The organism is Streptomyces sp. NPDC005794 (genome assembly GCF_042871445.1).
Lineage (GTDB): Bacteria > Actinomycetota > Actinomycetes > Streptomycetales > Streptomycetaceae > Streptomyces.
Genome location: NZ_JBIAIN010000029.1, coordinates 1 through 57,671, shown reverse-complemented (window position 1 = coordinate 57,671; position 57,671 = coordinate 1). Strand labels below are relative to the sequence as shown.

The window sequence follows — 57,671 nt, the reverse complement described above, 5'->3', positions numbered from 1 at the left end:
GGCGAGCGAGCCGACGACTCACCGGTGGGCGTGGTCGGCGCGGCCCGGATCGGCGGCGAGGTGATGAACCTCGACATCCCGGCCCAGAACCAGGTCGCGATGATGCTGTTCCTGCTCGCAGGCTTCAACCTCTCGCTGTTCCTGTTCAACATGCTGCCCCTGCTCCCGCTGGACGGCGGGCACATCGCGGGTGCGCTCTGGGAGGCCCTGCGCCGCAACGTGGCCAAGGTCTTCAAGCGCCCCGACCCCGGCCCGTTCGACGTGGCGAAGCTCATGCCGGTCGCCTACGTCGTCGCGGGGATCTTCATCTGCTTCACGCTGCTGGTGCTGGTCGCCGACATCGTGAACCCCGTGAAGATCACCTGACGTCTCACCTGCCACACATGTCCTACGGGTGGCGGCCGGCCACACAGATGGTGTCCGGCCGCCACCCATCCGGCGGTTCGACGAACAGGGGTGCGCCCCGTTCCCCTCCGGTGCCGTAACCTCGGAGCCCGGAGCCCGCCGTTCTCGGGACCTCGATCCACACTGATCCACACCTTGGGGATGCTCAGCGCATGACTGCGATTTCTCTCGGAATGCCGGCCGTTCCGACCAAGCTCGCCGACCGACGGGTCAGCCGCCAGATCCAGGTCGGGTCGGTGGCGGTCGGTGGGGACGCGCCGGTGTCGGTGCAGTCGATGACGACGACACGTACGTCGGACATCGGCGCGACGCTGCAGCAGATCGCGGAGCTGACCGCGTCGGGCTGCCAGATCGTGCGGGTGGCGTGTCCGACGCAGGACGACGCCGACGCGTTGTCGACGATCGCGAGGAAGTCGCAGATCCCCGTGATCGCGGACATCCACTTCCAGCCGAAGTACGTCTTCGCGGCGATCGACGCGGGCTGCGCGGCGGTCCGGGTGAACCCGGGCAACATCAAGCAGTTCGACGACAAGGTCAAGGAGATCGCGAAGGCGGCGGGGGACGCGGGCACACCGATCCGCATCGGGGTGAACGCGGGTTCGCTGGACGCGCGACTGCTGAAGAAGTACGGCAAGGCGACGCCCGAGGCCCTGGTGGAGTCGGCGCTGTGGGAGGCGTCGCTGTTCGAGGAGCACGGCTTCCGGGACATCAAGATCTCGGTCAAGCACAACGACCCGGTCGTCATGGTGAACGCCTACCGTCAGCTGGCGGCACAGAGCGACTACCCGCTGCACCTGGGTGTGACGGAGGCGGGCCCGGCGTTCCAGGGGACGATCAAGTCCGCCGTGGCGTTCGGTGCGCTGCTCTCCGAGGGGATCGGGGACACGATCCGGGTGTCGCTGTCCGCGCCTCCGGCGGAAGAGGTCAAGGTCGGGCTGCAGATTCTCGAAGCGCTGAATCTGAAGCAGCGGCGGCTGGAGATCGTGTCGTGCCCGTCGTGCGGCCGTGCGCAGGTGGACGTGTACAAGCTGGCCGACCAGGTGAGCGCGGGCCTGGAGGGCATGGAGGTCCCGCTGCGGGTCGCCGTCATGGGCTGTGTCGTGAACGGACCGGGTGAGGCCCGTGAGGCCGACCTGGGCGTGGCGTCCGGCAACGGCAAGGGACAGATCTTCGTGAAGGGTGAGGTCATCAAGACCGTCCCGGAGTCGAAGATCGTGGAGACCCTCATCGAGGAAGCCATGAAGATCGCGGAGCAGATGGAGAAGGACGGCATCGCCTCGGGCGAGCCCCAGGTCTCCATCGCCGGCTGACCTCCCGCCCCGCCGTGCCCCGCAGGCCGTGCCCTGCGGGGCACAGCCGTGTCCCCCGCCCACCGGCTGTTCCCTCCGGGGCGGCACCCCACAGCCTTGTTGGGTACAGTGCGGACATCAGCAGACCGTTTGGTGAGGCCCCAGTGTTGACGCAGACCACTACCCGGGTCCTCGACCCCGGCGAGCTCCCCGCCGCGCTCGCCATCCTCGAGAGCGAACCCGTGGACAACGCGTTCGTCACCTCCCGCGTGCAGGTCGCCGGACTCGATCCCTGGCGCCTCGGCGGCGAGATGTGGGGCTGGTACGCCGACGGCCGGCTGCGTTCGCTCTGCTACTCCGGGGCCAACCTCGTGCCCATCTGCGCCACCCCCGAGGCCATCAGGGCCTTCGCCGACCGGGCCCGGCGGGCCGGCCGCCGCTGCTCCTCGATCGTCGGCCCGGCCGGCCCCACGGCCCAGCTGTGGCGCCTCCTCGAACCGAACTGGGGCCCCGCCCGCGAGGTCCGGCCCAACCAGCCCCTCATGGTGACCGAGCGGCCCTCGGCCGAGGTGACGCCCGACCCGCTCGTGCGCAGAGTCCGCAAGGAGGAGATGGACGTCCTCATGCCGGCCTGCGTGGCCATGTTCACCGAGGAGGTCGGCATCTCCCCGCTGGCCGGTGACGGCGGACTCCTCTACCAGGCGCGGGTCGCCGAACTGATCACCACCCGCCGGTCCTTCGCGCGCATAGAGGACGGCAAGGTCCTCTTCAAGGCCGAGATCGGCGCGGCCACCCCCCACGCCTGCCAGATCCAGGGCGTCTGGGTCGCCCCCGAAGCCCGGGGCCGAGGGCTCTCCGAAACCGGCATGGCGGCCGTCCTGCGCTACGCGCTCAGCGACGTGGCACCGGTCGTCAGCCTGTACGTGAACGACTACAACACCGCCGCGCGCCGGGCCTACCGCCGCGTCGGCTTCCGCGAGACGGGCGCGTTCATGAGCGTGCTGTTCTGACCGGACGGTGAGGCCAGTAGGGTTCCCGCATGGCAGCAGCAACCCCCACGTCCCCCTGGGGCTCCGGGCCCCCCGACATCGTGGTCGGACCGCTCGACCTCGCCGCCCGCGTCGACGAGGCCCTCGCCGTGCAGGCCCTCGCCTTCGGCCTCTCCCAGGACGAGATCGACGTACGCCGCCATATCGTGCTGCGGCACCTCGACCACCCGCAGGCCCGCGCCCTCGGCGCCACCACCGCCGACGGACGGCTCGCCGGATTCGTCTACGGGCTGCCGAACGACCGTAGGCACTGGTGGTCGAGCGTCGTCGAACCGTATCTGCGCGCCACCGGATCAGAGGGCTGGCTCGACGACTCGTTCGTGATCACCGAACTCCACGTCCACCCGGCGTTCCAGCAGCGTGGCATCGGCCGCAGCCTCATCACGACCATCACGGACGCCGTCGACCTGCCCCGGTCCATCCTCTCCGCGATCGACACCGAGAGCCCCGCCCGCGGCCTCTACCGCGCACTGGGCTACCAGGACCTGGCCCGACAGGTGCTCTTCCCGAGCGCGCCCAAGCCGTACGCGGTGATGGGCGCGCCCCTGCCGCTGCGCCGCGGCTGAGACCGACCGGAGCCGGTCGGTCCGAGGAATCGATTTCCGCCCGCGCGGGCCCCCCGGCTAACCTCGGGCTCACCACCCTTCCGAGCAGGAGTTCATCATGGCCCAGGTCCAGCGCATGTCCCGATTGATGATCAAGACACTGCGCGACGACCCGGCGGACGCCGAGACGCTCAACCACAAGCTCCTCGTCCGCGCCGGTTACGTGCGCCGCACCGCGGCCGGCATCTGGTCCTGGCTGCCGCTCGGCAAGAAGGTCCTGGAGAACATCACCCGCGTCGTCCGCGAGGAGATGGACGCCATCGGCGGCCAGGAGGTCCTGCTTCCCGCGCTGCTGCCCAAGGAGGCGTACGAGGCGAGCGGCCGGTACGACGAGTACGGCGACCTGTTGTTCCGGCTGAAGGACCGCAAGGGCGCCGACTACCTCCTCGGACCCACCCACGAGGAGATCTTCACCCAGGTCGTCAAGGACATGTGCTCGTCCTACAAGGACCTGCCCGTGATCCTCTACCAGATCCAGACCAAGTACCGCGACGAGGCCCGCCCCCGCGCCGGTGTGCTGCGCGGCCGAGAGTTCCAGATGAAGGACTCGTACTCCTTCGACACCACCGACGAGGGCCTGGCCGAGGCGTACCAGCTGCACCGCGCCGCGTACATCCGGATCTTCGAGCGCCTCGGTCTCGACCACCGCATCGTCTCCGCCGTCTCCGGCGCCATGGGCGGCTCCGCCTCCGAGGAGTTCCTCGCCCCCGCGCCCGCCGGTGAGGACACCTTCGTCGACTGTCCCGACTGCGACTACGCCGCCAACACCGAGGCCGTGACCTTCAAGGCCACATCCTCCGACGCCTCGGCGGCCGGGCCGGTCGAGGAGCTGGACACCCCCGACACCCCGACCATCGAGACCCTCGCCGCCCACCTGGGCGTCCCGGCCTCCGCCACCCTGAAGAACCTCCTGGTCAAGATCGACGGCGAGATCGTGGCCGTGGGCGTGCCCGGCGACCGCGAGGTCGACCTCGGCAAGCTCGGCGAGCACCTCGCCCCCGCCGTCGTCGAGCTCGTCACCGCCGAGGACTTCGTGGGCCGCCCCGACCTGGTGCGCGGCTACGTCGGCCCGCAGGGCCTGGAGAAGGTCCGCTACATCGCCGACCCCCGTATCGCCGCGGGCACCGCCTGGATCACGGGCGCCAACAAGGAAGGCGTGCACGCGAAGAACGTCGTCGCGGGCCGCGACTTCGAGGTCGACGACTACCTCGACGTCGTCGTCGTCGAGGCGGGCGACCCCTGCCCCAACTGCGGCGCCGGCCTCCAGGTGGACCGCGCCATCGAGATCGGCCACATCTTCCAGCTGGGCCGCAAGTACGCCGACATCTTCTCCCTCGACGTCCTCGGCCAGCAGGGCAAGCCCGTCCGCGTGACGATGGGCTCGTACGGCATCGGCGTCTCCCGCGCGGTGGCCGCCCTCGCCGAGCAGACCGCCGACGACAAGGGCCTGTGCTGGCCCCGCGAGATCGCCCCGGCCGACGTGCACGTCGTCGCCGCCGGCAAGGCGCTCCAGACCGAGCTGGCCCTCGACGTCTCCGAGAAGCTCAACGCCGCGGGCCTGCGCGTCCTGGTCGACGACCGCGCGGGCGTCTCGCCGGGCGTGAAGTTCACCGACTCCGAGCTCATCGGTGTCCCGAAGATCCTTGTCGCCGGCCGCCGTTCGGCCGAGGGAGTCCTGGAGCTGAAGGACCGCCGCACGGGCGAGCGCGAGGAGCTCACCGTCGACGAGGCGATCGCCCGCCTGACCGACCAGGGCTGATACCGACCGAACGGCGGAGAGGGCCGCGCGCACACCGCGCGGGGCCCTCTCCGTGCGGGTGGCTACAGCCAGCCCGCGAACTCCAGGGACAGCTCGCCGTCCTGCCTGCGTCCCGCAGCCAGCGCCCGCGTGCCGGACTCGACGGCCCGGAACAGCGTCCAGCCGCGCAGCCGCGCCTGGTCGATCTCCAGCGAGTCGGCGAGCTTCTTGACCCGGCGCCGGGCCGTGACGGCACCGCCCGGCGAGGCGATCAGGTCCTCGACCCGGTCGCGCACCAGACGTGCCAGGTCGTACGCCCGCTCGCCGGTCAGCGGCTCTGGCCCGACCGCCAGCCAGGAGGCGCGCTCACCCGACAGGACCTTGCTCTGCCGGAAGTTGCCGTGCAGCAGGAAGAGTTCGGGGGAGTCCTGGACCAGTTCGTCGCGGGCGGCCAGGGCCGCCGCGACGAGCGGTTCGAGGGCCGGGTCCCGCGCTGCGGCGGCCCGCATGGGCTCCGTCTGCCGGGCGGTCCGCTCCGCGACGGTCTCGAAGGCGTGGCCGGCCGGCGGCTCGACCCACAGCCGCCGCACCGTGCCGGCGGCCTCCAGCAGCGCCTTCGCCTCGGGGAGGGAGCGCAGGGACATCTCGTGGTGCAGCCGTTCCAGCAGGAGGCTGTCGTCCGGCACCGCGCTGCCCGGAGCGGCCAGGAGCTCGACGGCACCCCAGCCGTTCCAGTGTGCGAGCGCCGCCCGCTCGAGCGCGGGAGCGGCCCCGGGAGGCGCGATCTTCAGCACGGCCGGTGTGCCGTCCGTCCGGCGCACCAGGAGGACGAGGCTGCTGCGCCCGCCGGGGGCGCACACCCGGTCGGGGGAGACCGAGTGCGCCGACAGCGCTTCGTCGGTGAGAGCGGGGAGCCGCCCGAGCCACTCGCCGGCGGCCGCGTCCCCGTACGTCTCGCCGAGCGCTCGCACCAGACGCTGCGGCGGTTCGAAACCCATACGTGCCTTGTTCCCTTTCAGAGCGTGCTCGGTGGCTCAGCGCGTGACGCCCGTGGCGCCTGCCTCCGCCGTGTTGTCCTGCGGGGCGGCCTTCTCGATGAGCCCGGGAAAGGCTACGCCGGTGCCACGCCAGCGCACCGCACGCACCGCGGCCTCCCGGAGGGCGCCCGCGGCATCCTGCCGCAGCGGCCCCCGGGCAGCCCGTACGAGATCGGAGTACACGCCCGCGACCCGGTCCTCCAGCACGGCGGCGAGCCGCATCGCACTCGAGGGGTCGCGCACGGCGAAGGGCAGCGCGTACGCGGCGCGCGCCGCCACCGGTGTACCGCCCAGGTCGCGCACCGTCCGTACGAGCGCGTCGCGCCGGGAGCGGTGGGCGTCGCCGGCGGCTGTCGCGTCACCGCGGCGGTCGCCCTCCAGCCGGCCGCCCAGCGCCCCGTACCCGTACACCGCGGCGTGCTCCGCGGCGAGTGCGGCCTGCGCGGCCCGCACCGTCCCCTGTGTGTCGCCCGTGCCGTCCGTTCCGGCCGCGTGTGTCATGCCGGGGTCTCCTTGGCCAGTTCGGTCAGCAGATAGGCGTGGGCCGCACCGGCCGCGGCGATCGAGGCCAGCAGCCTGGCCAGTTCCGGTTCGGCGGTCAGCAGGGCCGTGGCGCGGACGTCGGCCACCCGGCGCTCCTCGGCGGCCAGTTCCTTCAGAGCCGCTCGCGCGTCGGTGGCGGCGGCCGGCGGGGTGGATGGGCCGCCCGCGGCCTTCGCCGGTCCGCCCAGGGCCGTCAGGTGTTCCCGCACGGCGGCCCCCATCGGCGCGAGTCCGGCTTCCGTCACCGGGTGGGTGGCCGCGAGCTGTTCGTAGCGGGAGAGCAGCGAGGCACTGTCACGGGCGGCTGCCGCCCGCAGCGCCGTTCCCGCCCGGAGCGAGGCGGCCCGGGCTTCCGTGTCCCCGGGGGCCGTTCGTGCCCCCGGCCCGCCCCCGCAGCCTGTCAGCACGGCACCCAGGGCGAATGCTCCCGTAGCGGTGAGCGCGCCCCTGCGCGTCATCCCGGTGCGGCGCACTTGTCTCCTTCAGCATGGTTTCTGACTGTTTCTGACCTGAAGTGATCACCGATGGTGAGCGTACCTGCGGCCGGGCGGGAGGCGGACGGCAACACCCCTGCGGACCGGATACCCTTTGACCTGACACGCGACGATCCCCACAACAGCACACGCGGCCGAGGAGTCACCCGGATGAGCACCACCCAGAGCGACAGGCTGCGCGAACTGCTGGAGCCGCTCGTCAGCGCCAAGGACCTCGACCTCGAGGAGATCGAGGTGTCCCGTGCGGGCCGCCGCCGGGTGCTGAGGGTCATCGTGGACTCCGAGGACGGCGTGGAGCTCGACACCTGCGCGGAACTCAGCCGCGGCATCTCCGAGACGCTGGACGAGACCGACGCCATGGGTGAGGGCGAGTACGTCCTCGAAGTGAGCTCTCCGGGCGCCGACCGCCCGTTGACCGAGCACCGCCACTACGTACGCGCCACCGGCCGGCTGGCCAGGCTCACCCTGAGCGAGGGCGGCGAGCTGGTGGCCCGCATCCTCGCGGTGGACGACGAAGGACTCGATCTGGAAGTGCCGGGCGTCAAGGGCCGCAAGCCCACGTCGCGCCGTGTCGCCTTCGACGAGATCGCCAAGGCGCGCGTGGAGATCGAATTCAACCGCAAGGACAAGAAGGAAGAGGAGGCGTAGCCGTGGACATCGATGTAAAGCTTCTGAAGGGCTTGGCGCAGGACAAGGAGATCCCCTTCGACGTGCTCGTCGGGGCGATCGAGTCGGCCCTCCTCATCGCGTACCACCGCACCGACGGAAGCCACCGCCGTGCGCGCGTCGAGCTGGACGCCGGCGGCCATGTCACGGTGTGGGCGAAGGACGACCCGGCCGAGCTCGAGGAGGGCCAGGAGCCCAAGGAGTTCGACGACACGCCGTCCGGCTTCGGCCGTATCGCCGCGACCACCGCCAAGCAGGTCATCCTCCAGCGGCTGCGCGACGCCGAGGACGACAGGACGTTCGGTGAGTACGCGGGCCACGAGGGTGACGTCGTCACGGGCCTCGTCCAGCAGGGCAAGGACCCGAAGAACGTCCTGGTCGACATCGGCAAGCTGGAAGCGATCCTGCCCGTGCAGGAGCAGGTGCCGGGCGAGGAGTACACCCACGGCCTGCGTCTGCGGACGTACGTCGTACGGGTGGCCAAGGGTGTGCGCGGTCCTTCCGTGACGCTCTCGCGCACCCACCCGAACCTGGTGAAGAAGCTCTTCGCCCTGGAGGTTCCGGAGATCGCGGACGGGTCGGTCGTCATCGAGGCCATCGCCCGCGAGGCGGGCCACCGCACCAAGATCGCCGTGCGTTCCACCCGGGCCGGTCTCAACCCGAAGGGCGCCTGCATCGGCCCGATGGGCAGCCGTGTGCGCAATGTCATGGCCGAGCTGCACGGCGAGAAGATCGACATCGTGGACTGGTCGGACGACCCGGCCGAGATGGTCGCCAACGCACTGTCGCCCGCACGGGTGAGCAAGGTCGAGGTGGTGGACCTCGGGACGCGCTCCGCCCGGGTGACCGTGCCCGACTACCAGCTGTCGCTGGCGATCGGCAAGGAGGGCCAGAACGCCCGCCTGGCCGCCCGGCTCACCGGCTGGCGCATCGACATCCGCCCGGACACCGAGACCGAGGCCGAGCGCGACGTCGCCGACCGCGAGCGCGCCGAGCGCGCTCGGGAGCGGTCCGAGCGCGGCTGACCCGGACCTGTTCCCGGACCGCCCGAGGGCGGTCCGGAGGGGTTCGAAGGAATAGATCAAGGCGCAGCGGCGCTGAGATCACGACAACATCCGTTCGATTTTTGCCCCAAAGGGGTGAGGTCGGTACGGGGAGGTAGACTTAGCGTGTCTGGCCGGACGCACGCCCGCGCTTGCCCCGAGCGAACCTGTGTGGGATGCCGGGAGCGGGCGGCCAAGAGCGAGCTGCTGCGCATCGTGGTGGACGAGGGAGAAGTTGTCCCTGATTCACGCGGTACGCTGCCCGGCCGGGGTGCGTACGTACACCCCGCCTCTGTCTGTCTCGACCTGGCGGTTCGCCGCCGGGCATTCCCCCGGGCCTTCAAGGCCAAGGGGCCGTTCGATTCCGCGGCACTGCAGCGGTTCGTCGAGCGGGTGACACCGTAAGAAAGTGAACGGCACGGGTCCCCGTGCGGTCAGGTACCTCGCGAGTTGGAAGTAGGTCGAGATTGCGATGAGCACTCGATGAGTACGCGATGAGTACGCCCATGAAGTAGCGACGGTCCGGCGGTAACCCGGACCTAAAAGGAGCGAAGTGGCTAAGGTCCGGGTATACGAACTCGCCAAGGAGTTCGGGGTTGAGAGCAAGGTCGTCATGGCCAAGCTCCAAGAACTCGGTGAATTCGTCCGTTCGGCGTCCTCGACGATCGAGGCGCCGGTCGTACGCAAGTTGACTGACGCACTGCAGGGTCCCGGTGGCAACGCCGGCAAGTCCGCTGCAAAGCCTGGCGCGCCCCGCAAGGCCGCCCCCTCGAAGCCCGCAGCGCCCTCCCCGGCCGCTGCGGCACGTCCTGCTGCTCCGAAGCCCGGCGCACCGGCCCCCAAGCCGGCCGCTGCCGAGGCTCCGGCGAGCAGCACCCCTGCGGCGCCCTCCGCGCCGGCGGTGCCGTCTGCGGGCCCCCGTCCGGGCCCGAAGCCCGCGCCGAAGCCCGCCCCGGTCACCCCGGTGCCCGCCGCGGAGTTCTCGGCTCCGGCTCCGGCCCAGCAGCCGGCCGCACCCCAGCAGGCCCCGCGTCCCGCAGGCGCCACCCCCGGCCCGCGTCCCGCCCGTCCGGCCCCGGCCGGCGGTCAGCGTGACGGCGGCCGCGACGGTGGTCAGCGTGATGGTGGCCAGCGTGACGGCGGCCGTGGCGGCGAGCGCGGCGGAGACCGTCCCGCACGTCCCGCGGGCCAGGGCGCAGCGCGCCCCGGCGGCGCACGTCCGGCCGGTCCCCGTCCGGGCAACAACCCCTTCACCTCCGGCGGTTCCACCGGCATGGCGCGCCCCCAGGCGCCCCGTCCCGGCGGTGCCCCCCGCCCCGGCGGCGGTCAGGGTCAGGAGCGCCCCGGCGCCCCGCGCCCGCAGGGTGGTCCCGGTGGCGCCCCGCGCCCCCAGGGTCAGGGTGGCGCACGTCCCTCTCCGGGCGGCATGCCCCGTCCGCAGGCTCCCCGTCCGGGCGGTGCCCCCGCGGGTAACCGTCCGAACCCCGGCATGATGCCGCAGCGTCCCGCTGCGGGCCCGCGTCCCGGCGGTGGCCCCGGCGGTGGCCGTGGTCCCGGTGCCGGTGGCGGCGGTCGTCCCGGTGGCGGCGGCGGTCGTCCCGGTGGTGGCGGCTTCGCAGGCCGTCCGGCCGGTCCCGGTGGTGGCGGTGGCGGCTTCGCCGGCCGTCCCGGTGGTCCCGGTGGCGGTGGCGGCGCAGGCCGTCCCGGTGGTGGCGGCGGCTTCGGCGGTCGTCCCGGCTTCGGTGGACGTCCCGGCGGCCCGGGTGCCCGTGGTGGCACACAGGGTGCGTTCGGCCGTCCCGGTGGTCCCGCGCGTCGTGGCCGCAAGTCGAAGCGTCAGAGGCGCCAGGAGTACGAGGCCATGCAGGCCCCGTCGGTGGGCGGCGTCATGCTGCCTCGCGGCAACGGGCAGGCTGTCCGGCTGTCGCGCGGCGCGTCCCTGACCGACTTCGCGGAGAAGATCAACGCCAACCCGGCGTCGCTCGTCGCCGTGATGATGAACCTCGGCGAGATGGTCACCGCCACGCAGTCCGTCTCCGACGAGACGCTGAAGCTCCTCGCGGACGAGATGAACTACGTCCTCGAGATCGTCAGCCCGGAGGAGGAGGACCGCGAGCTGCTCGAGTCCTTCGACATCGAGTTCGGTGAGGACGAGGGCGGCGAAGAGGCCCTGGTCTCCCGTCCGCCGGTCGTGACCGTCATGGGTCACGTCGACCACGGTAAGACCCGACTGCTGGACGCGATCCGCAAGACGAACGTCGTTGCGGGCGAGGCCGGCGGGATCACGCAGCACATCGGTGCGTACCAGGTCTCCTCCGAGGTCAACGGCGAGGACCGCCGGATCACCTTCATCGACACCCCGGGTCACGAGGCGTTCACCGCCATGCGTGCACGTGGTGCGAAGTCCACCGACATCGCGATCCTCGTGGTGGCGGCGAACGACGGTGTGATGCCCCAGACGATCGAGGCGCTGAACCACGCCAAGGCGGCCGAGGTGCCGATCGTGGTCGCGGTCAACAAGATCGACGTCGAGGGTGCCGACCCGACCAAGGTGCGCGGTCAGCTCACCGAGTTCGGTCTGGTGGCCGAGGAGTACGGCGGCGACACGATGTTCGTCGACATCTCCGCCAAGCAGGGCCTCAACATCGAGGCACTGCTGGAGGCCGTCGTCCTCACCGCCGACGCCTCGCTCGACCTGCGGGCCAACCCGGAGCAGGACGCGCAGGGTATTGCGATCGAGTCCCACCTCGACCGCGGCCGCGGTGCGGTCTCGACCGTCCTCGTCCAGCGAGGCACGCTGCGCATCGGTGACACGATGGTCGTCGGCGACGCGTACGGCCGTGTCCGGGCGATGCTCGACGACAACGGCAACAACGTCCAGGAAGCGGGTCCCTCGACCCCCGTCCTGGTCCTGGGTCTCACCAACGTCCCGGGTGCCGGCGACAACTTCCTGGTCGTCGACGAGGACCGTACGGCCCGTCAGATCGCCGAGAAGCGTGCCGCCCGCGAGCGCAACGCCAACTTCGCCCGCAAGGGCGTCCGGTTCTCCCTGGAGAACCTGGACGAGGCGCTCAAGGCCGGTCTGGTCCAGGAGCTCAACCTCATCATCAAGGGCGACGCGTCCGGTTCGGTGGAGGCTCTCGAGTCCTCGCTGCTCCAGCTCGACGTCGGTGAAGAGGTCGACATCCGGGTCCTGCACCGCGGTGTGGGTGCGGTCACCGAGTCGGACATCAACCTGGCGACCGGCTCCGACGCCATCGTGATCGGCTTCAACGTGCGCGCCGCAGGGCGTGCCGAGCAGATGGCCGAGCGCGAGGGTGTGGACGTCCGGTACTACTCGGTCATCTACCAGGCGATCGAAGAGATCGAAGCGGCCCTCAAGGGCATGCTCAAGCCGGAGTACGAAGAGGTCGAGCTCGGTACGGCGGAGATCCGTGAGATCTTCCGCTCGTCCAAGCTGGGCAACATCGCCGGTGTGCTGGTCCGCTCCGGCGAGGTCAAGCGCAACACCAAGGCGCGCCTGCTGCGCGATGGCAAGGTCATCGCGGAGAGCCTCAACATCTCCGGTCTGCGTCGCTTCAAGGACGACGTCACCGAGATCCGCGAAGGCTTCGAGGGCGGTATCAACCTCGGAAACTTCAACGACATCAAGATCGACGACGTCATCGCGACGTACGAGATGCGCGAGAAGCCGCGAGGCTGATCAACGGGGATTCCCGGGGGGCGACCCCCGGGCTCTCCTCCACGGTCGGGGCCGGTCGACGGGTCGTAATTCCGTCGATCGGCCCCGGCCGTTCCGTGTACGGTTCTGGGTGTCCCTGCCAAGCGATGGCGGGGCGCGACCCCGAACCGGCGGGACATCCGGACACACATGTATGTGGGGACTCTGTCCTTCGATCTGCTCCTCGGCGACGTACGGTCGCTGAAGGAGAAACGCGCCGTCGTCCGCCCGATCGTCGCCGAACTCCACCGCAAGTTCGCGGTGAGCGTCGCGGAGACGGGCGAACAGGACCTCTACCGCAGGGCCGAGATCGGTCTTGCCGTGGTCTCCGGGGACACCGGACACCTCACAGACGTACTCGACCGGTGCGAACGCATGATCGCGGGCCGGCCGGAAGTGGAGCTGCTGTCCGTACGACGGCGGCTGCACAGCGACGAAGACGATTGAGCAAGGCTTAAGGAGACGGACCAGTGGCCGACAACGCGCGGGCGAAGAAGCTGGCGGACCTCATCCAGGTGGTGGTCGCCGAGAAACTGCAGCGCGGTATCAAGGACCCGCGTCTGGGCACGCACGTGACCATCACGGACACCCGTGTCACCGGCGATCTGCGGGAGGCCACGGTCTTCTACACGGTCTACGGCGACGACGAGGAGCGGGCCAGCGCGGCCGCCGGACTGGAGAGCGCCAAGGGCATCCTGCGCTCGGCGGTCGGTGCCGCGGCGGGGACGAAGTTCACCCCGACCCTGGCCTTCGTGGCGGACGCCCTGCCGGACAACGCCAAGGCGATCGAGGACCTGCTCGACCGGGCACGTGCCTCGGACGCCAAGGTCCGCGAGGCGTCCTCGGGCGCCACGTACGCCGGCGAAGCGGACCCGTACCGCAAGCCGGAGGACGAGGACGAGAACGGCGAGGGCTCACCTTCCGCATGACGCAGAACAAAACGCCGGACGGCCTTGTCATCGTCGACAAGCCGTCCGGCTTCACTTCGCATGACGTCGTGGCCAAGATGCGCGGCATCGCCCGCACCCGGCGGGTCGGCCACGCCGGCACGCTGGACCCGATGGCGACCGGCGTCCTCGTACTCGGCGTCGAGAGGGCGACCAAGCTGCTCGGCCACCTCGCCCTGACCGAGAAGGAGTACCTCGGTACGATCCGGCTCGGCCAGGACACCGTCACCGACGACGCGGAGGGCGAGATCATCTCGTCCACCGACGCCTCGGGGGTGACCCGTGAGGGCGTCGACGCCGGGGTGGCCGCCCTGAGCGGGCCGATCATGCAGGTGCCGTCCAAGGTCAGCGCCATCAAGATCGACGGCAAGCGGTCCTACGCCCGGGTGCGCGGCGGCGAGGAGTTCGAGATCCCGGCCCGCCCGGTGACCATCTCGTCCTTCCGGGTCTACGACGTCCGGGAGGCGGTAGCGGAGGACGGCACCCCGGTCGTCGACCTGGTCGTCTCCGTCGTCTGCTCCTCGGGTACGTACATCCGCGCCCTGGCCCGCGACCTCGGCGCCGGACTCGGCGTCGGCGGGCACCTGACCGCGCTGCGGCGCACCCGCGTCGGTCCGTATGGCCTCGACGCGGCGCGCACGCTCGACCAGCACCAGCAGGAGCTGACCGTGATGCCGGTGGCAGAAGCGGCCGCCTCGGCCTTCCCGCGCTGGGACGTGGACGAGAAGCGCGCCAAGCTGCTGCTCAACGGCGTACGGGTGGACATGCCGTCGTATCCGCCGGGGCCGGTCGGGGTCTTCGGGCCTGACGGGGCGTTCCTGGTGCTCGTCGAGGAGCAGAAGGGCAAGGCCAAGAGCCTCGCCGTCTTCGCCTGACGGGCTTCCCCCATGGGTCCGGCCCATCGTGGAGCGGGCGCCTCCCCCCGGTCACCCCGAGCGCCCGCTCCACGATCCCCCTCCCACAACCATCCCTGTCCACGCGAACCCGCAGATTCACCCCAATGGACGGGCGCTCGGAGTGACCGGGGGGTGCGAGGGGGGCGCTTTCGCCCCGTGCGTTTCCGCTGTCGATCTCCTGGGACCTACCGTCGGTCCATGGGCAGCGGGGACCGGTCGAAACTTGTAAGAATCTGCGATCAGGCCGGCCGGCCGCGGGGGACCGGATTCGTCGCGGACGACCGCGGCACGGTCGTCACCAGCCATCAGGCCGTCGCACACGCCGATCCCCTGACACTGCTGGCCGCCGGCGGCCGCAGCTGCCCCGTCGGCCCCGACGACATCACCGCGCTGCCCGCCCTGGGCCTCGCCCTGCTGCGCACCGGAGGCCAGGAGACCCTGGGGGTGGAGCCACTCCCCATCGCCGTACGCGAGCAGATCGGGACGGGCACCTATGTGCGGATCGCCGCGCACGGCTGGCGCGAGGCACGGGTGCTCGGCACGACTCCGGCGACGTACTCCGAGGGCGGACGCGACCACCCCGTGAGCGAGGCGCTGGAGCTCGCGCTCGGCACGGACGGGCGCGACGCGCTGCGCTCCGGCGGGGCCGCCGTCGGCGGGCCCGTGACGGATCCGCGCACCGGGGCCGTCCTGGGCGTCCTCTCGACCGCGCTGAGCGCGGGGCGCGAGACCGCCGGGCTCGCGGTGCCGCTGAACCCCCAGGACGTCCCGGGGCCGCTGGCCGAGGTGCTCCGGCGTAACGCGGGCGCGGTCCCCGGGTACGGCTGCGACCTCAACCTCGCGGGTGCGCTCCAGCTGACCGCCACCTCGCTCGGCCATGGCGACGGCCCGCCCTGCGGCACGGAGGCCGTCGAACGCCCCCGTATCAGCGCGGAGTTCACCGCCTTCGAAACCGGGACCGGGACCGTGCTCGGTCTGGTCGGTGCCCCGGGGACCGGCCGGACCACGGAGCTCGCCGCGCTGGCCGACCGCCGGGCCCGCGGGCCCGTGCCGGCCCTGACGCTCTGGCTGCGCGGAGCGGATCTGCTGGCCGAGGACGCCTCGGTCGCCGACGCGATGACCCGGGCGCTCCAGCGCTCCGGGAGGATCGTCACCGCGGCGGGAGCCTGGGGCGACATGGAGGCCGCCACCCCCGAGAGGGTGGCCCACCTCGCCGCGGCGTCCGGGAACCCGCTCCTGGTCGTCGTGGACGGCCCGGAGGAGATGCCGCCCCTGCTGGCCCACCGGCTCGCCGGGTGGACCGGTGCGACGGCCGAGTGGCTCCTGGCCCACGAGGTGCGGATGGCGGTCGCCTGCCGCCCCGAGCACTGGGAGACCGCCGGAGCGCTGTATCCGCCCGGCACCCTGCACCGTCCGGAGCGGCACGCAGGAGGCCTGCCGCCGGCTGTCCGGCTCGGCGACCTCACGGCGGAACAAGCCGAGCGGGCCGGGGAGCGGTACGGCATCCCGCCCGGCACGATCGCGCCGGGCCACGACCGGCACCCCCTCACCCTGCGCCTGCTCGCCGAGGTGCGGGCCGCGCTGCCCCCCGACGTGCCCGGCACACCCGGCACCGAGGAGGTCTTCGCCGCGCACCTGGACCTCACCTGCGTCCGTATCGCCGTCCGGATCGGGGCTCAGGCCGAACCCCGGCTCCGGGGCACTGCGGTCCGCGGACTGGCGGCGAAGGTCGCCGGCCAGGTCCACGAAGCGGCCAGGCGCTGCCTCGGGCCGGGACAGGGCGAGCTGGACAGGACGGCGTTCGAGGAGATCTTCCCCTGGCGCACCGGGTGGGCCTCGGCGGTCCTCACCGAAGGGCTGCTGGTTCCGGCGGGCGCGGGATACCGCTTCGCCCACGAGGAGCTGGGCGACCGGGTGCAGGGCGCTCACCTCGACCTGGACGCCGCACTGCACTCGCTGGTCCACCGCTGGCACGCGGAGGGGGCGTCCGCGGAGCCCGTACCCGACCCGCAGCCCGTTTCCGAACCCCGGAACCTGGCGGAACCCCGGAACCTTCCCGTGCCGCGCCATCGCATCGGCCCGGTGCTCCAGGCGATGCTCCTGCTGGAGCGGCGCCAGGGACACGCGGCGCTGGCCCACCGGATGGCGGACCTGATCGAGGCGATGGACCGCCTGCCGTCCGTACCCGGTCCACGGGAACGGCTCACCGACGCGACGTGGTGGGCGGCCCGACTGCTCCGGGAGAGCCTGCTCAGGGTGCCGGACGCCCGGCCCTACCTCGGGGTGCTGCGGGTGCTCGCCGGACGGATCACCCGGCGTTCCCTGTCCGGCGGCGGACCGGCCGCGCTCGGCCCCTACGCCGAATTCGGGCCGTGGTTCTGGCGCCGGATCCGGTTGCCCGAGGACGCCCGTATCGACCTGCTGCGCCGCCTCCTGCCCGCCGACGGCGCACCTCGCGCGGACGGCGCCGAACGCTATCTGGACGCCGTGTCCCGTCGCCTGGCCGCCCACCCCACGGCCGTCCAGGCACTGCTGTGCCGTTGGTTCACCGACGAGAGCCCGTTGCCCGCCGAGGAGGGCGTGCCGATGCGGCTCACCGTGGCCTCCGCCGCGCAGGCCCTCCTGTACGCCGGCCGGGACCTCGCCGTCGACGACCTGACCGAGGCGCTCGCCGACACCGAACACCCGCGCGCCGCCGAACTGCTCGCCACCCTCGCCGAGGACGAGCCGGCCGCCCTCTGCCGGGCCGTCGACCGGTGGGCGCGCGACGAGGAGCGGCCCGCGCGGCGCGCTGCCGCAGCCGTCCACGCCACGCTCGCAGCCGCCCGTACCCTTCCCGATTCCGAGCGCGCCCTCCTGCGCGGCGCGGCGCTCACCCTGCTGGCCCGGACGGACGACACGGCCCTGCACGCCCAGGCCCTCACCGTCCTCGTGCGGGATCCGGGAACAGGGGGCCGTTACCTGCCGCAGGCCCTGCGGGTCTTCGCCGGGGGAGATCCCCGGCTGCCGGCGGCCCTGCTCACGAAGTTCCTCCCCGAGCACCCCGAACCGGTACTCGCCGCGCTGCAGGTCCGCCTGTCGCTGCCGGGCGAGGCCGCCGACGACGTCCTGCGGGAGCTCGCCTCCCTGGACACCCCGGCCCTGGCGCTGCACGCCCCGGGTCTCGTACGCCACTACATCGACACCCGCAGCCGCCACGGCGAGGACGCCGGGCCGCAAGCCGCCGCCTACGTCGACCTCAGGCTGGAGCACAGCCCGGCCGCCCGGGCGCTGCTGCTGCCCCTGATGACCGGGCTGCTGCGGGGCCGTCCCGCGCCGCCGTCCGTACGCGCCGCGCTGGCCCAGGTACTGGCCGCCCCGGGGAGCGCTGCTTCGAGGCCGCTGCGGGCCGAGCTCCTGGAGGTCCTGCTGGAGTTCGAACAAGACACCGGCCGGGACCCCGAGGTCCTCGACGCCCTGCTGCGGGCGGCCGCGGCAGGTTCCGGCCGCCGCCCCGAAGCCCGCACCCGGGCCCTGGTGCACCGCACCGGGATGCTCCTCGTACGGACTCCCGAGGGCGCGGCCCGCTTCGACCGCGGTCTCGTGGAACTCGCCCGGGACGTCCCCGCATTCGCGGCCCTCGTCACCCGGTGGCTGGCGGACGCCCCGCAGGAGTGGGCCGCCGTCGTGGGCACCGGTGCCCGGCGCACGGTCGAGGCCCTGGACGGTTCACGGTCCGGGATCCCGATGCCGATGCAGGCCGTGGGACGTGAGCATGGCAGTCTTAGACCTGCGTAATGGACACACACACGTACACAGGTTCGGGCGAGGAGCGGTCACAGTGCACTGCTGGCGTGGCTTGGAGGACATCCCTGAGGGCTGGGGACGCAGCGTCGTCACCATCGGGTCCTACGACGGGGTGCACCGTGGACACCAGCTGATCATCGGCCGGGCCGTCGAGCGGGCGCGTGAGCTCGGTGTGTCCTCCGTCGTCGTCACGTTCGACCCGCACCCCAGCGAGGTCGTCCGCCCCGGCACACACCCGCCGCTGCTCGCACCGCACAACCGGCGCGCCGAGCTCATGGCCGGGCTCGGGGTGGACGCGGTGCTGATCCTTCCGTTCACCGCCGAGTTCTCGCAGCTCTCGCCCGCCGACTTCATCGTGAAGGTGCTCGTCGACAAGCTGCACGCGAAGCTGGTCATCGAAGGCCCCAACTTCCGTTTCGGTCACCGGGCGGCGGGCAACGTCACGTTCCTCGCCGAGCTCGGTCCGACGTACGACTACGCGACGGAGGTCATCGACCTCTACGTGAGCGGTGAGGCGGGCGGTGGCGAGCCGTTCTCCTCCACACTCACCCGCCGCCTGATCGCCGAGGGCGACGTCGCGGGCGCGGCGGAGATCCTCGGCCGCCCGCACCGCGTCGAGGGCGTCGTGGTGCGAGGCGCCCAGCGGGGCCGCGAGCTCGGCTTCCCCACGGCGAACGTGGAGACCCTGCCGCACACCGCGATTCCCGCCGACGGCGTCTACGCCGGCTGGCTCACGGTGAACGGCGAGGCGATGCCCGCCGCGATCTCCGTGGGTACGAATCCGCAGTTCGACGGCACGGAGCGGACCGTCGAGGCGTACGCGATCGACCGCGTCGGCCTCGACCTGTACGGGCTGCACGTGGCGGTGGACTTCCTCGCTTATGTACGGGGCATGCTGAAGTTCGAGTCGATCGACGACCTGCTCGTGGCGATGGCCGCCGATGTGAAGAGGTCCAGCGAGCTGATCGCGGCGTACGAGCGGGCCTGACGCCTCCTCCTGTGGTGCGCACGCCGACGCCGGGGCATGGTCGGGGGCAGGAGCCGTCGAGCCGGGAGGACGTCCGCACGTGCGTGAACTGCTGTCGGAACTGCGCGACTGGCATGCGGCCGGTACGCCCTTCGCCCTGGCCACCGTCGTCGCGGTGCGAGGCAGCGCGCCACGGGCCCCCGGCGCCACGATGGCGGTGACCGCCTCCGGCACGGTGGCGGGCAGTGTCTCCGGGGGCTGTGTGGAGAGCGACGTGTACGAGGTCGCCACCGAGACGCTCACCACGGGCCGCCCGCAGCTGCGGACGTACGGCATCAGCGACGACGAGGCCTTCGGCGCCGGGCTGACCTGCGGCGGCACCATCGACGTCCTGGTGCAGCCCTACGTCGCACCGGCCGACCGGGACGGACTGCGGGACCTCGTCGACACCGTGGCCGCCGGGGAACCCGTCGCTCTCGCCACCGTCGTGTCCGGGGCGGCTCCGCCGGGCGCCCGCCGGATGGTCCTCGCCGGACGGGTCAGCGGTTCGCTCGGCGACGAAGGGCTCGACGCGGCCGTCACCGACGACGCGCGCGGCCTGCTCGCCCAGGGAGCCACCGGCACCACCCGGTACGGCGCGCACGGCGAGCGCCGGATGCAGGAGGTCGTCGTCTTCGTCCAGACCTACGCCCCCGCGCCCCGCATGCTCGTCTTCGGAGCCATCGACCACGCGGCGGCCACCGCGAGGATCGGGTCCTTCCTCGGCTACCGGGTGACGGTCTGCGACGCCCGCCCGGCCTTCGCCACCCGGGAGCGCTTCCCCACGGCCGACGAGGTCGTCTGTGCCTGGCCGCACACCTATCTGGAATCGACCCCGGTCGACGCGCGCAGCGTCGTCTGCGTCCTGACCCACGACCCGAAGTTCGATGTGCCGCTGCTCGTCGCCGCGCTGCGCACACCTGCCGCGTACATCGGTGTGATGGGCAGCCGGCGCACCCACGCCGACCGTGTCGCCCGGCTGCGGGAGGCCGGGGTGGACGAAGCGGGACTGGCCCGCCTCGCCTCACCGGTCGGCCTCGACCTGGGAGCCCGTACGCCGGAGGAGACGGCGGTGTCCATCGCCGCGGAGATCATCCAGCACCGCTGGGGCGGGACGGGCCGCCCCCTGGCCGAGCTGACGGGCACGATCCACCACCCCGGAGAGCCACAGCCCTGTGCGCGATCAACTCCGGCCGACGAGTGAGGCGTTGAGCCGTACCTCCGCGTTTCCCTCACGCATGCCCCGCCGCCCAGTGGCAGGCCACCTGGGTCCGCCCGCCGCCCTCCAGCACCGGCAGATCCATCGTGCGGCACGCGTCCGCGACGCCCGCGCGCTCCGCCTCGCCCGATGCCAGGACCTGGCAGCGGGCGTGGAAGCGGCATCCGGACGGGACCTTCGACGGGTCCGGCGGCTCACCCGTCAGGATCACCGGCTCGCCGTCCGCCTCCGGCAGCACGGACAGCAGCGCCTGGGTGTACGGGTGCCGGGGGGCCGTGAGGATCTGCTCGACGGCACCCGTCTCCACGATCCGGCCGAGATACATCACCGCCACCCGGTCCGCGATGTTCCACGCCAGCCCCAGGTCATGCGTCACCACCAGCGCCGACAGGCCCAGCTCGTCGCGCAGCCGCAGCAGCAGCGCCAGGATCTCGCCGCGTACGGAGGCGTCCAGCGAGGCCACCGGCTCGTCCGCGACGATGAGCTCCGGCTCCAGGACCAGCGCGCCCGCGATCACGACGCGCTGGCGCTGGCCGCCGGACAGCTCGTGCGGGTAACGCAGGAAGAACCGCTCCGGAGGCCGCAGCCCCGCCCGCGCCAGCGCACCGGACACGGCCGCCCGCTCGTCGCCCGCGTAGCCGTGGATGCGCAGACCCTCCGCCACCGCGTCGTACACCGTGTGGCGGGGGTTGAGGGAACCGCTGGGGTCCTGGAGCACCAGCTGCACCCGCTTGCGGTACGCCTTGAGGGCCCGGCCCGCGTAGTCCAAGGGCTCGCCGTCGAAGGTGACCCGGCCGGCCGTGGGCGGCACCAGGCCCAGCAGGGACCGGGCCAGCGTCGTCTTGCCGCAGCCCGATTCGCCGACCAGGGCGACGATCTCGCCGGGCCGGATGTCGAGGTCGACCCCGTCGACCGCCCGCGCGGTCGCCGCCCCGCGCCGGCCGGGGAACGCGACCTTCAGCGCCTGGGCGCTGAGCAGGGGAGGCGGGGGAGTGGTCGTCATGAGGTGCTCCTTGCTTCCTCGGTACCGCCGAGCGGACGTGGCGTCGCGGTGGCCTCCGGCTCCACCAGCACGCAGGCCGCCCGCCGGGACGGGCCGGCCGGCCGCAGTGCCTGGTCCTCGGTCGCGCAGGAGTCGAGCGCCGCCGGGCAGCGCGGATGGAACGTACAGCCCGAAGGAAGGGCCGACGGGTCCGGCGGGTCGCCCGGCAGGCCGCGTGGCGCGTGTCGCGACGCCAGGTCGCCGATGCGCGGGAAGGCGGCCGAGAGGGCGCTGCCGTAGGGGTGCCTGGCGCTCTCGTACACCTGTTTGGCCGGGCCCTCCTCGACGACCCGGCCGGCGTACATCACCGACAGCCGGTCGCAGGTGTCGGAGAGCACCGCCAGGTCGTGGCTGATCATGATCAGGCCGAGGTCCTGGTCGCTGACGAGCTGTTCGATCAGCCGCAGGATCTGAGCCTGGATCATCACGTCCAGGGCCGTGGTGGGTTCGTCGGCGATGATCAGCCGTGGGTCGCAGGCCAGTGCCATCGCGATCATCACGCGCTGGCGCTGACCGCCGGACAGCTCGTGCGGATAGGCGTCCGCGCGTGCGGCCGGAAGCCCCACCTGCTCCAGCAGTTCACCGGCGCGCCCGCGTGCGGCTGCCGGGGTCCCCTTGCCGTGCAGCAGGATGGGTTCGGCGATCTGGTCCCCGATGCGGTGCACAGCGTTCAGGGAGTGCATCGCTCCCTGGAAGACGATCGACGCCCCCGCCCAGCGCACGGCGCGCAGCCGCCCCCACTTCATGGTGAGGATGTCCTCGCCGTCCAGCAGGATCTCGCCGCTCAGCGTCGCGGACGCGGGCAGCAGCCGCAGCAGTGCGAGCGCCAGCGTCGACTTCCCGCAGCCGGACTCCCCGGCGATGCCCAGCTTCTGGCCGGCCTCGACCCGGAGGTCGACACCCCGCACGGCAGGGACGGCGAAGGCCCCGGAACCGTAGGTGACATGCAGGTTCCGGACGTCGAGCAACGGCTGCCCGGTCTCCGGCTTCGGAACGCTCTCGGTCTTCACGGCGGTCAACGGGACACCCCCAGCTTGGGGTTGAGCACGGACTCGACGGTACGGCCGCACAGGGTGAACGCGAGGGCGACGACCGCGATGGCGAGTCCGGGCGGAGCGAGGTACCACCAGTTGCCGGAGCTGACCGCTCCGGCCTCACGGGCGTCCTGGAGCAGCCCGCCCCAGGAGACGATCGTGGGATCGCCGAGCCCGAGGAAGGCGAGGGTCGCCTCGGTGAGGATGGCGGTGGAGATCACCAGCGTGGTCTGCGCGAGCACCAGCGGCATCACGTTGGGCAGCACATGGCGGGACATGATGTGCCTGTGGCCGCCGCCGAGCGCCCTGGAACGCTCGATGTACGGACGTGACTCCACGGACAGCGTCTGGGCGCGCACCAGCCGCGCGGTCGTCGGCCAGGTCGTCACACCGATGGCGAGGACGGTCGTCCAGAGGGACCGAGAGAGCACGGTGGCCAGCGCGATGGCGAGCACCAGCGTCGGCATCACCAGGAACCAGTCCGTGATCCGCATGACGATGTTGCCGTACCAGCCCTTGAAGTGTCCGGCCGTGATGCCCACCAGGGTCCCGATGGCAACGGAGAGGAAGGCGGCGAGCAGGCCGACGGTCAGCGAGACCCGCGTCCCCCACACCAGGAGGGCGAGCAGGCTGCGGCCGAACTGGTCGGTGCCGAGGGGGAACTCCGCGCTCGGCGACTCCAGAGGGCCGCCCGGCGCGTCGGTGACGCTCTGCGAGTCCGCACCCACCAGCAGCGGGGCGGCCAGTGCGGCCAGGGCGATCAACGCGAGCACGGCGAGGCCGGCCAGGCCGGCCCGATGGCCGCGGTACTGCCGCCAGAAGCGGGCCGCCACGAGGCGCCGGCGGGTCCAGGTCAGCGCACGCGGGCTGAGGGCCGGTGCGGCGTCGGTCGTGGTCGTCATCGGCCCACCCGGGGATCGAGGAGCGGATAGATCACATCGGCGAGCGTGTTCATCAGGATCACCGCGGCGGCGAAGACGAAGAACAGCGCCTGCACCAGGGGCAGATCGGGCACGCTCAGCGCCTGGTAGAACAGTCCGCCCAGGCCGGGCCACGAGAACACCGTCTCCACCAGGATCGCCCCCGCCACCGTGTTGCCCAGGTTGACGAAGAGCAGGGTCACCGTCGGCAGCATCGCGTTCGGGACGGCGTGCCTGCGGCGTACGAGGTCGTCGCGCAGCCCCTTCGCCCGGGCCGTCGTCAGATAGTCGCTGCCCATCTCGTCGAGCAGCGAGGAGCGCATCACCAGCAGGGTGCGCGCGTACTCGACGGCGACGAGGGTGATGACCGGCAGCACGAGGTGGTGGGCCACGTCGAGGACGTAGGCGAATCCGCTCGCGCTGCCGGACTCCATGCCGCCGGTCGGGAAGAGCCCGGGGATCGGCCCGATGCCGACCGACAGGGTGATGATCAGGAGCAGACCGAGCCAGAACGAGGGCACCGAGTACAGCGTCAGCGCGAAGGCCGTGTGGAAGCGGTCGCCTGCCGACCCGTTACGCCAGGCGGACCTGGCTCCCAGCCAGACGCCGATCGCCGTGTAGATCACGAACGCGGTACCGGTGAGCAGCAGTGTTGCCGGCAGCGCCTCGGTGATCTTGTCCATGACGGGGGCGCGGAACTGGTACGACGTACCGAAGTCCCCGGTCAGGGCCTTGCCGCAGTATGCGGTGAACTGCTGCCACAGCGGCAGGTCCAGGCCGAATTCCTTGCGCATCGCGGCGATCTGCTCGGTCGACACCTGCCGTCCGCCGGTCATCTGCTTGACCGGGTCACCGGGGATCAGACGGAACAGGAAGAAGCTGGTGACGAGTACGGCGAACAGCGAGACGGCCGCACCGGCCAGCTTGCCCACCGCATAGCGGAGGTACGCGGTCGTGCTGCGGGAGCGCGGACTGCGGGCCGACGGCCCGGCCGGAGCCGGGCCGTCGGTCTGCACAGCGTCCACGCCCGCCGCGTCCTTCAGGAGCGCGGGGGTGCTTTCTGTGCTCATGGACTATTCACGGTCTTCCGCAGTGGAACGACGACGCATGGCGAACAGCAGCCCGCCACCGGCGAGGACGACTACGGCGATCCCGACACCGATGAGGACTCCGGTGGAGCTGCCGCTGTCGCCGGACGAATCGCCCGGCGCACCGGCGGCCGGGACCGCCGACCACCAGCTCCAGTAACCGTCCTGACCGTAGATGTTGCCCGCGTCCGAGGGCATGGTGGTGATGGACTTGATCTGGTCGGTGCGGTAGGCCTCGACGGCATTCGGGTACGCCATGACATTCATGTACCCCGTGTCGTACAGCCGTGACTCCATCTGCTTCACGAGGTCGGCCCGTTTGGCGGGGTCGTATTCCGCCAGCTGCTTCGCGTAGAGCTCGTCGTACTGCTTGTCGCAGATGAAGTTGTCGGTCGCCGCCGTCTCCTTCGCCTTGGCCGGGAGCGCGGCACAGGTGTGGATCGACATGACGAAGTCCGGGTCCGGGTTGACGGACCAGCCGTCGAAGGCCAGGTCGTACTCACCGGCGTACCAGGGGTCGGAGACGTTGTCACGGCAATCGACGTCCAGGCCGACGCCGAGGTCGCCCCACCACTCCTGGAGGTACTTGCCGATCGCCTTGTCGTTGGGGTCCGTTGCGTGGCACAGGATGCGGAAGTCGAGTGGCTTGCCGTCCTTGCCGGTCCGCTTGCCGGCGCTGTTCTTCCTGTAGCCCGCCTCGTCGAGGAGGGCGCCGGCCTTCGCCGGATCGTAGGAGAGCTTCTGCTCGGCCGACGGCTTCCAGAAGTACGAGTCGAAGCGGGGCGGGATGTAGCCCTCGCCCTCTATGGCGTAGCCCTGGAAGACCTTGTCGATGATGGCCGTGCGGTCCACGGCCATGAACAGCGCCTGGCGGACCTTCTGGTCCAGCAGCGCCGGGTGGCCGTCGCCGAACTTCTTGCCGTCCTTGGTCTGCGCGCCCGGGTTGGCGGCCAGCGCGTAGAAGCGCCGGCCGGGGGCGTCGTTCACCTTGATGTTGTCGGCGGCCTTCAGGGACGCGGCCTGTGCGGGGGTCAGACTCGGGCTGCCGGCGACGAAGGAAACTTCACCCTTTCGGAGGGCGGCGACGGCGGCGTCCTGGTCCTTGTAGTACCGGAAGACGAGCTCGTCGAACTTCGGAGCACCCCGCCAGAAGTCCTTGTTGGCCTTCAGCTTCACATAGCTGTCGACCTTGTAGTCCGTCAGGATGAACGGGCCGTTCCCGACGATCGGGAACTTCGTGTTGTTGTTGAACGTGGAGAAGTCACCGACCTTCTCCCAGACGTGCTTGGGCACGATGGGCACGTCCAGCGCCGTCATCGTGGCCTGCGGCTGCTTCAGTTCGATGACCAGCTTGTCCGGGCTGGGGGCGGTCACCTTCTTGAAGTTGGAGACGAAGCTGCCGTTCGAGGTGGCGGCGCCCTCGTCGGTCATCATCGTGTTGAAGGTCCACGCCGCGTCCTCGGCGGTGGCCTTCTCGCCGTCCGACCACTTCGAGTCGGTCCGGATGGTGTACGTCCACGTCAGCTTGTCGGCCGAGGGCTCCCACGAGGTGGCGAGACCCGGGATCGTGTGGTTGTCCTTGGCGTCGTAGTTGGTGAGGAAGTCGTACATCAGCCGGCTGATGCTCGTGGAGAGCAGCCGCTGCGCGAGGAACGGGCTCAGGGAGTCGACGCTCTGCGCGACCGCGACCGTGAGCGTCGATGTGCCGTCGGCAGCCTGCGCCTCCTGCGGGGCGGGACCGAGCGGGTTTCCGGGGACGACCGATCCGGCGGCCAGCGCCAGGGCGGCGGCGCCGGAGGCGAGAAGGATACGCAGGCGGCCGCGTGGGCGGGAGGAACGTGGAGGGACTCTTGTGACCATGGACGTGGACCTCGCGTCATGACTCGCACGGTGAAGGCGGGCAGATCTCTGGTTCGCCAGCTGGTGAAGCGAAGGTTTATCAGCGGCGGTCGAGTCGCGTCAACGGTCCGCCAAACCGCGTGTGGTCTGCGGGAATGCGATGAGGGCCCGCACCGTGTGTACGGTGCGAGCCCTCATTGGTTTAGACCTCTACTGCCCTACTGCTGAGGCGCCGGCGGCGGCTGCGGAGGGTGCTGATGCCAGCCCGCCGGCGGAACGGGGCCTAGTCGTTCGGGCTGTCCGGGCTGATGTGCCTGGCCATCGTGCTGCGCGGGCGGCGGAGGCGGCCCGGCCTGACCCGCGCCGGCCTGTGCCGGGGAGGGCGGCTGTTGCTGCCAGCCGTTGTTCTGCGCCCCCGGGCCGGGGTGCGCGGGGTACGGCTGCTGCGGCGCGGCGGCCTGCTGGGGCGGAGGCTGCTGTCCCGGGTACGGCTGCTGCCCGCCGTACGGCTGTTGTCCCCCGTACGGCTGCTGGGGCGGATACGGCTGCTGCGGCTGCCCGGGGTACGGCTGCCCGGGGTACTGCTGTCCCGGGTAGGGCTGACCGGGCTGGGGTGCGTACGGCTGCTGTCCGGGCACCTGCTGACCGGGTGTCTGCTGCCCTCCCGGCATGGGCGGGGCGAACTGCGGCGGCGGGTTGCTGCCGTCCGTCGTCCACAGCCCCTGCTGCTGCTGGGCCCGCTGGAAGTCCTCCGCGACGAGTGCGGAGAGGTTGAAGTAGGCCTCGCGGGTCTTCGGGCGCATCATGTCGAGATCGACCTCGGCGCCGGCCGACAGGTGCTCGTCGAACGGCACGACCACCACGCCGCGGCAGCGGGTCTCGAAGTGCTGCACGATGTCGTCGACCTTGATCATCTTCCCGGTCTCGCGGACCCCGGAGATGACGGTCAGGGAGCGCTGCACCAGTTCCGCGTATCCGTGCGCCGACAGCCAGTCCAGCGTGGTGGACGCACTGGAGGCGCCGTCGACGGACGGCGTCGAGATGATGATCAGCTGATCGGCGAGGTCCAGCACACCGCGCATCGCGCTGTAGAGCAGGCCGGTGCCCGAGTCGGTGAGGATGATCGGGTACTGCTTGCCCAGGACGTCGATGGCCCGGCGGTAGTCCTCGTCGTTGAAGGCCGTGGAGACCGCGGGGTCCACGTCGTTGGCGAGGATCTCCAGTCCGGAGGGCGCCTGCGAGGTGAAGCGGCGGATGTCCATGTACGAGTTGAGGTACGGGATCGCCTGGACCAGGTCGCGGATGGTCGCCCCGGTCTCGCGGCGCACCCGTCGGCCGAGCGTGCCGGCGTCCGGGTTGGCGTCGATGGCGAGGATCTTGTCCTGCCGCTCGGTGGCCAGGGTCGAGCCGAGCGCGGTGGTCGTCGTGGTCTTGCCGACGCCGCCCTTGAGGCTGATCACCGCGATCCGGTAGCACGACAGCACCGGTGTGCGGATCAGGTCCAGCTTGCGCTGCCGCTCGACCTCCTCCTTCTTCCCGCCCAGCTTGAAGCGGGAGGCGGCGGACGGGGTACGACTGCTCTTGGCCTTCTGCTTGCCCCGGACCAGCCGGTCCGACGACAGCTCCACGGCGGCCGTGTACCCGAGTGGGGCACCCGGCACGGAGCGCTCGCGCTGGTCATGGGTGACCGGCGTCGGCCAGGCAGCCCCGGTGCGCGGGTCGACCGGCGGGGCCTGGGGGGCCTGGGGCGCGGGCGGCTGGGGCTGGTAGGCCTCGGGCTGCTGCTGCTGCTGCTGCTGCGGAGCGGGCAGGTTCGGCGTGCCCTGGGCCGGCTGCTGAGGGACCTGCGCGGGGAACTGCGGCTGCTGGCCGGCCCCCGGAGCCGGGAACCCGTAACCGCCCTGCGGCTGTGCGCCCGGGGGAAGTTGGGGTGCGGCGCCCTGGGCGGGGAACTGCTGCTGGGGCGCCGGCGGGAACCCGTAACCGCCCTGCTGGGGTGCCTGTGGGAACCCGTAACCGCCCTGCTGGGGCGCCTGCGGGAACCCGTAACCCCCCTGCGGAGCCGGGGCGTTGGGCTGGACCGGCTGCTGGGGTGCCGGCGGGGCCGGCTGCGCGGGCGGCGGCGTCGGTGCCTGCGGGAATCCGTAGCCCCCCGGCGCTCCGGCTGCCGGAGCGGGCTGCGCGGGCCACTGCTGCGCGGGCTGAGGTGCGTTCGGCTGCGGCGCGGCCGGCTGGAAGGCGGGCGGCAGCGGAGGAAGGGCACCCTGCGCTGGCGGCGCGGGCGACCACGGGGCCGGTGCGTGCGGCGGCACGGAACCCTGGGGCGCGTCGGCGGGCGACGTACCGGCGGACGGGGTGCCGGCCGGAGGCGTGCCCTGAGGCGCCTCGTCCTGAGGTGCGTCGGGGACGGAGTGTGCGGGCCCGTCGGCCTGCTCGTCGTCCGTCGCCGGCTCGCCGTCGGCTGCCCGTACGGATTCCCGGGCCGCGTCCGGCTCGGGACCGTCGGACGCGTCGACCGCTTCCGGACCCTTCTCGTCCACCGGACCGGCCGGGTCCGCGCCGTCGGCCTCGGACGGGGCGGCCGGAGGCGTGGGCTCGGCGGAATCGCCGGAAACGGACGCCGTGGGCTCTGCCACCGCCTCCGTCTTGGCGGCCTCGCGTTCGGCGATCTCCTGCTTCAGCGCGGCCGGTGAGAACCGCATGGTGGCCCCGCTCTCCACGTCGCCCCCACCGAACGAGCCGCTCATGGCGTCCGGTTCCTCGGAGCTTGACGCGGGGGTGGCCGACGCCGATGCCGGAGGATCGGGTGCGAAAGAAGGCGAGGGCGGCTCGGACGAGGCGGCGGACGCGGCTTCGGACGGCGCTGCCGGCCGCCAGCCGGGCTCGAAACCGCCGGAGGCCGGAAGCCCCGGCACGGAGAGCGGCGCCCCCTGCGGAGGCGGAGGCGGCGCCAGGTGCGACCCCGCTCCTCCCGACGAGTCACCCGGCGCGTTCTGGGTGTACCAGGCGGGCGGGGTGTAGTCGATGGTGAACTCACCCGTCATCTCGGCGGGATCCGCGTCGGACGACTCGTCGACGGGCGTGTTCCATCCCCCGCTGATTTCGTCCCGATCGCCGTTCACGTTGCCTCCTGGTGTGGTCGAGCACCCTTGTGCCGTGGTGGGTGGGGGCGACCGTTCCCGATGTCCGGTCCGCCCGGCTCTCCCCCTTGCGACGCGCAGTGCCTGCCCGCAGGTTCCTCTGCCGCGCCCCCACCCACCCTAATCGCCATGGGGCGCACTACGGCAGGCCGTACCGCTCAGCGACAACTGTCCGGTACCTCACGTACGACCCTCGTGCGAAGCGCGTACGGCAGAACATGAGGGATCGGGCCATTTGTCGCACCTGGATACGTCCGGACACGACGCGGGGGCGGCCGTCCCTGACAGCCGCCCCCGCGCCGCACGGTCGCCTACCTGAGGTCGAATTCACCGTCCCGCGCGCCCAGCACGAACGCGCGCCACTCCGCCGCCGTGTACCGCAGCACGGTCTCCGGATCCAGCGACGAGCGCATGGCGACCGCGCCTCCGGGCAGATGGGCGATCTCGACCCGCTCCTCCACCTTTTCGGTACCGGGTGCGCTCAGCCACTCCACATCCGAGATGTCGAGAGCGTAGAGCTCGTCCTTTTCCTGCTGGGTGCCCATGCGCCCGTCCCTTCGGTCGAACTGTGTCGTTCCCCGCCCATGATCCTGAAAAGCGGCGGATCCGGTGGGCGAACGAGACAGGATTCAGTCCATCCTGCGAGCGGTGCCCAGCAGCCCCGTCTCGACATCCGTCGCAGCGGTCATCACCCAGTGGCGCTCACGGCCCGCGACCCAGAGGGTGACACCGTCCGCCAGCGTGGGCAGGGCCTCGCTCTCGGCGCGTGCGAGTCCCAGGATCCGGCCGATCTGCTCGGCCTCGGCCGGCGACACCCGCTGAATGCCCACGAGCGTCGCCGCCCGCATCAACCGGGGGGCCACCGGGCTCAGATAGGGCAGGAGCGTCAGCACCGACTGCCACGGCGAGGACACCACCCGGCCGCGGGGCGGACGCATCCCGCAGTCGCGCACCACCACCACGGGGCTGCCCACGGTCGCGCCGGTCGGCGGGACACGGCCCACGTCATGGAGCGAGATGCACTCGAGACCGGCACCCGCGGCCTGCGCCAGCGTGGTCCACGCCTGGGTACGCCCCGTCTCGACCGCCACTCGCGCACCGGTACCCGCCGCACGCACTGCCAGCACCTGCGCGGTCCACAGACCCCCGATCAACAGGACGTCGTACGGCGTAGGCCGGTGGAACCCGATCATCTGCGGGCGTCCTTCGGCGTCGTCGCCGATGATCACGCCGTCGTCCCCCACCGGCAGCGACAGCGCGCCCAGGTGGTCCGCGGCCAGGGTGTGGCCGGCATGGCGCGGGCCCAGCAGCCCGCGCCTCGGAGCGATGTGCTTCGTCACTGCGCGCCTCCCAGCGGGAGCGTGGCCAGGACGCCCGGCAGCTGTTCACGGTCCAGCCGTACGAGGCCGACCTCCGCGTGCCGTGCGGCTTGCTCCAATGTCCTTCGTACGCCGACCAGTTCGGTGTCCGAGCCGCCGGTGATCCGTACATGGCCGCGCACGGACACGTGGCCCTGGTGTGCGCCGCGGCGCACCGTCAGGCTGAACGTCGTCGCGTACGCGGGTACCGAGGTCAGCAGCGAGACGAGCCGTGGGAGCGGAGTCGCTCCCCGGCCCAGTTCGGGCCAGCGGTCCACCGCGTAGGTGGTGTGCCAGCGGTCGTCGCAGCGCCAGACCCGCGCCGTCTCCGCCGTACGCCGCTGAGGCGCGGCGTCCGGGCGTCCGGCGCGCGCCGACAGGATGGGGTTGGCGCACGCGGACGTCGCCACGGCGGAGTTCAGCTCCTCCTGGTCCAGTACCGAGGCCCGGAACCCCGCGCCGGTGATCCGGCTCGCCACATGGTCCGCGACCCGGACCAGACAGCGCTGAGCGCCTCCGATCCCGCCACCGCGGGCCTCCACGGCCTCCCGGCACAGTTCCGGATCCAGCTTCACCGCCACCCAGGTCATCCGCAGGGCGGGTGCCCCGGTCCGGTCCTGGAGCGGGGCGTACGAGAGCCTGGCCACCGACCGTTCCGGCAGATGCGGCGCCGGGGCGGGCCGTACCTGCTGCACGAGCTGCGCGGACTCCAGCACGATGTCGTCCACCGCGAGTGCGTCGCCCAGGAGGGACAGCGGAAGCGCCCGGGCACCCATCGCCTGACGGAGCGACTCACCGCTCGCCTCGACCCGTACGACCGCGGTCAGGAACGTGCCGTCCCCGACCATGCCCACGGTGCGGCGGGCGCCGTCCACATAGATACAGGGCGCGAATCCCGGCACGTTCTCCGCCACCGGAGCCAGCTGCGGCTCCGTCTCGGTGGTGGGCGCCGTGGCCGTACGCCTGCGGTAGCGGAGGGACGACACCGTCGACAGCCAGTCCTGTACGGCCCGGCCCCGGCGGCGTACCACCGCGAGAAGGATCAGGAGACAGGCGATCACGCCGGCGGGGATCATCCACGCACCGCCGAGCGCCGCCCCCACCACGGCGACTGCCAGAGCCGCCTCGACGAGCACCATCTGCCGCAGCGCGGGCCCGACGCGGCCGGTCCTGGAGATCGAATGGAGGGTGGTCGCAGCAGGTGCGTCCGCCGGCCGGTGGGGAGCTGCGCCGTCAGGCCCGTTGCTGCGTTGCCGCCGGGAAGAGCCGGACATTCGGTGGGTGGACCGCCTTGTGCGCTCGCCCGTCGCTGCAGCCATCGCCGCGTTGCCCCCTCGTGTCCGTATTCACCGTTTTTTTCACGGGCGTTGATCGGGCGATCACCCTACCTGAGCGGTGAGAGCCAAGTGCCAACAGGCATAGTAGGGGGCCCGGTCGGGGGCACCGGCCCACGGAGGGTGTGGGAACCTGGTCGCCCACTGGGGAGAAGGGGCAGCGCGCACATGGCATCACGGCGGGACGAACTCAATGCCTACACCTTCGCGAAGCGGAGGTTGGTCGCACAGTTCCTGCAGCCCCACCCTTCCGGCTCGGAAGAGGGTGCCCCGCGCCCCCTGCGAGCGGTGGTGCCGGGAGCGATCGTCGGTGTCGTGGTCCTAGCGGTGTTCGGGGCATGGGGGATGTTCAAGCCCGTCGCCCCCCAGAAGTGGGACACCCCGTACGAGAACGTCATCATCGCCAGCAAATCCACCACCCGGTACGTGGTGTTGAAGACCGACGGCAAGAAGCAGCTCCACCCGGTGCTGAACATGTCGAGCGCCAAACTCCTCCTCGCCCCCGACAAGGGCAAGGTCATCAACGTCGACGAGTCGGTCCTCGACAACGGCAAGATCACGCACGGGGCGACCCTCGGCATCCCGTACGCCCCCGACCGCCTGCCTGACAAGAAGGAAGCCGGGTCCGCGAAGCGCTGGGCGGTCTGCGAGCGGCCCGGCGAGGGCGGCAGGGCCATCCAGAAGGCGGCGTTCGTCTTCGCGGAGCGCGAGCAGGGCAAGACCGAGGGCACGGGCAAGCTGCGGGGCGGCGAGCTGATGTACGTCGAGGGCCCCGGCCCGGACCGGATCCGCTACATCGTCGACGCCACCGGCACCGCGTACGCGGTGAAGAGCGACGAGCTGCTGCTGCGCACCCTGGTCGGCCAGGGCCGCGACCCCCAGCGGGTGTCCGCCGACTGGCTGGCCACCTTCCACAAGGGGGACGAGGTCACCTTCCCGGCCATCGAGGGAACTCCGGGCATGGCCGCGGGAGTTCCGGGCGGGCTGTCGGCCGAGGACAACAAGGTGGGCATGGTCCTCGCGGCGACCTCCGGCACCAGGACCCAGCAGTACGTGGTCCTGCCCGGCAAGGTCGCCCCGGTCACCGACTTCGTCGCCAAGCTCCTGCTCAGCAGCCGGGACCTGGTCACCCTCGGCCAGGACGGCAAGGCGCAGTCCGTCAGCGCCGGTGCGTTCGAGCCCGGCGAGGCGTTCGGGCGGGAGAAGGACTGGCCCGCGAGCGAGCCGAATCCCGTCAACTCCGCTGCTACGGGGGACGGGAGCCGTAACACCGTGTGCAACGTCCTGCGCGGAGTCTCGGACAAGGGCGGCGCCAGCACGCTCAGCACCTGGGCCGGCACCGCCTTCCCCGCGACGCTCCCCACCGGCTCCAGCAGCGCCTACGTGACCCCCGGATCAGGCCAGCTCTTCCGGCAGTTCAAGGGATCGAGCCCCGACGCGGGCCCCCTCTTCCTGGTGACGGACACCGGCCTGCGCTATGCCATGCAGTCCAACGGCGACAGCGTGCAGGACGACTCCGGCATCGGTGAGTCCGGCACCAAGGAGGAGCGGGAGCAGGCGCAGCAGGAGGCCCAGCAGGCGCAGAACCGCCTCGGGTACAAGGACGTCGACCCCGCCCCCGTGCCCGCCGTCTGGTCGGCCTTCCTGCCGACGGGCCCCCGCCTGTCGACCGGTGCCGCCCGCCAGCCGCAGGGCTCGTGAGGAGCGACCACGTGACCACGCACCCCTCCGGCCGCCGGCGCCTGCTGACGGCCACGGCCGCCACCGCCGTGCTCCTCGTCACCCTGCCGGTGCTGCCGGCGGCCGCGGACGACTCCACCCAGTGCACCTTCCCGGCGAAGAAGTACGCGGGCCGCCCCTGGGCGCTGCAGCGCGTGCTGATGGACGAGCTGTGGGAGCAGTCCACGGGCAAGGGCGTACGGGTCGCCGTCATCGACACCGGCGTCGATGTGAAGAACCCCCAGCTCACCAAGGCCGTGGATGCCGGGAGCGGTCGCAACTACCTACCGAAGGACCTCAAGGACGACAACGGCGGGAAGATCGAGCGCGGCAAGGAGAACGGCACCACCGACGTGGTCGGCCACGGCACCAAGGTCGCCGGCATCATCGCCGCACGCGCGGCCAAGGGCACCGGCTTCACGGGCCTGGCACCCGACGCCACGATCATCCCGATCCAGCAGAACGACGCCGAGGGCCACGGGACCGCCGAGACGCTGGCCGAGGCCATCAACTACGCGGTCGGCCAGGGCAAGGCGGATGTCATCAACATCTCGCAGGACACGGCCGACGCGGTGAAGCCGGCCCCCGAACTCAAGCAGGCCGTGGACGCCGCCCTGGCTCAGGACGTCGTGGTCGTCGCCTCGGCAGGCAACGACGGACTGGGCGGAAACGTCAAGGAGACCTACCCGGCCTCGTTCCCGGGCGTTCTGGCCGTCGCCTCCTCGGACCGCAACAACGAACGGGCGGCCTTCTCGCAGTCCGGCGAGTTCGTGGGCGTCGCGGCCCCCGGCGTGGACATGATCTCCACGGTGCCCGGCGGCGGACACTGCTCGGACAACGGAACCAGCTTCTCCGCCCCGTACGTCGCAGGGGTGGCGGCGCTCATCAAGGCCAAGCACAAGGACTGGACGCAGGAGCAGATCGTCGCCCAGATCGAGCAGACGGCCGAGCGCTCGATCGCGGGGCACGACCGCCTGGTCGGCTGGGGTGTCGTCGACCCGGTGCGCGCACTGACCGAGGACGACAAGCCGATCGAGAAGCCGGTGGCACACGAGGGTGTCAGCAAGGGCGAGGCACCGGTGCCGGCCGCTCTCCACCTGGGCGAGACCGCCGACGAACGCAACGCCCGGCTCGCGACGTACGTCGTGGTGGGCGGGGGAGTCCTGGTGGCCGCCATCGCGGGGGCGGCGGTGGCCGTACGCGACCGTCGGCGCCGGCTCGGACGGCCGGGCGGCGTGTGACGCCGGAGAAGTTACGTGACGGACAAGACAGTTGGCCCTGTCAGTGCCATTGGCTACAGTGATGTTATGGGGTCAGTGCTGTTCACGCGGGTGCGATAGCAACGCGAAACAGACTGAGCAAACGGGGAAACGGGGAAGGGCAGCGACGTGGCCGAGGGAAAAGGGGATCTCCGGAAGGGCGTAGGCGCCCTGGAGGAGTTCCAGAAGAAAGTGAACGCGTTGCTGGCGGAACTCGAGAGCTCGCCGGCGGGCAGGTCCAAGGTCGCGGAACAGACGGTGTCGCGTAATGCGTTTAGCGGCCACAACACCACTTTCGCGGAAGCGGACGGGCTGTACGCCCAGTACAACCGCGTTCACGATTCCCTCGTCACCCTCTCGAAGTCCCTGGGCGAACAGATCGAATACCTGAGCCTCGGGGTGCACGCGGCGGCCGTCGGCTTCGACAACGTGGATGACGACACACGGCGCCGCTTCTACGAGATCCAGGCGCACCTGGACGCGGAGCATGAGAAGGCGGAGCGCGCGGGTAAGCCGGCCACGCCTGAGCAGCCGCGCTCCGACAGTAAGAACGGCTCTGCCTACGACGACTTGGGTGACAGCTGATGAGTGACGAGAAGCAGCCGGAGTTGACTCCTGCGGAACAGCGGCAGGAGGACCAGGAACGCGTCACGGGACAGATCGTCGTCACGGACGTCACCCGCCAGATGATGCAGGTCCTGGAGTCATTCGGCTTCGGGCGCGTCGGCCCCGGCGGGCGTACGTCCTTCGAGGGCCACGACCTCAACGCGATGATCGACCTGATCGAGAACTCCAAGCCGGAGCACCTCGAGGAAGCGGGCAAAGCGCTCCTGAAGGCGCGTTCCTCGATGGAGACGGCGGCGGGCGAGCTCGAAGGCTTCATCAAAGGTGTCGACTGGGAAGGCGAATCCGGAACAGCTTTCAGCGAATGGGGCAAGGGTCTGGTCGCCCATGCGCGGAAGCTGGGTGCTTTCGCCGAGGTGGCGGGCACCCAGATCACCGTCGCAGGCACGGGTCTCGCCTCGGTCCGCAACTCCCTCCCGAAGCGCGACACCCGCCTGGTCCGCAAGACGCCCGACGAGGTCGAGACTCCGAAGCGGGTCGAGGGAAACGCGGAGTACGAGGCGGCGCTGAAGGTCGAGAAGGACCGCCAGGAGGCCATCAACCAGGCCAACCGGCTGGCTTCGTACTACGCGGTCTCGGAGGAACTACTGGCGTCGCAGGAGCCGCCACGGTTCGAGAAGAAGCTCGATGTGGCGATGCCGCGACCCCAGGGGCATTGGCTGGAAACTGAGCGGCCAGGCTCCATGTCGTCAGGGGACTCTGCGTCGTCGGGCAGCGTGGACTCCGGAAACGTCCCGCACCACGCAGTGGTCGGCAGCCCCGGTACCTCGGCGAGCGGCCAAGGCTTCCCGACGCCAGTGCCGGTGGCGCCTATTCCAGAGAGGGGCGTCTCGACGGAGATCGACAGCGTCGCCACCGCACCGCCCCCGGCGACCTCTCACGTCACAACACCTCCTCCCGCGCAGACCACAGGCCCGTCGGTAACGGGTCCGGGCCTGACTCCTCCCGTGACGAACAGCTTCCTGAACCCCATGACCAATGGTTCACGAAACCCTCAGGCGCAGACGGGCGCGGCCAGAACGGTGGGTCAGCCAGCGGGCGGTACCCGCTCAGGTGGCGGCTCGACGGCAAACGGCCAGACCACCGGTCCTCAGGCGGGACGCTCTGGTCCCATGAACGGAGGCACGTCCTCCGCACGTGGGGTCACTGGTCCGCAGTCCCCGACCGCTGGTCGATCCGGCGTCACGGGTGGCAGGCCGACCTCAGTAGGCCATGCAGGCACGTCCGGAACTTCCGCCCCACGTGCAGGCCGAGGAGGCATCGTCGGGGGCACGCCTCAGCGCTCCGCGCCCGGGGCGACCGGAGGCACACGGGGTGCCCCACGCGGCACGGTCATCGGTGCCGGGGGAGCAGCACGGCCGGGAAGTCCGGTCGGCGGCGTCGGACAGCGCGGCGTAGTCGGTAACGGAGGCGCCGGGCGGGGTACCCCCAGTACCAACGGCGTCGTCGGCACCCCCCGTGGAGGGCCCGCACGGCCCGGGACAGGCGCGAAGGGCTTCACCGCAGGCGGCGCGGGCCTCGTGCGCGGCCCGGCAGCCCGCAAGGACTCCCGAGACGAGGACGAGGACGACGGCACGCCCCGTCCGGACTACCTGACCGAAGACAGAGAGACGTGGGAAGCCGGCCGTCGTGGAGTCGCACCGCCGGTGATCGAGTAGGTAGACGGAAGGTTCGGAAGTCGGGATGACAGCAGGAATGAGCCAGACCCGGAAGCGCCCTATGCCTCTTGGATCGAGAGGGCGCGTGTTCGGCACCATGGTTTTGGCCGGTGCACTGAGCGCGGGATTTACGGGGACTGCATCCGCAGATGTGGACGCGCAGTCGAAGCAGTGGTACCTGGCACCCATGCATGCCGAAGAGATGTGGAAGACGACCACAGGCAAAGGCATCAAAGTTGCTGTCATCGACACCGGCGTCAACCCTGAGGCGCCTTCCCTGAAGGGGCAGGTGCTCAAAGGATTCGACGCCACCGGGGCCAGTGGCGATGAATTCGACGACTACGCCGGCCACGGCACCACCATGGCCGAATTGATTGCTGGGACGGGGGACGGTGGAGGGCTGAAAGGCCTTGCCCCGGACGCGAAGATCATTCCGTTTAGGGTCGCCGGCGCTGATTGGGAGACCAAGGAATCTTTGAACTCTCTCGATACTGCAGATGCGATTCGGTCGGCTGCTGATAGCGATGCAAAGATCATCAGTATGTCGTTCGGTAATGACTTCAAACTGGATCAGGAAATTGAAGCTGTAAAATACGCGGAGAGCAAGGGGAAGCTGTTTTTTGCCGCAGTCGGCAATGAGGGCAGCAAGGGAAACAAACCCACTTATCCGGCAGCATATCCAGAAGTCGTCGGTGTTGCGGCCACGGACCCGCAAGGCAAAGCTTCAGAGTATTCGCAGCATGGTGACTTCGTAGACATTGCTGCCCCCGGTGACGGTATTCCAACGTGGTGTGACTCGAAGTTCCAGGGCTACTGCGAGTCAGAAGGCGGAACCAGCCAGGCCACCGCCATCACTTCGGCCGCCGCAGCCCTGATCTGGTCCGCCCACCCCGACTGGACAGCCAACCAGGTGCTCAACGTTCTCTTCGACACCGCCGGACGCGGTGACTGGGAAAAGGGCACCCTCAGCAACTACCTCGGCCACGGCATCATTCGCCCGGCGGTCAACATCCTGAAGGACAAGGGAACGCCTGGCGCCCCGGACATCAGCCCTCTCACCAAGGAGAAGACGTCCGGCTCCACAGCCTCGCCTGCCGCATCCGCATCAGCTTCGTCACAGCCTGAGAAGGAGGAGACGGCTGAGGACGCCGCCATGGCAGGCTCCAGCACGGAGAAGAACGACGACAGTCAACTTGGCCTGATCTTCAGCGGAGTGGCCGTAGTACTCGTACTTGGCGTCGGCGGTTTCCTGATCGCCCGCAAGCGCAGGACCGCCTGACTGACCGCAGTTCCTCTTATGTATCCCCCGGCGGTGACGCCGGACCGAACAAGAGCACCAGGAAGGAAGCCAGCACCATGGCAGATCAGAAGCTTTCAGATGACGCGCTCATCAAGATCGAGAGCGAGCTCACCACGCGATTCGAATCCGTGAGGGGCCAGATCAAGACACTGCAGGGGACGATCGACAGCCTGGAAGGCGCTTGGAAGGGCATTGGCGCCACCGCCTTCAACAGCAAGCAGGATGACATCAACCGGAGGATGGGCAACATCGCCGTCCGGATGGCTAACTTCCAGGAAGCTATCAAGGCGGCCCGCGTCATCTCGGGCAACACCGAAGACGAGATCAAGGCAGCCCTCCAGGGCGTCGACGTAGTGGACGGATACTCGGCCGGCGCGGAGGCCAAGACCGCGGCCATCACCCCTCCGCCCTCGAGTTTCAACTCCTACTGAGCCTTGGGTATCCGTACCACGTACGGACCATCACATCGAACTAGACTGAACTGGAGGACCGTATGCCGACCAACGACGGCACGATGGTTGTCACTTACTCGAGCCTGGAGCAGGCCGCTGGTGACATCGACCGGCAGAGCAGGCAGCTTCAGGAGGACCTCGCGGCGATCAAGCGAGTGGTTGCCAGTGCCTCCGAACTCTGGGTGGGCGAGGCCAAGACGGCGTACGACGCGGCGCAGGCCGGTTGGGACCGTGACGCCACGGCGATTCAGACGGCTCTGACCGAGATCTCCCGCAAGGTGCGCGACGCAGGCGTGGCCTACCAGGGCGGCGACAAGCGGGCGCGGGCCAACTTCGAGTAGGCCTCGACAGAGAACCAACGGGTCAGGGTGGGCACGCACGGGAGGTGCCCACCCTGACCCTTTGTCGTGCTGGGGTGAATCCCACGTGACCGCAGGTCTACAGGGTCCGCGCTGATACAGAATCCGTTGTAGTGGTTGACCGCGTGGACTGGGTGGGTCGCTGCCCGTGACCACAGGGGGCGTCGGCGTTGTACCGGGCAGCACGGTCGGGTTCAGCACCGAGCGGGCACGGGCACGGAAAGGTGGACGGTGGCTATGCGGGCGGACAACGGGGCCGGGGACGCGGCCAACAACGAGCCGGAGTTGTCGGACAGCCTCAAGACCTTCGGGGCGGTACTGAAGGCGCTACGGGACGAAGCGAGGCTCACACAGGAGCAGTTCGCGCCGCTGGTGCAGTACTCGGCGGCGTACATCGCCAAGATCGAGCAGGGGAGGCGATTCCCGCCGAGGGACTTGCTGGACCGCTCGGAGGAGGCGCTGGGGGCTCCGGCTGCGCGGGTGTTGACGGCGGCGGCGAGGAGTCTTACGCGGAAGGTGGGGCTGGCCTCGTGGTTCCGGCAGTGGGCCGGGATCGAGGAGGAAGCGATCACGCTGTACGCCTACGAGTGCCGCGCGATCCCGGGGTTGTTGCAGCCGGAGGCGTATATCCGGGCGATCTTCGAGCGACGGCTGCCGCCCTTGTCCGGTGAACAGATCGAGCACCAGGTCGTCGCCCGGCTGGAGCGGCAGCAACTCCTGGCCGACAGGCCGAACACAGCGTTCAGTTTTGTTCTCGAGCAGGCCCTGCTGGAGAGGCACATGGGCGGGCCTGACGTCATCCGTCAACTGTTGGACCATCTGCTCGAGCAGAGCATGCGGCGAAACGTCGAGATCCAGGTAATGCCCCTGCGCCAGTACGAGCACGCTGGGATCGATGGCCTGATGTACCTGGCCGAGACCCGGCAGCACGAGTGGGTCGGATACTCCGAGGGCCAGCAGTCAAGCATTCTCATCACGTCCCCCAAAGACGTGAGCGCCATGCTCCAGCGCTATGGCAAGCTGCGCTCGCAGGCCCTCGGCCGCGAAGCCACGGTAAGCCTGCTGGAGCAGATGCGAGGAGCACTATGAGCACCACAGAGCCGGCCTGGTTCAAGAGCAGCTACAGCGGCAGCTCCGGCGACAACTGCGTCGAAGTGGCGGCGCACCACGCGACGGTCCTCATCCGGGACTCGAAATATGCGCAGAAGCGGCCATTGAACGTGTCCCGGGGTGCCTGGTCGGCATTCACCGTGCTCGCAGCCGGCTCACAGGTTTGAACGAAGGTGGCGGGGCGGCCTCTTGACCTGTGTTGGCCGCCCTGCCCACGACCACGACTACTCCTTCAGAAGCGTCCACCACCAGGCGATGCTGGCGATCGGCAGAGGCTGGTCGGCCTCCCGCTCCTGGAACGGGGAGGTGGCGCTGCCGGCCGGGAGGTCGGCGGGGTTGTCCGGGTTGACGTACCGGTTGGTGGTGAGGGACCAGTCGTAGTCGGCGCGGATCCAGGAGTCGCAGTCCGTGATCCACCTGCAGAGCTCGGGCCCGGCGTCGCGCAGGATCTGGTCGCGGAGGCGCAGGTGCAGGGCCATGGCGCAGGTGTGCATCATGGCGGTCTCGCTCACCGCCTCGGCGAGGGTGCGCTTCTGCGCAAGGCCGGAATCAGTGTGGACACGGACGAGCCAGTCCAGGTCAGTACGTCGTGACGCCGGAACCTATTCTGCTTGCCGCTCGCACCCGCACACCGAAACGGGCGGCGACAGTGGCGCGAATGCGCCCGCTGTCACCGCCCGCCCCGATACGAGGTGACGTGCCCTACGCGCCCTACCGCTGTGCGTCCATGAGCCCGGTCTGCACCAGCGGATTCCCGCGGCGCCGGGTGACGAAGACCCCGCGCCCCGGGGGCATCGGGCGCGGCCGGACGTTGCCGAGCACGTCGCCCTCGACGGGGTCGCCCGACAGCATCACGCCCTGCGCCCCCAGTTCCAGGATGCGCTGCATGAAGGGCTCGTACAGCGCCCGGCCCGCCCCCGCCGTGCTGCGGGCGATGATGAACCGCACGCCCACGTCGCGGGAGAACGGGAGCATCTCCGTGAGCTTGGCCAGCGGGTTCCCGCTGGACGTCGAGACCAGGTCGTAGTCGTCGACGACCACGTAGACCATGGGGCCGCTCCACCAGCTGCGTTCACGCAGCTCCTGCGCCGTGACGTCCGGCGAGGGCGTACGGCGCTTCATCAAGTCGTACAGCGCGTCGGCGTGGTGCTCCATGTTGTTGGACATGGGCACGTACTCCGCGAGGTGCGTCGCGGGTGTGACGTCCAGGAGCGCTCGCCGGTTGTCGATGACGAAGAACTTGGCGGCGTTCCCGTCGTACCTCTCGGTCAGCTGCTTGATGAGCAGACGCAGCAGGTTGGACTTGCCGGACTCGCTCTCACCGAACACCAGGAAGAACGGGTCCCGCTCGAAGTCGAGGAAGACCGGCTCCAGGTTGTTCTCGTCGATACCGAACGCGATGCCCCGCTCCGGCTGCGCGTAACCCGCGGGCAGCTCGTGGGCCGGGAGTTCGCGGGGCAGCAGCCGGACCGCCGGGGCGGGCGCCGCGGTCCAGTGCCGGGCGACCTCCTGGTTCATGGCCGCCGTGGCCTCGGAGAGGTCGCTGTCGGAGTTGATGCCGTCGATCCGCGGTACCGCGGCCATGAAGTGCAGCTTCTCCGGCGTGAGACCGCGCCCGGGTACGCCGGCGGGCACGTTGACCGCGGCCTTGCGGTCCAGTTCGGAGTCCATGACGTCACCGAGGCGCAGTTCGAGCCGGTTCATCAGGTGGTCCTTGAGGTTGGCCCGGACCTCCATGGAACGCGACGCCGTGACGATCAGGTGGATGCCGTAGCCGAGACCGCGCTGCGCGATGTCCACGGCCGCCGATTCCAGGGCCTCGTAGTCCGTCCGGAAGTTGCCCCAGCCGTCGACGAGCAGGAAGACGTCACCCCACGGCTGGTCCGTCGCCGAAATCTCGCCACGTGCCCGCAGCCTGCGGAAGGTCGCGATGGAGTCGATGCCCGCGCTGCGGAAGTACTCCTCGCGGCGCGCCATGATCCCGTACACCTCGGCGACCGTACGACGCACCCGCTCGGGGTCGAGCCGGGACGCGACCCCTCCGACATGGGGGAGACCGGAGATCGAGGACAGGCCGCCACCACCGAAGTCGAGCCCGTAGAACTGGACCTCCTGCGGAGTGTGGGTGAGCGCGAAGCCCGCGATGAGCGTGCGCAGCAGTGTGGACTTGCCCGACTGCGGGCCGCCGGTGATCTGCATGTGGCCGGCCGCGCCGGAGAAGTCCCGGTAGAGCGTGTCGCGGCGCTGCTCGTACGGCTTGTCGACCACACCCAGCGGCACGACGAGACGTCCCGCGCCCTCGAAACCCGGCTGCGTCAGTCCGCGTCCCTCGACCGCGGAGAGCCCCGGCAGGAGCTCGTCCAGCGACGGCGGGTTGTCCAGCGGCGGCAGCCACACCTGGTGTGCGGAGGCGCCCCGGCCCTCCAGCCGGCGCACGATCACGTCGAGCACCGTGTCGGCCAGGGCATCGTCCTCGGGCGTGCGCGCATCGGGCACACCGGGCTGCGCCGTCGGCTGTACGTAGCGCACCGGCACGGGAGCCGCGGTGAACACCACGGGCCTGCGGTCCACCGGCAGCGGGCCGGAGGACGCGGCCGGCCGGGCTCCCGAGCGGTACACCCCGGAGACGTACGCCGCCTTGAAGCGCACCATCTCGTCCGTGCCGTACTTCAGATAGCCCGAACCGGGGACGTTGGGCAGGTGGTAGGCGTCGGGCACGCCCAGCGCGGCCCGGGACTCGCCCGCGGAGAACGTACGCAGACCGATCCGGTACGAAAGATAGGTCTCCAGGCCGCGCAGCCGCCCCTCCTCGAGGCGCTGCGAGGCCAGCAGCAGATGGACGCCCAGCGAACGGCCGATGCGGCCGATCTGCACGAACATCTCGATGAAGTCCGGCTTGGCCGTGAGCAGCTCGCTGAACTCGTCGATGACCAGGACGAGCGAGGGAATGGGCTGCAACGGGGCGCCCGCGGCCCGTGCCTTCTCGTAGTCGTGGATGTTGGCGTAGTTGCCCGCGTCGCGCAGCATCTCCTGACGGCGGTTGAGCTCGCCGCTGATGGAGTCGCCCATGCGGTCGACCAGCGTCAGGTCGTCCGCGAGGTTGGTGATCACCGCGGCCACGTGGGGCATCTGCGCCATACCGGCGAAGGTGGCACCACCCTTGAAGTCGGCGAGGACGAAGTTCAGCGTCTCCGAGGTGTGGGTGACGGCAAGACCCAGCACGAGCGTGCGGAGCAGCTCGGACTTACCGGAACCGGTGGCGCCGACACACAGACCGTGCGGCCCCATGCCCTCCTGCGCCGCCTCCTTGAGGTCAAGCATCACCGGGGCGCCGTCCTCGCCCACGCCGATCGGGACCCGGAGCCGCTCCGCCTGGGAGCGGGCCCGCCAGGTCCGGCTGACGTCGACCGAGGCCGCGTCACCGAGATTCAGCAGATCGGTGAACTCGAGATTGGCGAGCAGCGGTTCGTCGTCGTCCCCGCCCGAGGCCACGTGGAGCGGCGCCAGCTGCCGCGCCAGCGCTTCCGCGGCCTCATGGCTCAGCAGGTCGGGAAGACCGTCGTACACCAGACCGTGCCCCGACTCCAGTTGCAGCGAGTGGGGGTCGACCACGATGGAGAGACCGCCGCGTGCTCCGTTGACCTGGCCCGTGACGATCTCGACGACCGTCACGCCCTGAAGGCCCTCGGTCGAAGCGAGCGCGGACGTCGCCGGTACGGACTCGCCGTCGAGCACGACGACGACGTGCGGCTGGTCGAGGATCGGCTGACCGCCCGGCTGGAAGCGAGGCCGGCCCTCGAGGCGGCCCGCGAGCATCTCCTCGAGCTCCACGACACTCGTGCTGATCAGCCGACGGCTTCCGGCGCCGTCGATCGAACCCGGTGTCTGGACGTGCGGGAGCCACTTCGTCCACTCCCAGCGCGGCGCGGCGTCACGGCTGGTCGCGACGGCGATGACCAGGTCCTCGGGGGAGTGCAGCGAGGCGAGGGATCCGACCATCGCGCGGGCCGTGGCACGCGCGGATTCCGCCTCACCACTGATCGTCAGGTGGTAGAAGGCGCGGAGCGAGACCGCCATCGGCAGTCCGTCCAGCGTGCTGTGGGTCGTCAGGAACTGCTGCATCGCACCGGCGGTCAGCGGCTCCAGCTCATCGACCGGCGCGGTGTCGGGCGCGACGAGCGGCGTGGCGAGCTCCTGGCTGCCGAGGCCGATGCGTACGTGCGCGAAGTCGGCGTCCCCGACACGGCGCTCCCACAGCCTGCTGCCCTCGGCGACGAGCGCCCACAGCTGCTCCGGGGACGGGTGGAGATAGAACTGTGCGTCCCGCTGCTGACGGGCGGTCCGCAGCACAGCGCGCCGGGTCTGCGTCAGATACTTCAGATAGTCGCGCCGCATGTCCGCGAGCTGACCCTGGGTGCCGCGACGGAAGCGGATGATCATCGCGATGGCCATCGCGACCGTCGACGCAATCATGATCATGCCCATGATCCGCATGATCGGGTTCGGCGTCATGAAGAAGAAGACGACGGAGCCACCCATGCCGAGCATCGGCAGCAGCTGCATCATCACCCCCTCCTGCTGCCCGCGGGGCAATTCGGGCGGAGGTTGCAACTGCACCTGCTCGCCCGGAACTTCGGAGGGGAGGGCCCGCGGTGGGCGCTTGACGACAATCTGGCTCACAGCTCACCAATTCCCTTGCCGGACGGAACTGTTCCTATCGGCGCCCCCGTGGCGACGGGCTCCGTCCGCGGGAGGATCCTACTGGCGTACCCGGTGACCCGAGGGCGGTAGGGTGTCGCGACGCGTGTACGCATCCGCTAACTACCGCAAAAAAACGGGTCATTCGGGACGCAGTCGGAGCCCGTGATCCAGGGTGCGTTTTTCAGGAGATCCAGGAGAAGCATGAGGGGGAGCAGCACGTGACTATGACGGCCCAAACGGCGGCTACCGGATCCGGGCGGCCGGGTCCCGGAGTTCCGGCCGGCAACGGAACCGGCTTCTGCCGGGTCACGGTCGTCGCGCCCGACAGCCGCGTCGACGTGGCGCTGCCCGAGGACATTCCCGTCGCCGACCTCTACCCGGAGATCCTCCGGCTGTCGGGACAGAGCCCCGCCCCGGGCGCCCCGGTCGGATATCACCTGGTGCGCCGTGACGGCACCGTCCTCGACAGCGGGCGCACGCTGGCCGGCCTGCGCATCCTCGACGGCGAGCTGCTGTCCCTGCGGCCCTTCTCGGAGTCGCTGCCCCCCGCCGTCTTCGACGACGTCTCCGACGCCGTCGCCACGGCCGTCGCCCGGGACCGCACCCTCTGGGGCGACAGCCTCATGCGCTCGGCCGGGCTCTTCGGCGGCTCGGTCCTGCTGGTACTGCTCGGCTTCGTGCTGTGGACCTCCGACGTCCGGCACGACATGCACGGCCTGCCGGGCATCCTGGCCGCCGTCACCGCCCTGCTCCTCCTCGCGCTCGCCTGCGTACGCGCGCGTGTCTACGCGGACCGCGGTTCGTCCATCGCGCTGGGGATCGGCGCACTCGCCAACACCGCCGTCGCCGGGGCGGGGCTCCTGCCGCTCGGCGCGGGCCAGGGCATCGGCAGGCTCCAGTTCCTGCTCGCCTGCGCCGCCGTGCTGGTGGCCTCGGTGATCCTCATGATCGCCGCCCCCGAAGGCGACGGGACGTTCGTCGCGTTCGTGTTCGCCTCCGGCATCGGCGTACTGGTGACCTTCGTCGCGATCATGACCGGCATGGAGCCGGCCGAGACCGCGGCCGTGTGCGCACCCCTCTCGGTAGGACTCCTCGCCTTCCTGCCAGGGCTCTCCACCCGCTTCGCCCGTCTCCCGATCGGCTTCGAGCCGCCCCGCACCACCGTCGGTGACTACGGGACGTCCGACCCGGCACCGCAGGGCCCGGTCGACGCCGAGCGCATCACCGCCCAGGCGCGGCGCGGTCACGAACTGCTCGTCGGCCTCGTCGGCGGATGCGCGCTCATGGCTGTGGGAGCCGCGGCGGTGCTCGGCTTCTCGGACAGCGTCTGGGGTCAGCTACTGGCGCTCACCACCGGCGTCGCGATGCTGATGCGCGCCCACCTGTTCCGCTACACGGCCCAGGTCGGCTGCGCCCTGGGCGCCGGCCTCGCCGCACTCGTGCTCCTCGGCCTCGGACTGTCGCTCAACCCCCCGACCGCCCTCATCCGGGAGGCGCTCGGCGGGGACACCGCAGGTCTCGACATCCGTACGATCTGGCTGACCGCCGCGGTCGCCGGAGTCGCCGCGCTGATCACCGCCATCGGGCTGATCGTGCCGCGCAAGGGGGTCACCCCCTTCTGGGGGCGCTTCCTGGAGATCGCCGAGGCCTGCGTACTCCTGACACTGCTGCCGCTGTGCCTCGCCGTTTTCGACGTCTACCACTCGATCCGGGCACTCACCAGCTGACACCTGTCGGGGGTACTCCGAAGGACTGGTACTCTGACCAGTGGCCGTTTGTGTACGCGTCCCCGGATCATCCTGGGGACTGCGCTCATCGGACCTTCGCCTCCGAGTCATGGAAGCTCCCCTGAGATCAAGACCAGGGGCACTCGTGGGCGCATCGAACATCAAGAGGAGTACGCGTGCCGCTCGACGCCGCTACGAAGAAGCAGATCATGTCCGAGTTCGCCCAGAAGGAGGGTGACACCGGATCCCCCGAGGTCCAGGTCGCCATGCTCTCCCGCCGGATCTCGGACCTGACGGAGCACCTCAAGACGCACAAGCACGACCACCACTCCCGTCGTGGTCTGCTGATCCTGGTCGGCCAGCGTCGCCGCCTCCTTCAGTACCTGGCCAAGAAGGACATCCAGCGCTTCCGTGCGCTCGTCGACCGCCTCGGCATCCGCCGCGGTGCGGCCGGCGGCGCCAAGTAAGAACGCTGTGAGAGGGAGCGGCACCCCGAGTCCAGGGGGCCGCTCCCTTTGCTGTACGTGCGTGACCGGGGTCAGGCTCAGTAACCTGGACGCACAACAACAGAACGAGGAGAGGCGCCCCACGGCCGCCGCCGGTCCTCGGTAGTGGCCCCCGGGACAATGCCCGGGAGCTTCGATCGAAGACCGGCCCGCACACACGGTGCGCTTCTCCGCACCGTCCTCCGTCACACGGGCGGCAGGACGAAAGACGACGAGTATGGAGAAATCACTAGTGGAGAACGAGACCCACTACGCCGAAGCCGTGATCGACAACGGTACTTTCGGCACCCGCACCATCCGCTTCGAGACGGGCCGCCTGGCCAAGCAGGCCGCCGGCTCCGCCGTCGCGTACCTGGACGACGACACCATGGTGCTGTCGGCCACCACCGCTTCCAAGCGGCCCAAGGACCAGCTCGACTTCTTCCCCCTCACGGTGGACGTCGAGGAGCGGCAGTACGCGGCCGGCAAGATCCCCGGCTCCTTCTTCCGTCGTGAGGGCCGGCCCTCCGAGGACGCGATCCTCACCTGCCGCCTGATCGACCGCCCGCTGCGCCCCTCCTTCAAGAAGGGCCTGCGCAACGAGATCCAGATCGTCGAGACGATCATGGCGCTCAACCCCGACCACCTGTACGACGTGGTCGCGATCAACGCCGCCTCCGCTTCCACGATCCTGGCGGGCCTGCCCTTCTCCGGCCCCATCGGCGCCACCCGCGTCGCCCTGATCAAGGGCCAGTGGGTCGCCTTCCCGACGCACACCGAGCTCGAGGACGCCGTCTTCGACATGGTCGTCGCCGGTCGCGTCCTCGAGGACGGCGACGTCGCGATCATGATGGTCGAGGCCGAGGCCACCGAGAAGACCATCCAGCTCGTCAAGGACGGCGCCGAGGCCCCGACCGAAGAGGTCGTCGCCGCCGGTCTGGAAGCCGCGAAGCCCTTCATCAAGGCGCTCTGCAAGGCCCAGTCCGACCTCGCCGCCAAGGCCGCCAAGCCCACCGGTGAGTTCCCGGTCTTCCTCGACTACCAGGACGACGTCCTGGAGGCGCTCACCAAGGCCGTCAGCACCGAGCTCGCCAAGGCGCTCACCATCGCCGGCAAGCAGGAGCGCGAGGCGGAGCTGGACCGCATCAAGGAGATCGCCGGCGAGAAGCTGCTCCCGGCCTTCGAGGGCCGCGAGAAGGAGATCTCGGGTGCCTACCGCGCGCTGACCAAGAAGCTGGTCCGCGAGCGCGTCATCAAGGACAAGGTCCGCATCGACGGCCGTGGCGTCACGGACATCCGTACGCTCGCCGCCGAGGTCGAGGCCATCCCGCGCGTGCACGGTTCGGCGCTGTTCGAGCGTGGCGAGACCCAGATCCTGGGCGTCACCACCCTCAACATGCTCCGCATGGAGCAGCAGCTGGACACCCTCTCCCCGGTGACCCGCAAGCGCTACATGCACAACTACAACTTCCCGCCGTACTCCGTCGGTGAGACCGGGCGCGTGGGCTCGCCCAAGCGCCGCGAGATCGGCCACGGCGCGCTCGCCGAGCGCGCCATCGTGCCGGTGCTGCCGTCGCGCGAGGAGTTCCCCTACGCGATCCGCCAGGTCTCCGAGGCGCTGGGCTCCAACGGCTCGACGTCCATGGGCTCGGTCTGCGCCTCCACCATGTCCCTGCTGAACGCCGGTGTGCCCCTCAAGGCCGCCGTCGCCGGTATCGCCATGGGCCTGATCTCGCAGGAGATCGACGGCAAGACCCACTACGTCGCCCTCACCGACATCCTCGGTGCGGAGGACGCCTTCGGCGACATGGACTTCAAGGTCGCCGGCACGAAGCAGTTCGTGACCGCGCTCCAGCTCGACACCAAGCTCGACGGCATCCCCGCCTCGGTCCTGGCCGCCGCGCTGAAGCAGGCCCGTGACGCGCGTCTGCACATCCTGGACGTCATGAACGAGGCCATCGACGTCCCGGACGAGATGTCCCCGAACGCCCCGCGGATCATCACCGTCAAGATCCCGGTGGACAAGATCGGTGAGGTCATCGGCCCCAAGGGCAAGATGATCAACCAGATCCAGGAGGACACCGGCGCCGACATCACGATCGAGGACGACGGCACCATCTACATCGGTGCCCAGCAGGGTTCGCAGGCCGAGGCCGCCCGCGCCACGATCAACGCCATCGCCAACCCGACCATGCCGGAGGTCGGCGAGCGTTACCTGGGTACGGTCGTCAAGACCACCACCTTCGGTGCGTTCGTCTCCCTGATGCCCGGCAAGGACGGTCTGCTGCACATCTCGCAGATCCGCAAGCTCGCCGGTGGCAAGCGCGTGGAGAACGTCGAGGACGTGCTCGGCGTCGGCGCCAAGGTCCAGGTCGAGATCGCGGAGATCGACTCCCGCGGCAAGCTCTCCCTCATCCCCGTCATCGAGGGCGAAGAGGACGAGAAGAAGGACGACACCGACAAGTGACGTCCCGTAGTTCCGTGACGACGGCCCGCACCTCCTCGGAGGCGCGGGCCGTCGCCCGTACCCAAACGCTTCTCAAGGGCAGCAACGGCATCGGTACGGTCCGCCGCACCGTCCTCCCCGGCGGTCTCCGGGTCGTCACCGAGACGCTGCCCTCCGTACGCTCCGCCACCTTCGGGATCTGGGCCAACGTCGGATCACGCGACGAGACGCCCACCCTGAACGGCGCGACGCACTACCTCGAGCACCTCCTCTTCAAGGGCACGGCCAAGCGCAGCGCCCTCGACATCTCGTCCGCGATCGACGCGGTCGGCGGCGAGATGAACGCCTTCACGGCGAAGGAGTACACCTGCTACTACGCGCGGGTCCTGGACACCGATCTGCCGCTGGCCATCGATGTCGTCTGCGACATGCTGACCGGCTCCCTGATCGCCCCCGAGGACGTCGACGCCGAGCGCGGCGTCATCCTCGAGGAGATCGCGATGACGGAGGACGACCCGGGCGACTGCGTGCACGACCTGTTCGCGCACACGATGCTCGGTGACACCCCGCTGGGCCGCCCGGTCCTCGGCACCGTCGACACGATCAACGCGCTGAACCGCGGCCAGATCGCCCGCTTCTACAAGAAGCACTACGACCCCACGCACCTGGTCGTCGCCGCCGCGGGCAACGTCGACCACGCCACGGTCGTACGACAGGTCCGCAAGGCGTTCGAGCGCGCCGGCGCACTGAGCCGCACCGACGCCGTGCCCACGGCACCGCGCGAAGGGTCCCGCACCCTGCGCGCCACGGGCCGCGTCGAACTGCTGAACCGCAAGACCGAGCAGGCCCACGTCGTCCTCGGCATGCCCGGCCTGGCCAGGACGGACGAGCGCCGCTGGGCACTCGGCGTCCTGAACACCGCACTCGGCGGCGGCATGAGCTCCCGCCTCTTCCAGGAGGTACGGGAGAAGCGAGGGCTCGCCTACAGCGTGTACTCGTACACCTCGGGTTTCGCCGACTGCGGGCTCTTCGGCGTGTACGCGGGCTGCCGGCCCAGCCAGGTGCACGACGTCCTCAAGATCTGCCGCGACGAGCTCGACCGCGTGGCGAGCGAGGGCATCGGCGACGAGGAGATCGGCCGCGCCGTCGGCCAGCTCGCCGGTTCCACCGTCCTCGGCCTGGAGGACACGGGCGCGCTCATGAACCGCATCGGCAAGAGCGAGCTCTGCTGGGGCGAACAGTTGTCCGTCGATGACATGCTGGCCAAGATCGCGGCGGTCACCCCCGACGAGGTCCGGGCCGTTGCGGCCGATGTCCTCGGACAGCGGCCCTCGCTCTCGGTCATCGGCCCGCTGAAGGACAAGCAGGCGGACCGCCTCCAGGAAGCGGTCTCCTAACCACCAGTAAGGAAAGAGCACATGAGCAAGCTGCGCGTGGCCGTTCTCGGCGCCAAGGGACGCATCGGTTCCGAGGCGGTACGAGCGGTGGAGGCCGCCGACGACATGGAGCTGGTGGCCGCGCTCGGCCGCGGCGACACGCTGGAGACCCTCACGGAGACCGGCGCCCAGGCGGTCGTCGAGCTGACCACACCCGCGTCGGTGATGGACAACCTCGACTTCTGCGTACGGCACGGGATCCACGCGGTCGTCGGCACCACGGGCTGGACCGACGAACGGCTCGCGCAGCTGAACACCTGGCTCTCCGGTTCGCCGGAGACCGGTGTGCTCATCGCGCCGAACTTCTCCATCGGCGCTGTCCTCACGATGAAGTTCGCGGAACAGGCCGCCCGCTACTTCGAGTCCGTCGAGGTCATCGAGCTCCACCACCCCGCCAAGGTGGACGCCCCCTCCGGCACGGCCGCCCGCACCGCCCAGCTCATCGCCGCGGCCCGTGAGAAGGCCGGAGCGGCGCCGCAGCCCGACGCCACCGCCACGGCGCTGGACGGTGCGCGCGGCGCGGACGTCGACGGGATCCCGGTCCACTCGGTCCGGCTCCGCGGCCTCCTCGCCCACCAGGAGGTCCTGCTCGGCAGTGAGGGCGAGACCCTCACCATCCGCCACGACTCCCTGCACCACAGCAGCTTCATGCCGGGCATCCTGCTCGGCACCCGCCGCGTGGTGACCACTCCCGGCCTCACGTTCGGCCTGGAACACTTCCTCGACCTGAACTGACTGGGCCCACCCCCATGCGCGCAAAGCTCACCTACGTCGTCACCGCTGCCGTCCTGGTCTTCTACTTCGTCCTGGCCGGCAGCCGGGGCCTCCTGCTCATCCGGCACGGCACGCTGCTCACGGTCACCTTCGGCGTGGCGGTGCTGATCCTGCCGGTGATCGGGATCTGGTTCCTCTGGAAGAACACCCAGTTCGTCCGCAGGGCCAACGCCCTGGCCGCCGAACTGGACGCCGAAGGCGGCCTCCCCGTCGACGAGCTGGTGCGTACCCCTTCCGGGCGTATCGACCGCGACTCCGCCGACGCCGTGTTCGCACGGCGCCGTGAGGAGACCGAGGACAGCCCGGACGACTGGCGCTGCTGGTTCCGGCTGGCGGTCGCCTACCAGGACGCGAGGGACACCCCACGCGCCCGTAAGGCGATGCAGCGTGCCATCGCCCTGCACACGAACAAGCCGGTACGCGCCTGAGCGGCGCCGTACCGGCTTGTGCGGTGTCCTGCTCCGCGGGAGACCCCGCGCCCGTCTCAGTCGGTGCGGTACTCGTCGCCCCAGGCCTCGATCGAGTCAGTGGCGCGCTCGAACGCCTCCGCGCGGGCCAGGAAGTCCCCGTTGTGGTCCGTGACCAGCGGCGCCAACGGCCCGCCGCTCTTGCGCACCACCATCAGAGCCTGTCCCTGGACGGTGCGCGGGAGACCGAGCCACTTCACCGGCTGCTGCACCGTACGGACCGCGGCGGCGTCCTGCCACCGCACAGTGGTCGTACGGAAGAAGCCCACCCGGCGCACGCCGTGCCGGCTCACCCAGGCGCCCACCCGCAGCAGCCGCAGCGCGGCGGCGATCACTCCGGCGGCGAGCACGAAACACGCGGTGGCACCGGACAGTGATCCGGCGAACGTGATGATCATCGCGGCGAGCAGCACGAAGGATGCCAGAAGCAACAGGGTGGCTGCCGCCGCGACCCGCCACGGGCCGGGGCGGTAGGGCCGCCGCCAGCCGTCGTGGTCGTCGAACGGCAGCGCGATGTCCGCTGCGTCCGCATCGAATGCGCGGTCGGCCGTCAGGAAGGGCAGGGGCACGACTGATCCTCACTCACAAGCACGCTCGATTGCTGTGCCCGGTGAGGCTACCGAGCAGCCCCCCGGTCGACCACCCCAGGGGGCCCGTACGGGTCAGCGGCGCTGTGAAGCCTCGGACGTCTGGCTGTGGGACGGCGACCGGTCGGTGTCGAGAGCGGGCAGGCCGAGGAGCAGCGACCCGGCGAAGCCGGCGACCAGCGTCAGACCTACGAGGCAATGAGCGGCCAGCTGTGAGCGACTGGCGCGTCGGCGGGGCGGGGGAGTGACATTACTGCGGAACCGGTCGGCCTCGGCAACGAACGAGAACGGGACGGATTCACGCCGGCGGAACATGAGGAAGATCTCCTTGAACTCTGTGACGGGTGCTGCTAATGAGTCAGACGTACGAGAGGTCCGATCGGTGCCCCGAATCGCCGAACCCGTCCAAAATTTCCCGCTGACGGACGCCGTCCCCGAGGCCCGTAGAGTGGACGCCGCCCGAGCGACGCCATTGGAAGGACCCCCGCCGGTGACCGACACCCCCGAGCCCACGAAAGCCCACTTCCGCAGCGATGTCACCGTTGACCTGGTGAAGTCGGCGGCCAGTGACTCCGACGTGCTGTTCGCAGCCCGTGTGTCCACGGCCGGGGAGCAGTCCCTGGAGGAGGTCACCAAGGACCCCGAGCGCTCCAAGGGCCTCATCAACTACCTGATGCGGGACCGGCACGGCAGCCCGTTCGAGCACAACTCGATGACCTTCTTCATCAGCGCCCCGATCTTCGTCTTCCGCGAGTTCATGCGGCACCGCGTGGGCTGGTCGTACAACGAGGAATCGGGCCGCTACAGGGAGCTCGAGCCGGTCTTCTACGTCCCGGGGGAGTCCCGCAAGCTCATCCAGCAGGGCCGCCCCGGCAAGTACGAATTCGTCGAGGGGACCCCGGAGCAGCACGAGCTCACGAGCCGCGCCATGGAGGACTCGTACCGGCAGGCGTACGACGCCTACCAGGAGATGCTCGCCGCCGGGGTGGCCCGGGAGGTCGCCCGCGCGGTGCTCCCCGTCGGCCTGTTCTCCACGATGTACGCCACCTGTAACGCCCGCTCGCTCATGCACTTCCTCGGCCTGCGCACGCAGCACGAGCTGGCCAAGGTGCCGTCCTTCCCGCAGCGCGAGATCGAGATGGTCGGCGAGCAGATGGAACAGCACTGGCAGACCCTGATGCCGCTCACTCATGCAGCCTTCAACAAAAACGGACGGGTAGCCCCGTAGGAGGTGTCCGTATTGCGGCGTTTCATGAAGTTCATCTAGGCTGATCAAACGGACCCGGCACTGCTTGAACCCCCGAGCAGGCAGTGCCGGGCTCCTCTTCCTCGTCCCCCGAGGGAGCGCGGCGCGTCGAGCAACGAGTAGCGTGTTACCCATGGCTCCGATCTCCACTCCGCAGACCCCCTTCGGGAGGGTCCTCACCGCTATGGTCACGCCCTTCACGGCGGACGGCGCACTCGATCTCGACGGCGCCCAGCGGCTCGCCGCCCATCTGGTGGACGCAGGCAATGACGGCCTGATCATCAACGGCACCACGGGCGAGTCCCCGACCACCAGCGACGCGGAGAAAGACCAGCTCGTACGGGCTGTGCTGGAAGCCGTAGGCGACCGGGCCCACGTCATCGCGGGCGTCGGCACCAATGACACCCGGCACAGCATCGAGCTGGCCCGTACCGCCGAGCGCACCGGCGCCCACGGCCTCCTCGCCGTCACGCCGTACTACAACAAGCCGCCGCAGGAGGGCCTCCTCCGGCACTTCAACGCCATCGCGGACTCCACCGGACTGCCGGTGATGCTGTACGACATTCCCGGCCGCAGCGGTGTGCCGATCGACACAGAGACGCTCGTACGACTCGCCGAGCACCCCAGGATCGTCGCCAACAAGGACGCCAAGGGAGACCTGGGCCGCTCCAGCTGGGCCATCGCCCAGTCCGGCCTCGCCTGGTACTCCGGCGACGACATGCTCAACCTCCCGCTGCTCTCGGTCGGCGCAGTCGGCTTCGTCTCCGTCGTCGGCCATGTCGTCACCCCGGAGTTGCGCGCGCTCATCGAGGCGTACCTCGGCGGCGACGTGCAGAAGGCCACGGAGATCCACCAGAAGCTGCTCCCGGTCTTCACCGGGATGTTCCGCACCCAGGGCGTGATCACCACCAAGGCCGCGCTCACCCTGCAGGGCCTGCCCGCCGGTCCGCTGCGCCTCCCTCTGGTGGAACTCACCGCACAGGAGACGGCCCAGCTCAAGATCGATCTGGCCGCCGGTGGGGTACAGCTCTAACCACGGACTTCACAACTGAATACGCGAGGACACTCGCGGCGGAAACACCACCTGACAACAGCAAGTGCACGAATGACATGCGCGCCACGTGCCCTCAGCGGTACGTGGCGCGTGTGGTAAGGAGAGTCTTTTGAGTCATCCGCATCCTGAACTCGGTACCCCGCCGAAGCTCCCCAAGGGCGGCCTGCGGGTCACCCCGCTGGGTGGTCTGGGCGAAATCGGCCGCAACATGACGGTCTTCGAGTACGGCGGCCGTCTACTCATCGTCGACTGCGGTGTGCTCTTCCCCGAGGAGGAGCAGCCCGGCATCGACCTGATCCTGCCGGACTTCACCACGATCCGGGACCGCCTGGACGACGTCGAGGGCATCGTCCTCACGCACGGCCACGAGGACCACATCGGCGGCGTCCCGTATCTGCTCCGGCTGAAGCCGGACATCCCGCTGATCGGCTCCAAGCTGACCCTCGCGCTCATCGAGGCCAAGCTCCAGGAGCACCGGATCCGCCCCTACACCCTTGAGGTGATCGAGGGGCAGCGCGAGCGCATCGGCGTGTTCGACTGCGAGTTCATCGCGGTCAACCACTCCATCCCGGACGCGCTCGCCGTCGCCATCCGTACCCCCGCGGGCCTGGCTGTCGCGACCGGTGACTTCAAGATGGACCAGCTTCCGCTGGACGGCCGTCTCACCGACCTGCACGCGTTCGCCCGGCTGAGCGAGGAGGGCATCGACCTGCTGCTCTCCGACTCGACGAACGCCGAGGTCCCCGGCTTCGTCCCTCCGGAGAAGGACATCTCCAACGTCCTGCGCACCGTCTTCGCCAACGCCCAGAAGCGCATCATCGTGGCCAGCTTCGCCAGCCACGTCCACCGCATCCAGCAGATCCTGGACGCCGCCCACGAGTACGGCCGCCGGGTCGCCTTCGTCGGACGTTCCATGGTCCGCAACATGGGCATCGCCCGTGACCTGGGCTATCTGAAGGTCCCCGCCGGCCTGGTCGTCGACGTCAAGACCCTCGACGACCTGCCCGACGACGAGGTCGTGCTGGTCTGCACGGGCTCCCAGGGCGAGCCGATGGCCGCCCTCTCCCGTATGGCCAACCGTGACCACCAGATCCGGATCGTCCCGGGCGACACGGTGATCCTGGCGTCGTCCCTGATCCCCGGCAACGAGAACGCGGTCTACCGCGTGATCAACGGCCTGACCCGCTGGGGCGCCAACGTCGTCCACAAGGGCAATGCCAAGGTCCATGTCTCGGGCCATGCCTCGGCGGGCGAGCTGTTGTACTTCTACAACATCTGCAAGCCGAAGAATCTGATGCCGGTGCACGGTGAATGGCGCCATCTCAGGGCCAACGCCGAACTGGGTGCGCTGACCGGCGTGCCGAAGGACCACATCGTCATCGCCGAGGACGGCGTCGTCGTCGACCTCGTCGACGGCAAGGCGAAGATCGTCGGCAAGGTCCAGGCCGGCTACGTGTACGTCGACGGGCTCTCGGTCGGCGACGTCACCGAGACGTCCCTGAAGGACCGGCGCATCCTCGGCGACGAGGGGATCATCTCGGTCTTCATCGTGGTCGACAGCTCGTCCGGCAAGATCGTGGGCGGCCCGCACATCCAGGCGCGCGGCTCCGGCATCGACGACGGTGCGTTCACCGCGGTGGTGCCCAAGGTCGAGGACGCCCTGAACAAGTCGGCGCAGGACGGCGTGATGGAGCCGCACCAGCTCCAGCAGCTGGTCCGGCGCACCGTCGGCAAGTGGGTTTCGGACACCTACCGCCGGCGTCCGATGATCCTTCCGGTCGTCGTCGAGGTCTGACCCCGACGGCCACCGTCAGGCCATCAACCTGGAGCGGGGCGCCTCGATTTGCATCGAGGCGCCCCGCTCCAGTAGGTTTGCGATTCCGCCTGAACGGGAAGCACCCCGCGCACCTGTGTGCCGGGAGCGCCCCGCGAAGAGCCGGGAAATTCGACTCAGAACTTCTGATAAAGTCGGATCAGCCGAAAGGCAAAGACCACTCCATGGGTCGCTGGAATCAAATTCGGACCGGAAACGGAACGAAAAAGAGTCTGGTAAAGTTGGAACCGCCGG

The 57,671-nt window shown here is 70.3% G+C and carries 49 protein-coding genes (1 of these 49 running past the window's edge); 33 read left to right on the top strand and 16 right to left on the bottom strand.

All coding sequences use genetic code 11. The features are described 5' to 3' along the window. From ACFYQ5_RS33260 to ACFYQ5_RS33240, 5 genes are all read left to right on the top strand, one after another. A protein-coding gene (locus ACFYQ5_RS33260) for a M50 family metallopeptidase (RefSeq protein WP_389203044.1) crosses the window boundary here: on the top strand, window positions 1–366 show its 3' end. It extends 945 nt beyond the left edge of the window; 366 of the gene's 1,311 nt are visible here — the last part of the coding sequence; the start codon falls outside the window, past its left edge; its stop codon occupies window positions 364–366. A gap of 191 nt (window positions 367–557) precedes the next feature. Beyond that, the gene (gene ispG / locus ACFYQ5_RS33255; protein WP_384501010.1) at window positions 558–1,715 is read left to right on the top strand and encodes a flavodoxin-dependent (E)-4-hydroxy-3-methylbut-2-enyl-diphosphate synthase; all 1,158 of its coding nucleotides are present in this window, start codon (window positions 558–560) and stop codon (window positions 1,713–1,715) included. A gap of 143 nt (window positions 1,716–1,858) precedes the next feature. After that, window positions 1,859–2,704 (top strand): GNAT family N-acetyltransferase, encoded by an 846-nt coding sequence (locus ACFYQ5_RS33250; RefSeq protein ID WP_389203042.1) that lies wholly within the window; start codon window positions 1,859–1,861, stop codon window positions 2,702–2,704. Window positions 2,705–2,733: 29 nt separating this feature from the next. After that, window positions 2,734–3,309: a GNAT family N-acetyltransferase gene (locus tag ACFYQ5_RS33245; RefSeq protein WP_389203040.1), complete on the top strand. Its 576-nt coding sequence runs from the start codon at window positions 2,734–2,736 to the stop codon at window positions 3,307–3,309. Between the two features lie 97 nt (window positions 3,310–3,406). Then, entirely contained in the window at window positions 3,407–5,107 is a 1,701-nt protein-coding gene (locus ACFYQ5_RS33240; RefSeq protein WP_389203039.1) for a proline--tRNA ligase, read from the top strand. Window positions 5,108–5,169: 62 nt separating this feature from the next. Here the strand turns inward: ACFYQ5_RS33240 and ACFYQ5_RS33235 are convergent, their stop codons facing one another. Genes ACFYQ5_RS33235 through ACFYQ5_RS33225 form a run of 3 tightly spaced genes read right to left on the bottom strand, consistent with a single transcriptional unit; the run spans window position 5,170 to window position 7,139 of the window. Further along, entirely contained in the window at window positions 5,170–6,084 is a 915-nt protein-coding gene (locus ACFYQ5_RS33235) for an aminoglycoside phosphotransferase family protein (protein WP_389203037.1), read from the bottom strand. A gap of 36 nt (window positions 6,085–6,120) precedes the next feature. Next, window positions 6,121–6,624, bottom strand: a complete 504-nt coding sequence (locus ACFYQ5_RS33230) for a ferritin-like domain-containing protein (protein WP_389203036.1) — start codon at window positions 6,622–6,624, stop codon at window positions 6,121–6,123. After that, a complete protein-coding gene (locus ACFYQ5_RS33225) occupies window positions 6,621–7,139 on the bottom strand; it encodes a hypothetical protein (RefSeq protein WP_389203034.1) in 519 nt (172 codons plus the stop codon). Before ACFYQ5_RS33225 ends, ACFYQ5_RS33230 begins: the two co-directional genes overlap by 4 nt. 171 nt (window positions 7,140–7,310) lie before the next feature. On the opposite strand from ACFYQ5_RS33225, the gene rimP reads away from it, so the two are divergent. The 10 genes from rimP to ACFYQ5_RS33175 all read left to right on the top strand — a co-directional run bounded on the left by rimP (window position 7,311) and on the right by ACFYQ5_RS33175 (window position 20,429). Further along, window positions 7,311–7,808 carry a ribosome maturation factor RimP gene (gene rimP / locus ACFYQ5_RS33220; RefSeq protein ID WP_389203032.1) on the top strand — a complete coding sequence of 166 codons (498 nt, stop codon included), beginning with the start codon at window positions 7,311–7,313 and terminating at the stop codon, window positions 7,806–7,808. Window positions 7,809–7,810: 2 nt separating this feature from the next. Continuing rightward, window positions 7,811–8,851: a transcription termination factor NusA gene (nusA, locus tag ACFYQ5_RS33215; RefSeq protein WP_351276299.1), complete on the top strand. Its 1,041-nt coding sequence runs from the start codon at window positions 7,811–7,813 to the stop codon at window positions 8,849–8,851. Window positions 8,852–8,995: 144 nt separating this feature from the next. Then, on the top strand, window positions 8,996–9,274 hold the full coding sequence (locus tag ACFYQ5_RS33210) for a YlxR family protein (RefSeq protein ID WP_389203030.1): 279 nt from the start codon (window positions 8,996–8,998) through the stop codon (window positions 9,272–9,274). 148 nt (window positions 9,275–9,422) lie between these two features. Beyond that, the gene (infB, locus tag ACFYQ5_RS33205) at window positions 9,423–12,572 is read left to right on the top strand and encodes a translation initiation factor IF-2 (protein WP_389203029.1); all 3,150 of its coding nucleotides are present in this window, start codon (window positions 9,423–9,425) and stop codon (window positions 12,570–12,572) included. 168 nt (window positions 12,573–12,740) lie between these two features. Next, complete coding sequence (locus tag ACFYQ5_RS33200) at window positions 12,741–13,037, top strand: DUF503 domain-containing protein (RefSeq protein WP_389203027.1); 297 nt, start codon at window positions 12,741–12,743, stop codon at window positions 13,035–13,037. A gap of 23 nt (window positions 13,038–13,060) precedes the next feature. Continuing rightward, window positions 13,061–13,519 (top strand): 30S ribosome-binding factor RbfA, encoded by a 459-nt coding sequence (gene rbfA, locus ACFYQ5_RS33195; RefSeq protein ID WP_389203026.1) that lies wholly within the window; start codon window positions 13,061–13,063, stop codon window positions 13,517–13,519. Next, a complete protein-coding gene (gene truB / locus ACFYQ5_RS33190; RefSeq protein ID WP_389203024.1) occupies window positions 13,516–14,412 on the top strand; it encodes a tRNA pseudouridine(55) synthase TruB in 897 nt (298 codons plus the stop codon). Before rbfA ends, truB begins: the two co-directional genes overlap by 4 nt. Before the next feature lie 219 nt (window positions 14,413–14,631). After that, the gene (locus tag ACFYQ5_RS33185) at window positions 14,632–18,210 is read left to right on the top strand and encodes a trypsin-like peptidase domain-containing protein (protein ID WP_389203023.1); all 3,579 of its coding nucleotides are present in this window, start codon (window positions 14,632–14,634) and stop codon (window positions 18,208–18,210) included. A gap of 43 nt (window positions 18,211–18,253) precedes the next feature. Continuing rightward, window positions 18,254–19,207: a bifunctional riboflavin kinase/FAD synthetase gene (locus tag ACFYQ5_RS33180; RefSeq protein ID WP_389203022.1), complete on the top strand. Its 954-nt coding sequence runs from the start codon at window positions 18,254–18,256 to the stop codon at window positions 19,205–19,207. A 79-nt stretch (window positions 19,208–19,286) separates the two neighbouring features. After that, a complete protein-coding gene (locus ACFYQ5_RS33175; RefSeq protein ID WP_389203020.1) occupies window positions 19,287–20,429 on the top strand; it encodes an XdhC family protein in 1,143 nt (380 codons plus the stop codon). A gap of 28 nt (window positions 20,430–20,457) precedes the next feature. On the opposite strand, the gene ACFYQ5_RS33170 is transcribed toward ACFYQ5_RS33175, so the two are convergent. The 9 genes from ACFYQ5_RS33170 to eccE form a co-directional block, all read right to left on the bottom strand. After that, window positions 20,458–21,447 carry an oligopeptide/dipeptide ABC transporter ATP-binding protein gene (locus tag ACFYQ5_RS33170; RefSeq protein ID WP_389203018.1) on the bottom strand — a complete coding sequence of 330 codons (990 nt, stop codon included), beginning with the start codon at window positions 21,445–21,447 and terminating at the stop codon, window positions 20,458–20,460. Then, the gene (locus tag ACFYQ5_RS33165; RefSeq protein WP_389203016.1) at window positions 21,444–22,505 is read right to left on the bottom strand and encodes an ABC transporter ATP-binding protein; all 1,062 of its coding nucleotides are present in this window, start codon (window positions 22,503–22,505) and stop codon (window positions 21,444–21,446) included. The genes ACFYQ5_RS33170 and ACFYQ5_RS33165 overlap by 4 nt, the downstream gene beginning before the upstream one ends. Next, entirely contained in the window at window positions 22,502–23,422 is a 921-nt protein-coding gene (locus tag ACFYQ5_RS33160) for an ABC transporter permease (protein WP_389203014.1), read from the bottom strand. The genes ACFYQ5_RS33165 and ACFYQ5_RS33160 overlap by 4 nt, the downstream gene beginning before the upstream one ends. Beyond that, window positions 23,419–24,510, bottom strand: a complete 1,092-nt coding sequence (locus ACFYQ5_RS33155; protein WP_389203013.1) for an ABC transporter permease — start codon at window positions 24,508–24,510, stop codon at window positions 23,419–23,421. Before ACFYQ5_RS33155 ends, ACFYQ5_RS33160 begins: the two co-directional genes overlap by 4 nt. A 3-nt stretch (window positions 24,511–24,513) precedes the next feature. Further along, window positions 24,514–26,388, bottom strand: coding sequence for an ABC transporter substrate-binding protein (locus ACFYQ5_RS33150; RefSeq protein ID WP_389203012.1), 1,875 nt, complete (start codon window positions 26,386–26,388; stop codon window positions 24,514–24,516). Window positions 26,389–26,585: 197 nt separating this feature from the next. Continuing rightward, entirely contained in the window at window positions 26,586–29,489 is a 2,904-nt protein-coding gene (locus tag ACFYQ5_RS33145; protein ID WP_389203011.1) for an SCO5717 family growth-regulating ATPase, read from the bottom strand. 329 nt (window positions 29,490–29,818) lie between these two features. Further along, the gene (locus tag ACFYQ5_RS33140; protein WP_389203010.1) at window positions 29,819–30,052 is read right to left on the bottom strand and encodes a DUF397 domain-containing protein; all 234 of its coding nucleotides are present in this window, start codon (window positions 30,050–30,052) and stop codon (window positions 29,819–29,821) included. A gap of 84 nt (window positions 30,053–30,136) precedes the next feature. Further along, on the bottom strand, window positions 30,137–30,847 hold the full coding sequence (locus ACFYQ5_RS33135; protein ID WP_389203008.1) for a hypothetical protein: 711 nt from the start codon (window positions 30,845–30,847) through the stop codon (window positions 30,137–30,139). Further along, entirely contained in the window at window positions 30,844–32,184 is a 1,341-nt protein-coding gene (eccE, locus tag ACFYQ5_RS33130; RefSeq protein ID WP_389203007.1) for a type VII secretion protein EccE, read from the bottom strand. The genes ACFYQ5_RS33135 and eccE overlap by 4 nt, the downstream gene beginning before the upstream one ends. Before the next feature lie 183 nt (window positions 32,185–32,367). Between eccE and eccB the strand changes: the two genes are divergently transcribed. From eccB to ACFYQ5_RS33085, 9 genes are all read left to right on the top strand, one after another. Continuing rightward, the gene (eccB, locus tag ACFYQ5_RS33125) at window positions 32,368–33,900 is read left to right on the top strand and encodes a type VII secretion protein EccB (protein WP_389203005.1); all 1,533 of its coding nucleotides are present in this window, start codon (window positions 32,368–32,370) and stop codon (window positions 33,898–33,900) included. Between the two features lie 11 nt (window positions 33,901–33,911). After that, a complete protein-coding gene (gene mycP, locus ACFYQ5_RS33120; RefSeq protein ID WP_389203004.1) occupies window positions 33,912–35,159 on the top strand; it encodes a type VII secretion-associated serine protease mycosin in 1,248 nt (415 codons plus the stop codon). Window positions 35,160–35,306: 147 nt separating this feature from the next. Further along, window positions 35,307–35,762, top strand: coding sequence for a hypothetical protein (locus tag ACFYQ5_RS33115; protein WP_389203002.1), 456 nt, complete (start codon window positions 35,307–35,309; stop codon window positions 35,760–35,762). After that, window positions 35,762–37,459, top strand: a complete 1,698-nt coding sequence (locus tag ACFYQ5_RS33110; protein WP_389203000.1) for a hypothetical protein — start codon at window positions 35,762–35,764, stop codon at window positions 37,457–37,459. Before ACFYQ5_RS33115 ends, ACFYQ5_RS33110 begins: the two co-directional genes overlap by 1 nt. Before the next feature lie 25 nt (window positions 37,460–37,484). Then, window positions 37,485–38,738, top strand: a complete 1,254-nt coding sequence (locus ACFYQ5_RS33105) for a S8 family serine peptidase (protein WP_389202999.1) — start codon at window positions 37,485–37,487, stop codon at window positions 38,736–38,738. A gap of 77 nt (window positions 38,739–38,815) precedes the next feature. Continuing rightward, on the top strand, window positions 38,816–39,190 hold the full coding sequence (locus tag ACFYQ5_RS33100; protein ID WP_389202997.1) for a WXG100 family type VII secretion target: 375 nt from the start codon (window positions 38,816–38,818) through the stop codon (window positions 39,188–39,190). 62 nt (window positions 39,191–39,252) lie between these two features. Next, the gene (locus tag ACFYQ5_RS33095; protein WP_389202995.1) at window positions 39,253–39,552 is read left to right on the top strand and encodes a WXG100 family type VII secretion target; all 300 of its coding nucleotides are present in this window, start codon (window positions 39,253–39,255) and stop codon (window positions 39,550–39,552) included. Window positions 39,553–39,807: 255 nt separating this feature from the next. Continuing rightward, window positions 39,808–40,659 (top strand): helix-turn-helix domain-containing protein, encoded by an 852-nt coding sequence (locus ACFYQ5_RS33090; RefSeq protein WP_389202993.1) that lies wholly within the window; start codon window positions 39,808–39,810, stop codon window positions 40,657–40,659. After that, window positions 40,656–40,847: a DUF397 domain-containing protein gene (locus ACFYQ5_RS33085; protein ID WP_389202991.1), complete on the top strand. Its 192-nt coding sequence runs from the start codon at window positions 40,656–40,658 to the stop codon at window positions 40,845–40,847. The genes ACFYQ5_RS33090 and ACFYQ5_RS33085 overlap by 4 nt, the downstream gene beginning before the upstream one ends. Window positions 40,848–40,904: 57 nt before the next feature. Here ACFYQ5_RS33085 and ACFYQ5_RS33080 read toward each other — a convergent pair whose 3' ends face one another. Beyond that, on the bottom strand, window positions 40,905–41,192 hold the full coding sequence (locus ACFYQ5_RS33080; protein ID WP_389202989.1) for a hypothetical protein: 288 nt from the start codon (window positions 41,190–41,192) through the stop codon (window positions 40,905–40,907). A 199-nt stretch (window positions 41,193–41,391) separates the two neighbouring features. Beyond that, window positions 41,392–45,360: a type VII secretion protein EccCa gene (gene eccCa / locus ACFYQ5_RS33075; protein WP_389202986.1), complete on the bottom strand. Its 3,969-nt coding sequence runs from the start codon at window positions 45,358–45,360 to the stop codon at window positions 41,392–41,394. A 245-nt stretch (window positions 45,361–45,605) separates the two neighbouring features. Here eccCa and eccD point away from each other — a divergent pair, with 245 nt between their 5' ends. The 6 genes from eccD to ACFYQ5_RS33045 all read left to right on the top strand — a co-directional run bounded on the left by eccD (window position 45,606) and on the right by ACFYQ5_RS33045 (window position 52,677). Continuing rightward, complete coding sequence (eccD, locus tag ACFYQ5_RS33070) at window positions 45,606–47,108, top strand: type VII secretion integral membrane protein EccD (protein WP_389203082.1); 1,503 nt, start codon at window positions 45,606–45,608, stop codon at window positions 47,106–47,108. A 176-nt stretch (window positions 47,109–47,284) separates the two neighbouring features. Further along, the gene (gene rpsO, locus ACFYQ5_RS33065; RefSeq protein ID WP_003965855.1) at window positions 47,285–47,575 is read left to right on the top strand and encodes a 30S ribosomal protein S15; all 291 of its coding nucleotides are present in this window, start codon (window positions 47,285–47,287) and stop codon (window positions 47,573–47,575) included. 271 nt (window positions 47,576–47,846) lie between these two features. Next, entirely contained in the window at window positions 47,847–50,060 is a 2,214-nt protein-coding gene (locus tag ACFYQ5_RS33060; protein WP_267080089.1) for a polyribonucleotide nucleotidyltransferase, read from the top strand. Beyond that, window positions 50,057–51,436 carry a M16 family metallopeptidase gene (locus ACFYQ5_RS33055; RefSeq protein ID WP_389202984.1) on the top strand — a complete coding sequence of 460 codons (1,380 nt, stop codon included), beginning with the start codon at window positions 50,057–50,059 and terminating at the stop codon, window positions 51,434–51,436. The genes ACFYQ5_RS33060 and ACFYQ5_RS33055 overlap by 4 nt, the downstream gene beginning before the upstream one ends. A gap of 21 nt (window positions 51,437–51,457) precedes the next feature. Further along, window positions 51,458–52,210: a 4-hydroxy-tetrahydrodipicolinate reductase gene (gene dapB, locus ACFYQ5_RS33050; protein WP_389202983.1), complete on the top strand. Its 753-nt coding sequence runs from the start codon at window positions 51,458–51,460 to the stop codon at window positions 52,208–52,210. A 14-nt stretch (window positions 52,211–52,224) separates the two neighbouring features. Next, window positions 52,225–52,677, top strand: a complete 453-nt coding sequence (locus ACFYQ5_RS33045) for a hypothetical protein (protein ID WP_389202981.1) — start codon at window positions 52,225–52,227, stop codon at window positions 52,675–52,677. A 56-nt stretch (window positions 52,678–52,733) separates the two neighbouring features. Here ACFYQ5_RS33045 and ACFYQ5_RS33040 read toward each other — a convergent pair whose 3' ends face one another. Continuing rightward, a complete protein-coding gene (locus tag ACFYQ5_RS33040; protein ID WP_389202979.1) occupies window positions 52,734–53,285 on the bottom strand; it encodes a hypothetical protein in 552 nt (183 codons plus the stop codon). 93 nt (window positions 53,286–53,378) lie between these two features. Beyond that, entirely contained in the window at window positions 53,379–53,618 is a 240-nt protein-coding gene (locus ACFYQ5_RS33035; protein WP_389202978.1) for a hypothetical protein, read from the bottom strand. Window positions 53,619–53,793: 175 nt separating this feature from the next. Between ACFYQ5_RS33035 and thyX the strand changes: the two genes are divergently transcribed. The 3 genes from thyX to ACFYQ5_RS33020 all read left to right on the top strand — a co-directional run bounded on the left by thyX (window position 53,794) and on the right by ACFYQ5_RS33020 (window position 57,398). After that, entirely contained in the window at window positions 53,794–54,531 is a 738-nt protein-coding gene (gene thyX, locus ACFYQ5_RS33030) for an FAD-dependent thymidylate synthase (RefSeq protein WP_389202977.1), read from the top strand. A 151-nt stretch (window positions 54,532–54,682) separates the two neighbouring features. Beyond that, on the top strand, window positions 54,683–55,582 hold the full coding sequence (dapA, locus tag ACFYQ5_RS33025) for a 4-hydroxy-tetrahydrodipicolinate synthase (RefSeq protein ID WP_389202975.1): 900 nt from the start codon (window positions 54,683–54,685) through the stop codon (window positions 55,580–55,582). 130 nt (window positions 55,583–55,712) lie between these two features. Next, the gene (locus tag ACFYQ5_RS33020; RefSeq protein WP_389202973.1) at window positions 55,713–57,398 is read left to right on the top strand and encodes a ribonuclease J; all 1,686 of its coding nucleotides are present in this window, start codon (window positions 55,713–55,715) and stop codon (window positions 57,396–57,398) included. Window positions 57,399–57,671 lie beyond the last annotated feature (273 nt).

Coding starts and splice junctions, on each gene's coding strand:
- ACFYQ5_RS33085 (WP_389202991.1), top strand. CDS start 40,656: ATGAGCACCACAGAGCCGGCCTGGTTCAAGAGCAGCTACAGCGGCAGC.
- truB (WP_389203024.1), top strand. CDS start 13,516: ATGACGCAGAACAAAACGCCGGACGGCCTTGTCATCGTCGACAAGCCG.
- rimP (WP_389203032.1), top strand. CDS start 7,311: ATGAGCACCACCCAGAGCGACAGGCTGCGCGAACTGCTGGAGCCGCTC.
- eccD (WP_389203082.1), top strand. CDS start 45,606: ATGACGGCCCAAACGGCGGCTACCGGATCCGGGCGGCCGGGTCCCGGA.
- ACFYQ5_RS33170 (WP_389203018.1), bottom strand. CDS start 21,447: ATGACGACCACTCCCCCGCCTCCCCTGCTCAGCGCCCAGGCGCTGAAG.
- ACFYQ5_RS33100 (WP_389202997.1), top strand. CDS start 38,816: ATGGCAGATCAGAAGCTTTCAGATGACGCGCTCATCAAGATCGAGAGC.
- ACFYQ5_RS33155 (WP_389203013.1), bottom strand. CDS start 24,510: ATGAGCACAGAAAGCACCCCCGCGCTCCTGAAGGACGCGGCGGGCGTG.
- ACFYQ5_RS33160 (WP_389203014.1), bottom strand. CDS start 23,422: ATGACGACCACGACCGACGCCGCACCGGCCCTCAGCCCGCGTGCGCTG.
- ACFYQ5_RS33150 (WP_389203012.1), bottom strand. CDS start 26,388: ATGGTCACAAGAGTCCCTCCACGTTCCTCCCGCCCACGCGGCCGCCTG.
- dapB (WP_389202983.1), top strand. CDS start 51,458: ATGAGCAAGCTGCGCGTGGCCGTTCTCGGCGCCAAGGGACGCATCGGT.
- ACFYQ5_RS33240 (WP_389203039.1), top strand. CDS start 3,407: ATGGCCCAGGTCCAGCGCATGTCCCGATTGATGATCAAGACACTGCGC.
- ACFYQ5_RS33185 (WP_389203023.1), top strand. CDS start 14,632: ATGGGCAGCGGGGACCGGTCGAAACTTGTAAGAATCTGCGATCAGGCC.
- eccE (WP_389203007.1), bottom strand. CDS start 32,184: ATGGCTGCAGCGACGGGCGAGCGCACAAGGCGGTCCACCCACCGAATG.
- ACFYQ5_RS33090 (WP_389202993.1), top strand. CDS start 39,808: ATGCGGGCGGACAACGGGGCCGGGGACGCGGCCAACAACGAGCCGGAG.
- ACFYQ5_RS33245 (WP_389203040.1), top strand. CDS start 2,734: ATGGCAGCAGCAACCCCCACGTCCCCCTGGGGCTCCGGGCCCCCCGAC.
- ACFYQ5_RS33200 (WP_389203027.1), top strand. CDS start 12,741: ATGTATGTGGGGACTCTGTCCTTCGATCTGCTCCTCGGCGACGTACGG.
- ispG (WP_384501010.1), top strand. CDS start 558: ATGACTGCGATTTCTCTCGGAATGCCGGCCGTTCCGACCAAGCTCGCC.
- ACFYQ5_RS33140 (WP_389203010.1), bottom strand. CDS start 30,052: ATGGGCACCCAGCAGGAAAAGGACGAGCTCTACGCTCTCGACATCTCG.
- ACFYQ5_RS33035 (WP_389202978.1), bottom strand. CDS start 53,618: ATGTTCCGCCGGCGTGAATCCGTCCCGTTCTCGTTCGTTGCCGAGGCC.
- ACFYQ5_RS33235 (WP_389203037.1), bottom strand. CDS start 6,084: ATGGGTTTCGAACCGCCGCAGCGTCTGGTGCGAGCGCTCGGCGAGACG.
- ACFYQ5_RS33105 (WP_389202999.1), top strand. CDS start 37,485: ATGACAGCAGGAATGAGCCAGACCCGGAAGCGCCCTATGCCTCTTGGA.
- eccB (WP_389203005.1), top strand. CDS start 32,368: ATGGCATCACGGCGGGACGAACTCAATGCCTACACCTTCGCGAAGCGG.
- ACFYQ5_RS33230 (WP_389203036.1), bottom strand. CDS start 6,624: ATGACACACGCGGCCGGAACGGACGGCACGGGCGACACACAGGGGACG.
- ACFYQ5_RS33110 (WP_389203000.1), top strand. CDS start 35,762: ATGAGTGACGAGAAGCAGCCGGAGTTGACTCCTGCGGAACAGCGGCAG.
- ACFYQ5_RS33095 (WP_389202995.1), top strand. CDS start 39,253: ATGCCGACCAACGACGGCACGATGGTTGTCACTTACTCGAGCCTGGAG.
- dapA (WP_389202975.1), top strand. CDS start 54,683: ATGGCTCCGATCTCCACTCCGCAGACCCCCTTCGGGAGGGTCCTCACC.
- ACFYQ5_RS33045 (WP_389202981.1), top strand. CDS start 52,225: ATGCGCGCAAAGCTCACCTACGTCGTCACCGCTGCCGTCCTGGTCTTC.